At 71.9% G+C, this 53955-nt stretch carries 62 protein-coding genes and 1 riboswitch (2 of these 63 cut by a window edge); of the genes, 41 read left to right on the top strand and 21 right to left on the bottom strand.

Annotated features, from left to right (window positions below; all coding sequences use genetic code 11):
• Window positions 1-112 carry the final stretch of a DNA-3-methyladenine glycosylase I gene (locus tag FFG40_RS15090; RefSeq protein ID WP_138803886.1) on the top strand. It extends 509 nt beyond the left edge of the window, so only the last 112 of its 621 coding nucleotides appear in the window; its start codon lies off the left edge, out of view; its stop codon occupies window positions 110-112.
• A gap of 57 nt (window positions 113-169) precedes the next feature.
• On the top strand, window positions 170-850 hold the full coding sequence (locus FFG40_RS15085; protein ID WP_138803885.1) for a DJ-1/PfpI family protein: 681 nt from the start codon (window positions 170-172) through the stop codon (window positions 848-850).
• A gap of 186 nt (window positions 851-1036) precedes the next feature.
• Here the strand turns inward: FFG40_RS15085 and FFG40_RS15080 are convergent, their stop codons facing one another.
• Both FFG40_RS15080 and FFG40_RS15075 read right to left on the bottom strand, forming a co-directional pair.
• Window positions 1037-1507, bottom strand: coding sequence for a GNAT family N-acetyltransferase (locus FFG40_RS15080; protein ID WP_138803884.1), 471 nt, complete (start codon window positions 1505-1507; stop codon window positions 1037-1039).
• A complete protein-coding gene (locus tag FFG40_RS15075) occupies window positions 1504-2322 on the bottom strand; it encodes a LysR family transcriptional regulator substrate-binding protein (protein WP_185974206.1) in 819 nt (272 codons plus the stop codon). Before FFG40_RS15075 ends, FFG40_RS15080 begins: the two co-directional genes overlap by 4 nt.
• A 33-nt stretch (window positions 2323-2355) precedes the next feature.
• Between FFG40_RS15075 and FFG40_RS15070 the strand changes: the two genes are divergently transcribed.
• Entirely contained in the window at window positions 2356-2745 is a 390-nt protein-coding gene (locus tag FFG40_RS15070; protein WP_017888549.1) for a DUF5997 family protein, read from the top strand.
• A 40-nt stretch (window positions 2746-2785) separates the two neighbouring features.
• Window positions 2786-3292, top strand: a complete 507-nt coding sequence (locus tag FFG40_RS15065; protein WP_017888550.1) for a hypothetical protein — start codon at window positions 2786-2788, stop codon at window positions 3290-3292.
• A gap of 50 nt (window positions 3293-3342) precedes the next feature.
• Here FFG40_RS15065 and FFG40_RS15060 read toward each other — a convergent pair whose 3' ends face one another.
• Both FFG40_RS15060 and FFG40_RS15055 read right to left on the bottom strand, forming a co-directional pair.
• Window positions 3343-3789, bottom strand: coding sequence for a phage holin family protein (locus FFG40_RS15060; protein ID WP_138803882.1), 447 nt, complete (start codon window positions 3787-3789; stop codon window positions 3343-3345).
• A 174-nt stretch (window positions 3790-3963) separates the two neighbouring features.
• Complete coding sequence (locus tag FFG40_RS15055) at window positions 3964-5439, bottom strand: MFS transporter (protein ID WP_071247493.1); 1476 nt, start codon at window positions 5437-5439, stop codon at window positions 3964-3966.
• Between the two features lie 119 nt (window positions 5440-5558).
• Between FFG40_RS15055 and FFG40_RS15050 the strand changes: the two genes are divergently transcribed.
• On the top strand, window positions 5559-6125 hold the full coding sequence (locus tag FFG40_RS15050) for a TetR/AcrR family transcriptional regulator (protein WP_138803881.1): 567 nt from the start codon (window positions 5559-5561) through the stop codon (window positions 6123-6125).
• A 9-nt stretch (window positions 6126-6134) separates the two neighbouring features.
• A complete protein-coding gene (locus FFG40_RS15045; protein ID WP_027466312.1) occupies window positions 6135-6662 on the top strand; it encodes an Lrp/AsnC family transcriptional regulator in 528 nt (175 codons plus the stop codon).
• Window positions 6663-6678: 16 nt separating this feature from the next.
• Here the strand turns inward: FFG40_RS15045 and FFG40_RS15040 are convergent, their stop codons facing one another.
• Window positions 6679-7110 (bottom strand): GNAT family N-acetyltransferase, encoded by a 432-nt coding sequence (locus FFG40_RS15040; protein WP_027466313.1) that lies wholly within the window; start codon window positions 7108-7110, stop codon window positions 6679-6681.
• Window positions 7111-7221: 111 nt separating this feature from the next.
• Here FFG40_RS15040 and FFG40_RS17195 point away from each other — a divergent pair, with 111 nt between their 5' ends.
• The 5 genes from FFG40_RS17195 (at window position 7222) to ribH (ending at window position 12655) form a co-directional block, all read left to right on the top strand.
• Entirely contained in the window at window positions 7222-8505 is a 1284-nt protein-coding gene (locus FFG40_RS17195; protein WP_185974205.1) for a hypothetical protein, read from the top strand.
• A gap of 87 nt (window positions 8506-8592) precedes the next feature.
• On the top strand, window positions 8593-10296 hold the full coding sequence (locus FFG40_RS17190; RefSeq protein ID WP_185974246.1) for a hypothetical protein: 1704 nt from the start codon (window positions 8593-8595) through the stop codon (window positions 10294-10296).
• Window positions 10297-10607: 311 nt separating this feature from the next.
• A riboswitch (FMN riboswitch) is annotated at window positions 10608-10742 on the top strand.
• Between the two features lie 94 nt (window positions 10743-10836).
• A complete protein-coding gene (locus tag FFG40_RS15025) occupies window positions 10837-11490 on the top strand; it encodes a riboflavin synthase (RefSeq protein WP_138803880.1) in 654 nt (217 codons plus the stop codon).
• Window positions 11490-12179, top strand: coding sequence for a 3,4-dihydroxy-2-butanone-4-phosphate synthase (gene ribB, locus FFG40_RS15020; RefSeq protein WP_138803879.1), 690 nt, complete (start codon window positions 11490-11492; stop codon window positions 12177-12179). The genes FFG40_RS15025 and ribB overlap by 1 nt, the downstream gene beginning before the upstream one ends.
• Window positions 12176-12655 (top strand): 6,7-dimethyl-8-ribityllumazine synthase, encoded by a 480-nt coding sequence (ribH, locus tag FFG40_RS15015; RefSeq protein ID WP_027466317.1) that lies wholly within the window; start codon window positions 12176-12178, stop codon window positions 12653-12655. Before ribB ends, ribH begins: the two co-directional genes overlap by 4 nt.
• Window positions 12656-12788: 133 nt before the next feature.
• On the opposite strand, the gene FFG40_RS17185 is transcribed toward ribH, so the two are convergent.
• Both FFG40_RS17185 and FFG40_RS15010 read right to left on the bottom strand, forming a co-directional pair.
• A complete protein-coding gene (locus tag FFG40_RS17185) occupies window positions 12789-12959 on the bottom strand; it encodes a hypothetical protein (protein WP_017888559.1) in 171 nt (56 codons plus the stop codon).
• A 66-nt stretch (window positions 12960-13025) separates the two neighbouring features.
• Window positions 13026-13574, bottom strand: a complete 549-nt coding sequence (locus FFG40_RS15010; protein WP_027466318.1) for a TetR/AcrR family transcriptional regulator — start codon at window positions 13572-13574, stop codon at window positions 13026-13028.
• Between the two features lie 155 nt (window positions 13575-13729).
• Between FFG40_RS15010 and FFG40_RS15005 the strand changes: the two genes are divergently transcribed.
• The 5 genes from FFG40_RS15005 to FFG40_RS14985 all read left to right on the top strand — a co-directional run bounded on the left by FFG40_RS15005 (window position 13730) and on the right by FFG40_RS14985 (window position 19896).
• Window positions 13730-15766 (top strand): aldo/keto reductase, encoded by a 2037-nt coding sequence (locus FFG40_RS15005; RefSeq protein WP_138803878.1) that lies wholly within the window; start codon window positions 13730-13732, stop codon window positions 15764-15766.
• Window positions 15745-16752 carry a LacI family DNA-binding transcriptional regulator gene (locus FFG40_RS15000; protein ID WP_138803877.1) on the top strand — a complete coding sequence of 336 codons (1008 nt, stop codon included), beginning with the start codon at window positions 15745-15747 and terminating at the stop codon, window positions 16750-16752. Before FFG40_RS15005 ends, FFG40_RS15000 begins: the two co-directional genes overlap by 22 nt.
• Before the next feature lie 213 nt (window positions 16753-16965).
• Window positions 16966-18489, top strand: a complete 1524-nt coding sequence (locus FFG40_RS14995; RefSeq protein WP_027466321.1) for an MFS transporter — start codon at window positions 16966-16968, stop codon at window positions 18487-18489.
• A gap of 238 nt (window positions 18490-18727) precedes the next feature.
• Window positions 18728-19237 (top strand): flavin reductase family protein, encoded by a 510-nt coding sequence (locus FFG40_RS14990; RefSeq protein ID WP_027466322.1) that lies wholly within the window; start codon window positions 18728-18730, stop codon window positions 19235-19237.
• Window positions 19238-19281: 44 nt separating this feature from the next.
• Window positions 19282-19896, top strand: a complete 615-nt coding sequence (locus FFG40_RS14985) for a superoxide dismutase (protein WP_027466323.1) — start codon at window positions 19282-19284, stop codon at window positions 19894-19896.
• Window positions 19897-20005: 109 nt separating this feature from the next.
• Here the strand turns inward: FFG40_RS14985 and FFG40_RS14980 are convergent, their stop codons facing one another.
• A complete protein-coding gene (locus FFG40_RS14980) occupies window positions 20006-20623 on the bottom strand; it encodes a TetR/AcrR family transcriptional regulator (RefSeq protein ID WP_138803876.1) in 618 nt (205 codons plus the stop codon).
• 157 nt (window positions 20624-20780) lie between these two features.
• Between FFG40_RS14980 and FFG40_RS14975 the strand changes: the two genes are divergently transcribed.
• On the top strand, window positions 20781-21752 hold the full coding sequence (locus tag FFG40_RS14975) for a carbohydrate kinase family protein (RefSeq protein WP_185974204.1): 972 nt from the start codon (window positions 20781-20783) through the stop codon (window positions 21750-21752).
• A 73-nt stretch (window positions 21753-21825) separates the two neighbouring features.
• Here FFG40_RS14975 and FFG40_RS14970 read toward each other — a convergent pair whose 3' ends face one another.
• The 5 genes from FFG40_RS14970 to upp all read right to left on the bottom strand — a co-directional run bounded on the left by FFG40_RS14970 (window position 21826) and on the right by upp (window position 27504).
• A complete protein-coding gene (locus FFG40_RS14970; protein WP_185974203.1) occupies window positions 21826-23298 on the bottom strand; it encodes a serine hydrolase in 1473 nt (490 codons plus the stop codon).
• A complete protein-coding gene (locus FFG40_RS14965) occupies window positions 23295-24644 on the bottom strand; it encodes a deoxyribodipyrimidine photo-lyase (RefSeq protein WP_138803873.1) in 1350 nt (449 codons plus the stop codon). Before FFG40_RS14965 ends, FFG40_RS14970 begins: the two co-directional genes overlap by 4 nt.
• Window positions 24641-25153, bottom strand: a complete 513-nt coding sequence (locus FFG40_RS14960; protein WP_027466327.1) for a MarR family winged helix-turn-helix transcriptional regulator — start codon at window positions 25151-25153, stop codon at window positions 24641-24643. The genes FFG40_RS14965 and FFG40_RS14960 overlap by 4 nt, the downstream gene beginning before the upstream one ends.
• Before the next feature lie 258 nt (window positions 25154-25411).
• A complete protein-coding gene (locus FFG40_RS14955; protein WP_027466328.1) occupies window positions 25412-26179 on the bottom strand; it encodes a winged helix-turn-helix domain-containing protein in 768 nt (255 codons plus the stop codon).
• 689 nt (window positions 26180-26868) lie between these two features.
• Window positions 26869-27504: a uracil phosphoribosyltransferase gene (gene upp / locus FFG40_RS14950; RefSeq protein WP_110861591.1), complete on the bottom strand. Its 636-nt coding sequence runs from the start codon at window positions 27502-27504 to the stop codon at window positions 26869-26871.
• Between the two features lie 76 nt (window positions 27505-27580).
• Here upp and FFG40_RS14945 point away from each other — a divergent pair, with 76 nt between their 5' ends.
• Window positions 27581-28015, top strand: coding sequence for a nucleoside deaminase (locus FFG40_RS14945; RefSeq protein ID WP_138804037.1), 435 nt, complete (start codon window positions 27581-27583; stop codon window positions 28013-28015).
• On the opposite strand, the gene FFG40_RS14940 is transcribed toward FFG40_RS14945, so the two are convergent.
• Window positions 27996-28952, bottom strand: a complete 957-nt coding sequence (locus FFG40_RS14940) for a cation diffusion facilitator family transporter (RefSeq protein ID WP_027466331.1) — start codon at window positions 28950-28952, stop codon at window positions 27996-27998. The two genes, FFG40_RS14945 and FFG40_RS14940, sit on opposite strands and share 20 nt — an antisense overlap.
• A 64-nt stretch (window positions 28953-29016) precedes the next feature.
• Here FFG40_RS14940 and proC point away from each other — a divergent pair, with 64 nt between their 5' ends.
• Complete coding sequence (gene proC, locus FFG40_RS14935) at window positions 29017-29847, top strand: pyrroline-5-carboxylate reductase (protein ID WP_138803871.1); 831 nt, start codon at window positions 29017-29019, stop codon at window positions 29845-29847.
• An 87-nt stretch (window positions 29848-29934) separates the two neighbouring features.
• Here proC and FFG40_RS14930 read toward each other — a convergent pair whose 3' ends face one another.
• Both FFG40_RS14930 and FFG40_RS14925 read right to left on the bottom strand, forming a co-directional pair.
• Entirely contained in the window at window positions 29935-30630 is a 696-nt protein-coding gene (locus FFG40_RS14930) for a TrkA family potassium uptake protein (protein ID WP_185974202.1), read from the bottom strand.
• Window positions 30623-32056 (bottom strand): TrkH family potassium uptake protein, encoded by a 1434-nt coding sequence (locus FFG40_RS14925; RefSeq protein WP_027466334.1) that lies wholly within the window; start codon window positions 32054-32056, stop codon window positions 30623-30625. The genes FFG40_RS14930 and FFG40_RS14925 overlap by 8 nt, the downstream gene beginning before the upstream one ends.
• A 74-nt stretch (window positions 32057-32130) precedes the next feature.
• Here FFG40_RS14925 and FFG40_RS14920 point away from each other — a divergent pair, with 74 nt between their 5' ends.
• The 5 genes from FFG40_RS14920 (at window position 32131) to FFG40_RS14900 (ending at window position 33818) form a co-directional block, all read left to right on the top strand.
• Entirely contained in the window at window positions 32131-32646 is a 516-nt protein-coding gene (locus FFG40_RS14920; RefSeq protein WP_051596885.1) for a helix-turn-helix transcriptional regulator, read from the top strand.
• Window positions 32647-32783: 137 nt separating this feature from the next.
• Window positions 32784-32978, top strand: a complete 195-nt coding sequence (locus tag FFG40_RS14915; protein WP_017888579.1) for a helix-turn-helix domain-containing protein — start codon at window positions 32784-32786, stop codon at window positions 32976-32978.
• 109 nt (window positions 32979-33087) lie between these two features.
• The gene (locus FFG40_RS14910; protein WP_003792170.1) at window positions 33088-33186 is read left to right on the top strand and encodes a 30S ribosomal protein bS22; all 99 of its coding nucleotides are present in this window, start codon (window positions 33088-33090) and stop codon (window positions 33184-33186) included.
• 87 nt (window positions 33187-33273) lie between these two features.
• The gene (locus tag FFG40_RS14905) at window positions 33274-33528 is read left to right on the top strand and encodes a glutaredoxin family protein (RefSeq protein WP_071247435.1); all 255 of its coding nucleotides are present in this window, start codon (window positions 33274-33276) and stop codon (window positions 33526-33528) included.
• Window positions 33525-33818 (top strand): Dabb family protein, encoded by a 294-nt coding sequence (locus FFG40_RS14900; protein ID WP_071247431.1) that lies wholly within the window; start codon window positions 33525-33527, stop codon window positions 33816-33818. The genes FFG40_RS14905 and FFG40_RS14900 overlap by 4 nt, the downstream gene beginning before the upstream one ends.
• Before the next feature lie 131 nt (window positions 33819-33949).
• On the opposite strand, the gene aspS is transcribed toward FFG40_RS14900, so the two are convergent.
• Window positions 33950-35290 carry an aspartate--tRNA(Asn) ligase gene (gene aspS, locus FFG40_RS14895; RefSeq protein ID WP_138803870.1) on the bottom strand — a complete coding sequence of 447 codons (1341 nt, stop codon included), beginning with the start codon at window positions 35288-35290 and terminating at the stop codon, window positions 33950-33952.
• 171 nt (window positions 35291-35461) lie between these two features.
• Here aspS and FFG40_RS14890 point away from each other — a divergent pair, with 171 nt between their 5' ends.
• Together FFG40_RS14890 and FFG40_RS14885 are read left to right on the top strand one after the other, a co-directional pair.
• Window positions 35462-35800, top strand: coding sequence for a hypothetical protein (locus tag FFG40_RS14890; RefSeq protein ID WP_138803869.1), 339 nt, complete (start codon window positions 35462-35464; stop codon window positions 35798-35800).
• Complete coding sequence (locus FFG40_RS14885) at window positions 35797-36024, top strand: hypothetical protein (RefSeq protein ID WP_138803868.1); 228 nt, start codon at window positions 35797-35799, stop codon at window positions 36022-36024. Before FFG40_RS14890 ends, FFG40_RS14885 begins: the two co-directional genes overlap by 4 nt.
• On the opposite strand, the gene FFG40_RS14880 is transcribed toward FFG40_RS14885, so the two are convergent.
• Window positions 36001-36402: a MerR family transcriptional regulator gene (locus FFG40_RS14880; RefSeq protein WP_395876495.1), complete on the bottom strand. Its 402-nt coding sequence runs from the start codon at window positions 36400-36402 to the stop codon at window positions 36001-36003. The genes FFG40_RS14885 and FFG40_RS14880 overlap by 24 nt on opposite strands.
• Window positions 36403-36443: 41 nt before the next feature.
• Here FFG40_RS14880 and FFG40_RS14875 point away from each other — a divergent pair, with 41 nt between their 5' ends.
• From FFG40_RS14875 to ccsB, 6 genes are all read left to right on the top strand, one after another.
• Entirely contained in the window at window positions 36444-37937 is a 1494-nt protein-coding gene (locus FFG40_RS14875; protein ID WP_138803867.1) for a SulP family inorganic anion transporter, read from the top strand.
• Window positions 37938-38004: 67 nt separating this feature from the next.
• Complete coding sequence (locus FFG40_RS14870; protein ID WP_111032008.1) at window positions 38005-38661, top strand: histidine phosphatase family protein; 657 nt, start codon at window positions 38005-38007, stop codon at window positions 38659-38661.
• Entirely contained in the window at window positions 38658-39296 is a 639-nt protein-coding gene (locus FFG40_RS14865; protein WP_138803866.1) for a TlpA disulfide reductase family protein, read from the top strand. Before FFG40_RS14870 ends, FFG40_RS14865 begins: the two co-directional genes overlap by 4 nt.
• A 45-nt stretch (window positions 39297-39341) precedes the next feature.
• Window positions 39342-40040: a cytochrome c biogenesis CcdA family protein gene (locus tag FFG40_RS14860; protein WP_110861628.1), complete on the top strand. Its 699-nt coding sequence runs from the start codon at window positions 39342-39344 to the stop codon at window positions 40038-40040.
• Window positions 40024-41748 (top strand): cytochrome c biogenesis protein ResB, encoded by a 1725-nt coding sequence (locus FFG40_RS14855; RefSeq protein ID WP_260678887.1) that lies wholly within the window; start codon window positions 40024-40026, stop codon window positions 41746-41748. Before FFG40_RS14860 ends, FFG40_RS14855 begins: the two co-directional genes overlap by 17 nt.
• A 5-nt stretch (window positions 41749-41753) precedes the next feature.
• Window positions 41754-42773 (top strand): c-type cytochrome biogenesis protein CcsB, encoded by a 1020-nt coding sequence (ccsB, locus tag FFG40_RS14850; protein ID WP_138804034.1) that lies wholly within the window; start codon window positions 41754-41756, stop codon window positions 42771-42773.
• 291 nt (window positions 42774-43064) lie between these two features.
• Here the strand turns inward: ccsB and FFG40_RS14845 are convergent, their stop codons facing one another.
• Window positions 43065-44054: an o-succinylbenzoate synthase gene (locus tag FFG40_RS14845; protein ID WP_138803865.1), complete on the bottom strand. Its 990-nt coding sequence runs from the start codon at window positions 44052-44054 to the stop codon at window positions 43065-43067.
• Window positions 44055-44173: 119 nt separating this feature from the next.
• On the opposite strand from FFG40_RS14845, the gene FFG40_RS17180 reads away from it, so the two are divergent.
• From FFG40_RS17180 to FFG40_RS14825, 4 genes are read left to right on the top strand one after another with little or no spacing between them, the layout of a single operon-like run.
• Complete coding sequence (locus FFG40_RS17180) at window positions 44174-44716, top strand: hypothetical protein (RefSeq protein ID WP_185974201.1); 543 nt, start codon at window positions 44174-44176, stop codon at window positions 44714-44716.
• 31 nt (window positions 44717-44747) lie between these two features.
• Window positions 44748-45677: a 1,4-dihydroxy-2-naphthoyl-CoA synthase gene (locus FFG40_RS14835; RefSeq protein WP_138803864.1), complete on the top strand. Its 930-nt coding sequence runs from the start codon at window positions 44748-44750 to the stop codon at window positions 45675-45677.
• A complete protein-coding gene (locus FFG40_RS14830; RefSeq protein ID WP_138803863.1) occupies window positions 45677-46852 on the top strand; it encodes an AMP-binding protein in 1176 nt (391 codons plus the stop codon). The genes FFG40_RS14835 and FFG40_RS14830 overlap by 1 nt, the downstream gene beginning before the upstream one ends.
• A 5-nt stretch (window positions 46853-46857) precedes the next feature.
• Window positions 46858-47859, top strand: coding sequence for a 1,4-dihydroxy-2-naphthoate polyprenyltransferase (locus FFG40_RS14825; RefSeq protein WP_138803862.1), 1002 nt, complete (start codon window positions 46858-46860; stop codon window positions 47857-47859).
• Window positions 47860-47896: 37 nt separating this feature from the next.
• On the opposite strand, the gene FFG40_RS14820 is transcribed toward FFG40_RS14825, so the two are convergent.
• Complete coding sequence (locus tag FFG40_RS14820) at window positions 47897-48232, bottom strand: DUF4229 domain-containing protein (protein ID WP_138803861.1); 336 nt, start codon at window positions 48230-48232, stop codon at window positions 47897-47899.
• A gap of 65 nt (window positions 48233-48297) precedes the next feature.
• On the opposite strand from FFG40_RS14820, the gene FFG40_RS14815 reads away from it, so the two are divergent.
• Window positions 48298-48657, top strand: a complete 360-nt coding sequence (locus FFG40_RS14815; protein WP_071406307.1) for a PLDc N-terminal domain-containing protein — start codon at window positions 48298-48300, stop codon at window positions 48655-48657.
• Entirely contained in the window at window positions 48650-50398 is a 1749-nt protein-coding gene (gene menD / locus FFG40_RS14810) for a 2-succinyl-5-enolpyruvyl-6-hydroxy-3-cyclohexene-1-carboxylic-acid synthase (protein ID WP_138804033.1), read from the top strand. Before FFG40_RS14815 ends, menD begins: the two co-directional genes overlap by 8 nt.
• A gap of 73 nt (window positions 50399-50471) precedes the next feature.
• On the opposite strand, the gene FFG40_RS14805 is transcribed toward menD, so the two are convergent.
• On the bottom strand, window positions 50472-51731 hold the full coding sequence (locus tag FFG40_RS14805; RefSeq protein ID WP_138803860.1) for an isochorismate synthase MenF: 1260 nt from the start codon (window positions 51729-51731) through the stop codon (window positions 50472-50474).
• An 86-nt stretch (window positions 51732-51817) separates the two neighbouring features.
• On the opposite strand from FFG40_RS14805, the gene FFG40_RS14800 reads away from it, so the two are divergent.
• From FFG40_RS14800 to FFG40_RS14790, 3 genes are all read left to right on the top strand, one after another.
• Window positions 51818-52609: a demethylmenaquinone methyltransferase gene (locus FFG40_RS14800; protein ID WP_017888622.1), complete on the top strand. Its 792-nt coding sequence runs from the start codon at window positions 51818-51820 to the stop codon at window positions 52607-52609.
• Between the two features lie 31 nt (window positions 52610-52640).
• A complete protein-coding gene (locus FFG40_RS14795) occupies window positions 52641-53717 on the top strand; it encodes a polyprenyl synthetase family protein (RefSeq protein ID WP_138803859.1) in 1077 nt (358 codons plus the stop codon).
• A gap of 82 nt (window positions 53718-53799) precedes the next feature.
• Window positions 53800-53955, top strand: the start of a protein-coding gene (locus tag FFG40_RS14790; protein ID WP_071247400.1) for an FAD-dependent oxidoreductase. The gene runs 1218 nt beyond the window's last position; 156 of the gene's 1374 nt are visible here — the first part of the coding sequence; its start codon is at window positions 53800-53802; its stop codon lies off the right edge, out of view.

The following is a 53955-nucleotide window of genomic DNA, read 5'->3' as shown; positions in this document are numbered from 1 at the left end:
CTTCGCCTTCGTCGGACCGACGACGATGTACGCCCTGATGGAAGCGCTCGGCATCGTCGACACCCACCTGATGGGCAGCCACCGGCGCGGGACCTCCGGCGTCTGGAGCTGACGGGCAAGCCAGCGAGTACGAGAACGGGAACGGGAACGCCGGGACTATGGTCGCGACATGGCCGACGACATCCGGATCGCGTTCCTGCTGTTCCCGCACCTGACCCAACTCGACCTGACCGGTCCGGCGCAGGTCCTCAGCCGCGTGCCCGGCGCACGCGTCGAGTACATGGCGGCGACGCTCGACCCGGTGCCGAGCGACTGCGGCCTGTCACTCGTCCCGACGACCACGATGAGCGAGGCCCGAGCGGCGGACGTGCTCGTGGTACCCGGCGGCGACGGTGCCTTCGACGCGATGCTCGACCCGGACGTCGTGGCCTTCGTGCGGCGCCAGGCCGAGCACGCGACGTGGATCACCTCGGTGTGCACCGGCGCATTCGTGCTGGGCGCCGCCGGGCTGCTCGCCGGCAGACGTGCGACGACCCACTGGGCCTCGAAGCCGATGCTCGAGGCCTTCGGAGCGCAGCCGGTGGACGCCCGGATCGCCCGGGACGGCGCCGTCGTCACCGCTGCCGGGGTGAGCGCGGGCATCGACATGGCGCTGTGGCTCGCGGGCGAGCTCGCCGGACAGTCGGCGGCCGAGGCGATCCAGTTGCAGATCGAGTACGACCCGCAACCCCCGTTCGACCAAGGATCGGCTGAACGCGCCGACGCCGTCGTCGTCACCCGGGCCCGCGCAGCAGCCGAGGAGTCGCGCGGCGCGAGGGTGACCCGCGCCGCCGCAGCCGTCCTGCGCTGACGTGGACCTTCGGACGGTCACGAATCCCCGTCGGCCTCCGCCGAGTGGTCACGACACGTCGATCCGGGCGCGGCCAGTCGACACTTCGTGACCGCTCGGGGCCATGCACGCGGGGTGTTGTGACCGCGCGGTGACCCGAGCCGCCGCAGCCGCAGCCACCGCAGCCGCAGCCGCAGCCGTCCGGCGCTAGACCAGCGGCTTCCGCATCTGCGCCGACGTCACCTGGTACCCGAGCGCCGCGTAGAGCTCCTGCGCCCCGGTGTTGTAGCCGAACACGTTCAGCCCGATGCTCGTCGCACCGTTCTCAGCGGCGGCGCGGTGCCCGAGTTCGAGCGCCCGACGCGCGTGCCCGCGGCGCCGGTGCGCCTCGTCGATCTCGACGTTGAACACCCACCAATCGGTGCTGCCCGGCGTGAGCGGTCCGATCCACAGGTACCCGATGACGGTGTCGTCCTGGTCGATGACGTCCCACACGAGGTGCCCGTCGGCGGGAGACCCGCCCGGGAACCAACGGTTCCGCGACTGCTGTTCGTTCGCCTCGGCCTGCTCGCGGGTCTCGCCCGCCTGCATCCGTGACTCGACGTACTCGGCCATCGTGCGCTGGAGCCAGGCCGGGAGGCGCGTGGCCGGCATCGGTGCCAGCCGCGTGTCCGTCATCGGTTGCCCTTGGAGCCCCGGCTCGGCTTGCCGCGCATCTTGCCGCGACCCGGCGTGGGTCCCTTGCCGGTGTTCGACTTCTTGCCGCTGCCGGACTTGCCGCTGCCGGGCGACTTGGCTTTGGCCTTGCCGCCGGCGGAGCCGCCCTTGGAGCCCGGCGCGCCTGACCCGCCTGACCCGCCCGACCCACCGGACGCACCCTTGGCGGCCGACCCGGCCTTGGCGCCGCCACGAGCCGGACGCGAGCCGTCGTCGTCGTCGCGATCCGTGCCTCCCGGCTGGCGCGAACTGTTGGCGGTCCGTCCGCGCACCACGCCGATGAACTCCTCGGTGGTCTCGGTGGCGTCCTCGTCCCGCCAGACCAGTGCGATGCGCGTGCCCTCGGCGTTCATGAGCGGACGACCCACCAGGTCCTTGCGGCTGGCGGCGCGGAACAGCGACTGGGGGAGCACGACGACGCCGACGTTCGCCTCGACCAGGTCGAGCGATCCGTCGATGTCGGCCGGAACCGGGCCGGCGTCGATCACGTGGACCTCGGCGTCGCCGAGGTCGACCTCGGCGAGTTCGGCGAGGGGGGAGTCCTTGGGCATCGCGACGACGGCCGTTTCGGTCCAGAGCGGGATGGCCTTGTGCTGCTCGGACACGGGCATGCGTGCGAAGACCATGTCGGCCTCGCCCGCCAGCGTGTCGTCGACGTCGTCGGCGCCGATCGGCCGCAGCCGGAGCTCGACGGAGGGGAAGCGTTCCCGCCAGACACGGGCCCACTTTGCGGGGGAGACCCCCGGCACGAAGGCGATGGTGAGAGCCGCGGTCATGCAGACGAGCATAGGGGCCGTACCCTTGTCCTCATGGCGCAGGAACAGACCATGAAGCCCGAGACGGCTGCGAAGAAGCTCGGCATCTTGCTGACGGCCGCTCCGGAGTCCTTCCAGAGCGCTCCCCTCACGCGGACCGCCTTCGACGAGCTCCGGACCGAACCCCCGACCTGGCTCGAGGACCTCCGACGCGACGGCCCGCACCCGCGACCCGTCGTGGCGCAGAAGCTCGGGATCTCCATCTCCGGCCTGAGCCGTGCGGGGATCGACGACGCGCTGACGACGGCGGACATCAAGACGCTGCTCGAGCAGAAGCCCGAGTGGCTCGTCCGCGAGCGCGCGACGCAGGCCGCCGTGCACGCCGAGAACGCCCGCGTGAAGCAGGAGCGCGCCGCCAAGGCCGCTGCCCGCGCCGAGGACTGACCCCACCCCGCACCACTCCGCCGCACCGAGGACGCCCCACGTGCACGAGACCGTCGCCGACGCCATGCTCGTCGTGCCGCAGTTCGCGTCGGTGTGCTGCATCGTCGGTGACCGCTACCGACCGCGCCCGGGCGTGATCGTGCCGGCCGGCGTGATGCTCGTCGCGATGCTCATGCCCGTCGTCGACGCCGGTGCGGTGTGGACCCTGTTCGCCGCGACCCTCCTGCTCCTGCTCGCGCCGTTGCCCGTGATGCGTCGCCGCCGCGCCGACGGTCGCCGTGCGGAGCCGATGGACGTCCACCGCGCGCTCTCCGCCGTCGTGATGGCCGGGATGCTGCTGATGGGTCACGCCTCGGGCGTCGCCGGCGACCACGCCGGGCACGGCATCGCCCTGTCCGCGGTGCTCGGCGCCGGCGTGATCGGCTACTGCGCGTTCAGCGGCTGGCTGCTCCGGTACGAGTGGGGCCGTGAGGACCGGCGGGCCGTCCGCAGCGGCGAGGTCTTCGCGATGACCGTCGCCGTGGTCGGCATGACCCTGGCGATGTAGCGGAGCCCGCCCCGGCGGTCGCGGCCCCCGCAGCCGGTCCGTCGAGTCCGTCAGTCGCGCGCGGCGCCGTCCGCCCGGGCATCCGCGTGCGTCACCCGCTGCTTCGCCGCCTGGATCGTGTCCTTCGGCACCGGCGGCACACCCCGCCGGATCCCGCGCAGGCCGACGACGAACAGGACAGCGGTCACGATCGCGAACACGACGAACGTGATCCCGGTCGCCGCCCACAGCGGCAGCGCCAGGGCGAGCAGCGCCACCGCGAAGCAGGCCAGCGCGACCAGGGTGGTCAGGGCGAACCCGACGGCCACCCCGGTGAGCACCAGCCCGGTCTTCGCACCGCTCGCGCGCTCGCCGATCTCGCGCCGCGCCGAGGCGACCTCGTCGCGGACGGCGCGCAGCACTGGTTCGAGGGCCTTCTGCACGAGTCCGGCGGTCACCGTGTCGCGGAACGACGGGCGTCCGGGAGCGGTGGTGTCGTCGTGGTCGGTGCTGCTCATGGGTTCTCCTGTCCGGGCGCGGCGGTCCGCGTCCCCTGACGGGACGCGACCGGTCCGATGATCGTCACGCCGACTCGCGCGCGCCCGGTGCGTTCCCAGGTTGTGCGACGGACGGGAGGCCCGCCCCGCGTCGACGACGCTGGACGGGCCTCCCGGGTGGTCGGGCCCACGGCCCTACTCGGTGACCTCCTCGAGGTCGTCGATCCCACGGGCGGCGGCCGCTGCGCGGCGGGCGCGCATCGACGGCGCGGCGAGCGCGGCGAGCACGGCCACGACCGCCACGCCGGTGCACGCCCAGAACCCGATGGTGAACGCGTCGTCGGTCGGCAGTCCCTGCGGCGTGCTGTGCGAGGTGATCAGCGCTGCGATGACGGCGGTGCCGACGCTCGAGCCGATGGTGCGGACGACCGTGTTGGCGCTGATGGCCTCACCGGTCTGGTTCGCGGGGACGCTCTCGATGATCGCGTTCGAGCAGGCGGCGAGGGCCATGCCGATGCCGATGCCGGTCAGGACGCCGGAGGCCACCACCTGCCACAGCTCGGCGTGTGCGATGGCCGGCAGCACGAACGCGGCGACGATGGCGAACCCGCCGATGAGCATCGGCGGCTTCGGGCCGACCTTGCGCACCAGGATGCCCGCGATCGGCCCGGCGACGACCATCATCACGACGGTCGGCAGCAGGAAGAGACCGGCCTGGGTCACGTCCTTGCCGAAGCCGTAGCCGAGCGCCGTCGGGAGCTGCAGGAGCGTCGGCACGAGGACGAAGGTGCCGAACATCGCGAACCCGAAGACGAGTGCGACGACGTGGGCGGTCCAGACCCCGCGGACCGCGAAGAGCCGGACGTCGATGAGCGGCTCGGCGACCCGGAGCTCGACCAGGACGAACACGACCAGTGCGACGGCGCCGAGGACCAGCAGGCCGATGGTCTTGCCGTCGCCCCAGCCCCAGGTCTCGCCCTCGCTGACGGCGAGCAGGATCGCGACGAGCGACACCGCCAGGACGAACGTGCCGGCCATGTCCAGGCGGCCGGGCTTCCGCACCGGGGACTCCGGCATGCCGAAGACCGCGCCGAGCAGTGCGATGACGACGAGCACGGCGGGGAGCCAGAACAGCCAGTGCCACGACAGGTGCTCGACGATGGGTCCGGCGGCGACGATGCCGACACCGGCGCCGATGCCGAAGATCGCGGACAGCAGGCCGATCGTGACGCTGACCTTCTCCTTCGGCAGCTCGTCACGCACGATGCCGATCGACAGCGGCATCACGGCTCCGGCGGCACCCTGCAGCGCCCGTCCGACGATCAGGACGCCGAGGTTCGGTGCGAGGGCGGCGAGCACGGCGCCGACGAGCAGGATCGACAGCACGACGATCAGGACCTTGCGCTTGCCGATCATGTCGCCGAGGCGACCGAGGATCGGCGTGAGCACCGAGGCGGAGAGCAGGTAGGCGGTGAGCACCCAGCTCGTCGCACTGGTGGAGGCGCCGAGGTCCTGCCCGATGGTCGACAGTGCCGGGGCGACGAGCGACTGCAGGACGGCGAAGGACAGGCCGCCGAGGGACAGGTAGACGATGATCGCCGTGCTGTTCGGCCGGCGTCCGTCGGTGGTGGGGTGCGAGCCGGTCCGTGGGCTCTGCATGGTGTCGGTCATCGTGCTCCGTGTCGTCGTGGTAGTCGATGTAAACAATTGCTGACATCACGAGCGTACGCGCTCGAGGGAGCATGTCAACGCTTGCTTACATCCCTGTGAGGACCGATAGGCTGCGCTCCATGAGCAAGGACGCCGCGGCCACCCGACTCCTGCTCGTGCAGGCCGCCCGGCGTCGGTTCGCCTTCGACGGGTACCGCGGGACGACGGTGCGCGACATCGCCGGGGACGCCGGGGTGAACGTCGCCCTCATCAACCGGTACTTCGGCTCCAAGGAGGGGCTCTTCCGCGCCTGCCTCGACCGGGTCGTCCGCGACCTGGGGGCCGAGGAGACGAGCGAACAGGGCCTCGAACGGGCGCTGACCGGCATCATCACGCACATCGTGCGGGCCCCGACCGACGACGACTCCCTGCAGCTCATGCTCCTGCTCCGGTCCTCCGGCGACGACGGCGCCGATGCCATCCGCCGGGAGACGCTGCGCCGGTACGCCGAACGGCTCGCGGGCACGGTCGGCGGTGCGGCGTCCGAGGAGCTGCTCGTCCGTGCCGAGATCGCGCTGGCGGTGGTGCTCGGGATGTCGATGCTCCGGCAGTCCACCGCGGTGGAACCGCTGGCATCCGCCGACGACGCCGTCGTGTCGGCCGCGCTCGAGGACGCCCTCCGCGCCCTGCTCGCACCGCCGCGGTAGCGTCGAGCCGTGTCCGACCGTCCCGCACGTCGCCCCGACCCCGCTCCGCGCCTCGACGAGGTCGACGAGCGCATCCTCTGGACCCTGTCGGCCGACGCCCGGATCCCGAACAACCGGCTCGCGGCCGCCGTCGGCATCGCACCGTCGACCTGCCTGGCACGGGTCCGCGCGCTCGAGGACGCCGGGGTGATCCGCGGCTACCGGGCCGAGGTGGACGTCGCCCGGCTCGGGTTCTCGATCGAGGCGATGGTGTCCGTCCGGGTGCACGCCGCGGCCCGCCACGAACTGCGGGACTTCGCCAAGCGCCTGCTGCGGGTGCCCGTCGTGCAGGACGTGTCGTTCCTGGCTGGGGACAAGGACTTCCTCGTGCACATCGCGTGCGAGTCGACCGAGCAGCTCCGCGACTTCGTCGCCGACGAACTCAGCGGTGACCCCTCGGTGGCGACGACGCAGACGAACATCGTGTTCGAACGGCTCGTCGCCGACCGGGCCACCCAGGGCCGCTCGTTCGACGAACTGCGGCGCTGGCGGGCCTGACGCGCGGAAACCCGGGTCAGCGCTTCCGGGTCATCGGGATGTGCGGGATGCGGTCCTCCAGGTACTCGTCCCCCGAGCGCACGAAGCCGAAGCGGCCGTACCACTGCTCCAGGTGCGACTGGGCACCGAGGGCGATGCTCGGCGAGCGGGACTCGGCGATCGCGGCCTCCATGAGCTGCGCGCCGAGTCCCTGGCCGCGGGCGTGCTTCGCGGTGGCGACCCGGCCGATGCGCTCGGTGCCGTCGGGCTCGCGGAGCAGGCGGAGCGTCGCGTCCACCGAACCGTTGCCGGCCCAGAACTGCACGGTGCCGGGCTCGAGGTCACGGCCGTCGATGTCGCCGTACGCGGCCTCCTGCTCGACGACGAAGACGTCCTGGCGGAGCCGCAGGATCTCGTGCAGCGTGACGATGTCCAGGTTGCGGGTCGGAGCGTTGAAGATCGAGACCACGGACGGCCCTTCCTGAGAATTTCTTCCGAAACAGGGTGTGTTCCGGACCGGATCGGCGTACATTGCCGGTCAACCACTCTACGTGCGCAGCCGAGATCAGGAGGTGAGCGCATGGACCACCCGTTGCGCGCACCCTGGCGCGCCGCACTCCGCATCGTCCTGCTGGGCGTCGGGACCCTCGCCGCCCTCGTGCTGCTGTCCCTGCTCCTCGGCGCGCGACCGGCCTCCGCCGCGACGACCTCTGGCGCCCCGACCGAGCAGCGCGGCCTCGTCGGCAGCGTCGTCGAGGGGGTCGGTGGCACCGTGCAGGGCGTGACCGGCGAGGTCGGCAAGGTCGTCGGCGGCGTGACGGCTCCCGTCCGCAAGGCCGTGGCACCAGCGCCCGCACCTGCTCCTGCTCCTGCGGCACCTGCTCCTGCGGCGCCCGCTCCGGCCCCCGTGCCCGCACCCGCTCCGGCTCCTGCAGCCCCCGCCGCGCCGTCGACCCCGGCTCCGGCCGCGACCACCCCGGCTGCCGCACCCACCACGACCGCCCCCGCGGCCGGCCCGGCCACGCGCCCGGTGCGACAGGTCGTCGACCAGGTGACCAGTGCCTCCCGGCCGGTCACCGACACCGTCGCGAACGTCCTGCGCCCCGTCACCGGCACCGTGGAACGCGTCACCGACACGCGCCCCGTCACCGCCGTCGTCGACACCGTCGACGACGTGGTCGGCAGCGTGCCGGTGGTCGGCACGGTCCTCGGCGACGACACCCTCGGCACCGTCACCGGCCCGGTCACGGGCCTGGTCGACGACACGCTCGGCTCGGTCGGCACGACCGTGGGTACCGTCCCCGACGTGGTCGAGGGCGTCGTCCCGTCCGTCGGCGGCACCCTGCCAGGAGGCACGGCCCCCGTCGTCGACGTCCCCGCACTCCCGGTGGGCGGCGGTTCGAACCCGTCCGCCGGGCCCGTCCCGTCGGTGCCGGTCGCGAACGCACCCGTCCGGCCCGGAACGGTCCCCGCGCAGGGCGCCTCGGCGCCCGCACGCGCCGTCGCCGCCGATGCCCTGGGCCACCGCTCCGCCGGGTTCCGTCCGTCGGAGCCGGTCGCCGCAGCCGCCACGACGGCCACGGTCGGCCCGCTCGTCGCAGCCGTCGAGGCGCAGGACGCGACCCTCGGTGGGCGCGCGCTGCTCGTGCCCGCGGACGGCGAGGGCCACGGGCTCCCGTTCGACGGAGCCGACGCCGGTGTGCTCGGTGGCAGCGCTTCCTCGACCTCCGGCGGCGCAGCAGCCGTCGGCATCGTCGGCTCGACCGACGACATCGTCTCCCTCGCCGCAGGGTCTCGCGGCACGCTCTCCGACGACGCGGTCCCCGCGTCCGTGGTCGGCGAGCACGACGTCGCCCCTGACTGAGATCGGTGCGCCTGTCCGCCACGGCAGGCACGCACACATCCCGGCTGCGTCCGCGGTCGGTGACGATCTCGATCAGGGAGTACGACCATGAACAAGTACGTCTCCAGAGGGCTCTGGTTCGCCCTCTTCGTCGGCGGGCTCACGCTCGGCGGCACGGCTGCGGCGAACGCGGCCACGACATCCGGTGCCGACGGCATCGTCTCGGGCACCCAGGTGGCCCCCGCCGTGGACGCCCCGGTGTCCCTCGGCGGCAACGCGATCACCGTGCTCGGCGACGCAGTGTCGACGGCGACCGGGTCCACGCCCGCCGCTCCGGCTCCGGCTCCGGCCACGACCGCTCCTGCCCCCAGCACCTCGGGCGAGGACGGCACGCTCTCGGGCACCCAGGTGGTGCCGGACGTCGCGGCACCGGTGACGGTCGGTGGCAACGCCGTGGCCGTCGCCGGTGACGCCGTCTCGGCCGCCGCACCCGCGGCAGCTCCGGCGCCCGCAGCACCGGCACCGGCACCGGCTCCGGCTCCGGCGCCTGCCGCTCCTGCCGCTCCTGCCGCTCCGGCTCCGAGCACCTCGGGCGAGGACGGCACGGCTTCCGGCACCCAGGTCGACCCGACCGTGACCGTCCCCGTGACGGTGGCCGGCAACGGGATCGGCGTCCTCGGCGACGGCACCGCGACGTCCACCGCCCCGTCGGCGACCCCTCCGGCGCCGGCTGCCGAAGCGCCGTCGGCGCCCACCACCTCGGGCACCGACGGACTGCTCTCCGGCACCCAGGTGACCGGCCTGGTCGACGTCCCGGTGACGATCGGTGGCAACGGCATCGGCGTCCTCGGTGACGGGACCGCGACGGGCACGACGCCCGCCGCGGGCTCGGGTACCGCGACTGCTCCGGCGGCCGGTGGTTCGACCTCGGGTTCGGACGGCACGGCCTCGGGCACGCAGGTGTCCCCGGTCGTCTCGATCCCGGTCACCGTGGCGGACAACGGCATCGGGCTGCTCGGGACCGGCACCTCGACGGGCACGACGCCCGCCGCGGGCACGGGTACCGGAACCGCGACCGCTCCGGCGGCCGGTGGTTCGACCTCGGGTTCGGACGGCACGGCCTCGGGCACGCAGGTGTCCCCGGTCGTCGACGTCCCGGTGACGATCGGTGGCAACGGCATCGGCGTCCTCGGCGACGGCACGAGCACCGGTGGCACGACGGCTCCGGCCACCGGCACCACGACCCCGACGTCCGGCGGTTCGACCTCCGGCGACGGCGGCCTGCTCTCCGGCACCCAGGTCACCCCGGTGATCAGCCTGCCGATCACCATCGGCGGCAACGGGATCGGCATCGTCGGTGACGGCACCAGCACCACCCCCGGCACCGGCACGAACCCCGGTACGGACCCGGGCACGGACCCCGGTACCGACCCCGGTACGGACCCCGGTACCGACCCCGGCACTGACCCCGGCACTGACCCCGGTACGGACCCGGGCACCGTCCCCACCGACGGGACGGGCACCGGTACAGGCACCACGCCCGGCACGGCGACCATCCCGGTCGGCGTGGTCGGCGTGGTCGGCGTCGTCGAGCCGACCCGGGCCTCCACGGCGGGTGTGGTGACCACCACGACCACTGCCACCGGCGGGGTCCGGACGAGCGCCGCGACCGTCGCGGCAGCCGCCACGGCCGGTGACGGCCAGCCGGAGCTCGCCTACACGGGAGCCGGCTCGCCGGTCCTGCCGGCCGGGTTCGCGCTCCTGCTGCTCCTCGCCGGAGCGGGCACGCTCGTGCTCCGTCGCCGGCACTGACCGCAGGCGAACGAGGGGCGTCGCCATGGTGGCGCCCCTCGTCGTCGCGGCCGCCGGTCGCCGACGGGCCGTGCGCGTTCCCCGACAGGACACCGGACGATCGACGGGTGTCCTGTCGGGACATGTCGGCGCATCGGATGCGTGTGCATGTTCCGACGGAGCGCTCGTCGATCGACTCGTGCATCGTCGCGGCCTGGACGCCGGACACCGCGGGCGCCACGTTCTCACCCTGCCCGGGGGAGACGCCCGGTTACGACGGCGCTGCCACCGTGGCGCGGCCGTCAGCGGCCTGGGGTATCGTTCCGACTACGCAAGCGCTCCGGGGTCGGTGTAATTCCGAGCCGGTGGTGACAGTCCACGAACTGATGACGGGTGCGAACCCGACAGAGGTTGACCCGGTGGGATTCCGGGACCGACGGTGAAAGTCCGGATGGGAGGCGCGCTGGGCGGACAGGACGACTCCACGACCCGTGGAGTGCGACCCGTCCGTCGATGCCGACGATCGTCGAACGCCCCCGGAGTCCCGTTGAGAGGACACCAGTGTTCACCGGCATCATCGAGGAACTCGGCACCGTCACCGCCGTCGAGCAGCAAGGCGACTCCGTCGCGCTCACCGTCCACGGCCCCGTCGTCGTGCAGGACGCCCGGCACGGCGACTCGATCGCGACGAGTGGTGTCTGCCTGACCGTCGTCGAGCAGACCCCCGAGACCTTCACCGCCTTCGTCATGAAGCAGACCCTCGACATGAGCGCCCACGGTGCACTCCGGGTGGGGGACCGCCTGAACCTCGAGCGCGCCGCCTCGGTCGGCGACCGCCTGGGCGGGCACATCGTGCAGGGTCACATCGACGGCACCGCCACCGTGCTCGAGGCGGCCGACGGTGACGGCTGGCGGCGCGTGCGGTTCTCGCTCACGCCGGCGCTCAGCCCACTCGTGGTCGACAAGGGTTCGATCGCGCTCGACGGCGTCTCGCTCACGGTCAGCGCGGTCTCGCCCGAGGACACCGCGCCCGACGCGGCCTGGTTCGAGGTGAGCCTGATCCCCGAGACGCTCGAGGCGACGACGCTCGGGCTTGGCGTGCCGGGTGACCGGGTGAACGTCGAGACCGACGTCCTGGCACGGCACGTCCGCCGCATGCTGCGGCTCGACGCCGCGGCGCACTCGCTCGAGACCGTCGGATCGGAGGCCCGGTGATGGTCGCCGAGGTCGGTGCCGCCCCGCAGGCACTCGGGTTGTCGAGCATCGAGACCGCGATCGCGTCGATCGCGGCCGGTCGCCCGGTGATCGTCGTCGACGACGAGGACCGCGAGAACGAGGGCGACGTCATCCTGTCCGCCGAGCTCGCCTCGCCGGAGTGGATCGCGTGGACCGTGGCGCACTCGTCCGGGTTCATCTGCGCGCCGGTCAGCACCGAGATCGCCGACGCACTCGACCTCCCGCCGATGGTGGCGCACAACGAGGACGTCCGCGGCACGGCCTACACGGTCACCGTCGACGCCGCCGTCGGCGTGACCACGGGCATCAGCGCCCACGACCGCGCCCGCACCCTGCGGGTCCTCGCCGACCCGACCTCGGTGCGCGACGACCTGCACCGCCCCGGACACGTGGTGCCCCTGCGTGCACGACCGGGCGGGGTCCGCGAGCGCGCCGGGCACACCGAAGCAGCGATCGAGCTCGTCACCGCGGCCGGACTCCGGCCCGCTGCGGCGATCTGCGAGATCGTCGACGAGGACGGCAGCATGATGCGGCTGCCGGCGCTCGTCGGACTCGGGGCACGCGAGGGCGTGCCCGTCATCACCATCGCCGCGCTCGCCGAGTGGCTGGACGCGGCAGACCGGGCGGCGGCAGCGACCGCAGCGCCCACGGAAGGAACGACACGATGAGCGGAGCAGGCGCGGCGGACCGCGACCAGGTCGACGGCACCGGGATCCGGGTGGCCATCATCGCCGGACAGTGGCACGACACGATCGCGGCGGGCCTGCTGGCCGGGGCGCAGCGCGAGGTCGAGCGGCTCGGGGCGACGGCCGACGTCATCCCCGTCCCCGGCAGCTTCGAGCTGCCCGTGGTCGCGAAGACCGCGCTCGAGGCCGGTTTCGACGCGGCGGTCGCGCTCGGCGTGATCATCCGCGGTGGCACCCCGCACTTCGAGTACGTGTCGGGCGCGGCGACGAGCGGCCTGACGCAGGTCGCGATCGACACCGGCAAGCCCGTCGGGTTCGGTGTGCTCACGCTGGACGACGAGCAGCAGGGGCTCGACCGTGCCGGGCTGCCCGACTCCAAGGAGGACAAGGGTGCCGAGGCCGCACACGCGGCGATCAGCACCGCGGTGACGCTGCGGTCCCTGCGCGTCCTGGTCTGAGGCGCCGGACCCCACGCAGAACGGCCCCGCACCGGTGAGGTGCGGGGCCGTTCTGTGTTTGCTGGTCTGTGCTTGCTGATCAGCGTTGCTGGTCAGTGCTTGCTGATCAGCGTTGCTGGTCAGTGCTTGCTGGTCAGCGCTTGCCGAACACGTGGATCGGCAGGAAGAAGGAGAGGCTCATCAGGAGCACGCCGGCCATGAAGACGAAGGCCTGGCCCGACTCCACCTGGAAGGCGAACCCGAACAGGTACATCGACACCAGCAGCAGCAGGATCGAGAAAACAGCGGCGATGACGCGGCCCACGGGATACCTCCGGGTGTCGACGAGTGGATCGTTCCCCAGTCTATCCCCAGCCGGGGGTGTGCCGGTTCACGCTCCCGGTCGCGTCGCGATCAGACGGTCGACGACGGTGAGCAGGGTCTCCATGTCGACGCTGCCCCGCTTCGGTCGCACCTCGCTCGCCGCACCGAGTGAGGCCTGGTGGTACAGCCCGTCGCCGAGGAGCTTGACGGCCTGCGCGGTCGGCTCGTCGCCGAGGGCGTCGACGAGGGTCGCGAGCCAGGCGTTCTCGGTGTCGTCGAGAGTGCGTCCGGCCTCTTCGTAACCGGCCTGCTGCAGGCGGCTCGCGGCGAGCAGGGCGAGGTCCAGCTCGCTGCCGACGAACAGGCAGTTGCGGACGAAGTAGCGCGCGGCGCCGTCCTCGGCCTCCTGCATGCGCTCGACGTCGATCGCGGACAGGTCCGACAGCCGTTCGCAGAGCCCCTCGACCAGGGCGGCCTTGGAGCCGAAGTGGTAGAGCAGCCCGCCCTTCGAGACGCCGGCGCGCGCGGCGACGGCGTCGAGCGTGGCGGGACGCTCGCCTTCCTCGCACACGATGGCGACGAAGCTGTCGAGGACACGGTCGCGGGCACTGGCCATGCCGAGAGTCTAGGAGCAGTTCCGGGGGGCGCGGACGACAGCTGCTCCGTGGTCGCCGTGAACGCTCACGAAATGCCGCAGGGCCGTTGCTCATCGTTCCGGTACCGGCTAGCGTCGAGCCGACCGTGAAGGTTCACGAGACGACAAGGATCCGCATGTCAGCGCAGACGGCGAACACCGCCACCACCCCGACCTCGACCACCACCGACCGCCCCGGGTGGGCCGTCCTCGGCCCCGGCAGCATCGCCCGACGCTTCCTCTCGCAGCTGCCCGCCAGCGGGGGTGTCCTGGTCGCGGCCGGCAGTTCGTCCGCGAAGCGGGCGCAGGTCTTCGCCGACGAGGCCGCCGGGTTCGGGTTCGCGGACGTGACCGCCGGGACCTACGACGAGGTCCTCGCCGACCCGCGGGTGGACGCCGTCTACGTGTCGACCGTGCACACCGGGCACGCCCGACTCGTGCTCGCCGCACTCGAGGCCGGCAAGGCGGTCCTCTGCGAGAAGCCCCTCGCCGTGAACCACGGCACCGCGATGGCGCTCACCGACGCCGCACGCCAGGCCGGCCTGCCGCTCGTCGAGGCGTTCATGTACCGCTTCCACCCGCAGACCGCGGCGCTGCTCGACCTGATCCGCGACGGGGTGATCGGCGACGTGACCCACGTCGACGCCTCGTTCGCCTTCCGGACGGGCGAGCGCACCGGTCGACTGTTCGACGCCGACACCGCCGGCGGCGGGATCCTCGACGTGGGCGGGTACCCGGTGACGATGGCCGCGGCGATCGTGCAGGCCGCAACCGGGGTCGCCGTCGCCGAGCCGGTGGACATCACCGCCACGGGCACGCTCGGACCGACCGGGGTCGACGAGTGGACGGTCGCGCAGCTCGCCTACAAGGGCGGGACCACGGCGACGGTCCGGACCGGCGTCTTCGTGCAGGACGACAACGCCGTGTCGGTGTACGGCTCGCGCGGCCGGATCACCCTCACCGACCCGTGGACCCTCGGCGACGACCCCACCATCGAGATCCACACCGTCGACGAACCCCCTCGCTCGCTGTCGTTCGCGGGTGAGCACCCCTACGCCCGAGAAGCCGACGCCACCACCGACGCCCTGCGTGCCGGCGGGGTCGAAGCGGCGCAGATGACCATCGACGAGACCCTCGCCACCGCCCGCACGCTCGACAGGTGGCGCGCGGCGATCGGCCTGCGCTACCCCTTCGAGGCCGAGACCGCCGACATCCCGACGGTGTCCGGCCGACCGCTCACCGTGCAGGACGGCAACCCGATGCGCTACGGCGAGGTGCCGGGCGTCGGCAAGCGGATGTCCCGCCTGGTGATGGGTGTCGACAACCAGCCCGACCTGGCACACGCCAGCGCGATCTTCGACCTGTTCGTCGAGCAGGGCGGCAACGTGTTCGACACCGGGTACATCTACGGCGGCGGTGTGCTCGAGGGCCGGCTCGGCAGGTGGATCCAGAACCGGGGGATCCGCGAGGACGTGGTCGTCATCACGAAGGGTGCCCACACCCCGCACTGTGACCCGGCGTCGATCACCCGGCAGCTGCTCGAGAGCCTCGAGCGCCAGGGAACCGACTACGCGGACATCTACATGATGCACCGCGACAACCCCGACATCCCGGTGGGGGAGTTCGTCGACGTGCTCGACGAGCACCGCCGAGCCGGGCGCATCCGCGTGTACGGCGGCTCGAACTGGACCCCCGCACGGTTCGACGAGGCGAACGCCTACGCACGGGCCAACGGCAAGCACGGGTTCGAGGTGCTCAGCAACCACTTCGGTCTCGCCGAGGCGTACGACGTGCCGTGGGACGGCTGCGAACACGCGACCGATGCGGCATCGAAGGCCTGGCTCGAGGAACGCCAGGTCCCGTTGCTGCCGTGGTCCTCGCAGGCCCGCGGGTTCTTCACCGGCCGTGCGACGCCCGAGGACACCAGCGACGCCGAACTCGTCCGCTGCTACTACTCGGACGACAACTTCGAGCGGCTCCGGCGTGCGCGGGAGCTCGGCGAGCAGTTCGGCGTCCCCGCGACGGCGATCGCGCTGGCGTACGTGCTCAACCAGCCGTTCCCGACGTTCCCGCTCTTCGGACCCCGTACGATCGCGGAGGCCCGGTCGTCCATGACCGGCCTCTCCGTCGACCTCTCCCCGGAACAGGTGGCATGGCTGGACCTCCGCGCCTGACCCCGGGCGGCCGCGCGACGATCATCGACGTCGCCGCGGCCGCCGGGGTGTCCCGGCAGACCGTCACCCGCGCGATGAACGGCATGTCCGGCATCAGCGCGGCGACCAAGGACCGCGTGCTCCAGGCCGCGGCTGCGCTCGACTACCGTCCGTCACGGTTCGGCCGCGGGCTCGTCACGGGTGGCGACCACCAGCTCGGGCTCGTCGTCAACGACCTGCGGAACCCCTACGCACCGGCACTCGCCTCCGCCGTGCTCGGCCTGGCCGCCGCCCGCGGGTGGAACGTCATGCTCGCCGACGTCGGGCTCGCGAGCGACTCGGACCGGATGGTGGAGTCCCTCGGTGCCCAGACCGACGTCGTGATCGGCTACCTCGGGTCCCGTGCGCCGGAGTGGATCGAACGGCTCGGCTCGGTCCCGGTCGTCGAGCTCGACCCCTCGGGACCGGTGACCCGCGCCGCGGTCCGGATCGATCCGACCGCCGCGATCGAGGACCTCGCCGACCACCTCGTCGACGTCGGGGTGAAGCACCCCGTCGTGCTCGACGCCGCGGCCGACGGCGCGCCGAGCCAGCGCGGGGAGCAGATGGTCGCGGCACTCCGGCGTCGCGGGTACCTGCCCGACCTCGTCGTCGCGTCCGCACCCACCGCCGAGGCCGGCGCCGGACAGACGGAGCGGATCCTCGCCGAGCACCGCCGGGTGGACGCGGTCCTGGCCTTCAACGACGTGCTGGCCCTCGGGGTGCTGTCGGCCTGCCGTCGTGCCGGTGTCGACGTCCCCGGTGACGTCCGCGTGGTCGGCGTCGACGGCCTGCCGCTCGGCACGCTCGTCGCGCCGACGCTCACCACGCTGGCCGTCGACCTCGACGAGGTCGCAGGCCAGGCCCTCGACCTGGCGCTCGGCATGCTCGCGGGCGAGCTGCCGCGCTCGGGCGAGGCCATCGAGCGCACGGTTCGACACCGGTTGCTGCTCCGCGAATCGGCGTAGGCCCGACGACGCGACCAGTGGACGGACGCAAGGCCCGTGGCGGGACCGCCACGGGCCTCCCGGCCGTCGTCAGTTGCATTTGCAACCAAAACCGTCCGGACGGTACACTAACGGAGTCCTGACGGGGCGCGTGTCCATCCCGCGTCCCGTCTCGTCTGCCCCACGTACCACCCGCCGTCGACCTGGTCCGGCTCGAAGTCCCAGGAGTCCGCCGTGTCCGCACTGCTCACCAGCCCCGTCGCCACCCGCGTCACCGGGAGCCGCGCCCGACGGTTCCTGGCGCTCGCCGTGCTCATGCTGCCGGTCCTGCTCATCTCGGTCGACAACACCATCCTGAGCTTCGCGCTGCCGTCGATCAGTCGCGCGCTGAACCCGGACGCCACCACGCAGCTCTGGATCGTGGACGCGTACCCGCTGGTGCTCGCCGGCCTGCTCGTCGTGATGGGCAGCATCGGTGACCGCATCGGTCGACGGCGGATCCTGGTGATCGGCGCGACCGGCTTCGCACTGTTCTCGGTGGCCGCGGCCTTCGCGACCGACGCCTGGATGCTCGTCGCGGCCCGCATCGCGATGGGCGTGTTCGGCGCGATGCTCATGCCCGCCACGCTCTCGATCATCCGCAACGTGTTCGTGGACGCGGGGGAGCGGCGGATGGCGCTCGCCGTCTGGTCGACGATGTTCGCGGCCGGCAACGCGCTCGGCCCGCTCGTCGGCGGCGCGCTGCTCGCGCACTTCCACTGGGGCAGCGTGTTCCTCGTCGCGGTGCCGATCCTCGTGCTCATGCTCGTCGGCGTGCCGTTCTGCGTGCCGGAGTCCCGCGACCCGATGCCCGGGCCGGTCGACCTGCCGAGCATGTTCCTGTCCCTCGGCGCCCTCGCACCGATCGCGTGGGCCATCAAGTCGGTCGTGCACCCCGAGGAGCGCGGCCTCGCGATCGCCATGCTCGCGGTCGGTGTCGTCTGCGGCATCGCGTTCGTCCGTCGGCAGCTGCGGTCCCGCACGCCGATGCTCGACCTGCGGCTGTTCCGCAGCACGGCCTTCACGGGCAGCGTGCTGATGAACCTGGCGGCGATGTTCTCGCTCACCGGGTTCCTGTTCTTCATCGCCCAGCACCTGCAGCTCGTGGCCGGGCTCGACCCGTTCGCATCCGGCGTCGTGCTCATCCCGGGGTCGGTCCTGACCATCGTCGCCGGGCTCGCGGTCGTGCCGATCGTGGCGCGTGTCGCCCCGCGCTGGGTCGTGTCGGTCGCGCTGCTGTTCTCGGCGGCGGCGTACGCCCTCGTCGCGGTCCTCGGACACCACGCCTCCATCGCCGCCCTGGCGTTCGCGTTCGTGCTGCTCGGCATCGGGATCGGGGCGTCCGAGACGGTGACGAACGACCTCATCATCTCGACGGCTCCGGCGGACAAGGCGGGTGCGGCGTCGGCGATGTCGGAGACGGCGTACGAGATCGGCGCCGTGCTCGGGACCGCGGTGCTCGGCACGATCCTGGCGACGACCTACCGGGCGCACGTCGTGGTGCCCGACGGATTGTCCTCGGCGGCGCACGTCGCGGCGCAGGAGACCCTCGGCGGCGCGGTCGCCGCGGCGGGGCAGCTCGGCGGCAGCGCCGGGCAGGTGCTGCTCGAGTCGGCGCGGGCGGCCTTCGACTCCGGCGTGACGATCACGGCGGGCGTCGCCGCGGTGCTCATGGTGGTGGCGGCCGCGGGGGCGCTCGTCATGCTCAAGCGCCGCTGAGCGGCCGCGCGGTTGAGCGGCCGCGCGGGCGCACTGCGGGCGCGAGCTGCGCTTCGTGAGCAGGAATGGTCGGGTCGCGCACGGTGACCCGACCATTCCTGCTCACGAAGCGCCGCCACGGCGCGCCCGGCCGAGCCCGAACCTGTGAATCGTTGACCTCAACCAGGGTTCAGGTCATACGTTGGGTGACAGCCGCCGAGTGACGGCAGCCCCTCCCGAAGGAACGACCACGATCACCATGCCCGACGAAGCACCGGCAACCATCGCCGACGCGTACAAGTCCGCCTTCCGCGGGCACCCTGCCGGCGTCGCCGTCATCACGGCCGAAGGCCCGGACGGACCGACCGGCCTCACCGCCTCGAGCGTCGCGAGCGTGGCCGTCGACCCGCCCGTGCTGGTCTTCTCGCTCTCGACGAACTCCGGCTCGGCCGGGGTCGTGCTCGGTGCGCCGCTGTTCGTCGTGCACCTGGTCGACTCGCTCGGGGTCGCACTCGCCAAGCGCTTCGCGTCGACCGGCAGCCCGGCCGCCGACGACCCGATCTGGGGCACGCTGCCGTCCGGCGACCGCTACCTGCCGAGTGCGGCGAGTGCACTCCGCTGCCGACCGCTGTCGACGACGCCCATCGGCAGCTCGACCGTCGTCGTGGCCGAGGTGCTCGACATCATCGTCGGCGCCGACCGCGGCGAGCCGCTGGTCTACCACAACCGGGAATTCCACTCCCTCACCGATCGTTCCCGGCTCTCGTGAGCCGCGGAGCCGCGTCCACAACCCACTGATCGAAAGGACCTCACATGGCTGAGTACACCCTGCCGGAACTGCCGTACGACTACGCCGCGCTCGAGCCGCACATCAGCGGCAAGATCATGCAGCTGCACCACGACAAGCACCACCAGGCCTACGTGACCGGTGCCAACACCGCGCTGCAGCAGCTCGGTGAGGCCCGCGAGTCCGGCAACTTCGGCGCGATCAACAAGCTCGAGAAGGACCTCGCGTTCCACCTCGGTGGCCACGTGAACCACTCGATCTTCTGGACCAACCTCGGCCCGGACACGAAGGTCCCCGAGGGCGAGCTTGCCGCGGCGATCGACGAGTTCTTCGGTTCGTTCGAGAAGTTCCAGGCGCAGTTCGCCGCCGTCGCGAACGGCATCCAGGGCTCCGGCTGGTCCGTGCTGGCCTGGGACACCGTGGGCCAGAAGCTCACCACGTTCCAGCTCTTCGACCAGCAGGGCAACATCCCGTTCGGTCTGGTCCCGATCTTCATGCTCGACATGTGGGAGCACGCCTTCTACCTCGACTACCTGAACGTCAAGGCGGACTACGTCAAGGCCGTCTGGAACATCGTCGACTGGGAGAACGTCGCCGCTCGTTTCGAGAACGCGAAGTCGCAGCGGTTCGTCACGCTCTGATCCGCGTCGGCGGGTCACCACGGTGACCACCTGACGAACGGGAGGCACGGTGCCAGCTGGCACCGTGCCTCCCGTTCGTGGTCCGGGTGCCGTTCCGGACCGCACGCCGTCACCGGATCCGCGACCGGTTCTCTGTCGCGGTCGCGCGCAGCGCGCGGTCGGCGCCGGTCGTGCTCGAAGCCAGGTCGTGGGCGATGCGACGCAGTGCGTCGTCGGCCTCGGTGTGCGCGCGGTCGACGAGCGCGCTCCACTGCGCTCCGCGGGCGGCCATCACCGTGTCCTGTGCCGCACGTTCGGCGAAGACGGGGTCGGCACCGTGTGCCCGGCACCACGCCCGGATGGCCGCCACGTGGCAGCGGTGCGCGCGGCGCTGGCGGTCGCGTCCGTCGAGGGACTCGACCGATCCGAGTTCGAAGGTGAGTCGCGCGGCCAGCGCACGGTGCGGGTCATCGAGCCCGCCGAAGGCCGCGACCAGGTGATCGGCGAGGGCGTCCGCGTCGGCGTCGGGGTCGAGCGTCGCCACCGGCCGCGAGGCCGCCAGGTGTTCGACGACGGAGTCGATCAGGGCTTCGCGTGAGCCGAAGTGGTAGACGACCGGGTAGGCACTCGTCCCGAGCACGCGGCCGAGCCCCCGGACCGTGACGTCCTCGATCTTGGTCTCGACGAAGTGGTCGACGACCTTCTGGAGGATCGCGGGCTTGCGGGTGGGGTCGGGCTTCCTGGGCATGGCATCTCCGTCGTCTGGGCGGTGGTCGCGCGACCGCCCACATACTAGCAGCCAGTATTTCAATGACACCATGGTCGTCGTGTGTGATCCCTCTTGGAAACCTCCGTTTTCACCGATAGAAACGGAGAAAAACTCGGCTCCGGGTACACTGTTCCGGATGTCCATGCCGCACGAGGGCGCTCCGCCGCCATCCCGGCCCGAGGGGACCCGCGCCGGACGGGTGCTCACGGGTCGCCGTCGTGGCGCCGGAAAACGCTTCCTGGTCGTCGGCGACGTCCTGGACGGTGTCCTCGTGCACACCACCGCACACCGGATCGGGGTGCACGACCCCGCTGCGGAGATCCGCCACCGTCCGACCGGCGCCGGTGGCAACACGGCCACCTGGCTCGGCTGGCTCGGGGCCGAGGTCGACGTCGTCGCCCGGGTCGGGGTCGACGACGTCTACCGCCACGAGCGCGCGCTCGAGGACGCCGGGGTCCGCGCCCACCTGCGCTACGACGCGATGACGTCCACCGGGGTCGTCGTCTCGGTCCGCAACGACCACGGTCGCACCGCGATGTCCGACCCCGCCGCGAGCGGGAAGATCAGTGCCGCCGACGTCCCGCCGTCGGTGGTCGCCCGCGCCGACATCGTGCACCTGACCGGGGCCGCCATGCTCGGCGGCGGGGCCGACCGGCTCGCCGACCTGGTGGCGTGCGCCCGGACGGGGCCGGCGCGCGTGGCGGTGGACCCCTCGTCGGTGGCGGTGATCGAGACGATCGGCGCCGACCGGTTCCTCCACGCCCTGCGGGGCGTCGACGTGCTCTTCCCCGACCAGCACGAGGCGCTCGCCCTCGGCGGGGGCGACGACCTCGACTCCGCGGTGCGGCGGCTGACGGAGCACGTCCCACTGGTCGTCGTCACGGCCGGGGCCGACGGCGCGCTCATCGGGCGCCGCGGCCGCAGCGTCCACCGGGTCCCCGCGACACCGGCGACCGTCGTCGACACCATCGGCGCCGGGGATGCCTTCGTCGCCGGGTTCGTCCGTGCGTGGGCGACGGATCCGGTCCGCGTCGGTGCGGCAGCCCGCGAGGGCACCCGGGTCGCCGCGCGGGCACTCGGCTTCGTGGGCGGTCGACCGCCGGTCTGAGCCGACGGGTTCTCGGTCGGCACCCCCGGGTCAGGGCTCCGTCGGGTCAGTGCCCGGTCAGCGCTCCGTCGGGTCAATGCTCCGACGGTTCGGGGACGACGTTCAGGGTCTGGACGCGCCCCGCGGCGGCGGGCGCGAGCCGGATCTCGACGCGCAGTCGCCCGCAGGTGCCGGGGAGCCACCAGCGCAGGTGCGACGGTGCCGCCGAGTACTCGGACACCGGTGCGGCACCGAGGTCGGCGCCGACGTCCGCGACGGCCTGTGCCACCGACCGCCGTCGGCGGTCGTAGGGCACGTCCATGGCCACGTTCGGTGTGCAGATGTCGTCCGCCACGTCGTCGCTCCAGTCGGCCAGGAGGCGCGTCACGGCGGCCTGGGCGGCTCGCGTCGCGCGGGTGGTCGCCGCCACCCCGCTGGTCGCTCCGGCCACGTCGGTGCCGGCTTCCGCCGGGTCGGGTGTCCGAGCCGTCAGCGCCGCGTCGAGCACGAGGTCGTGCGCCTGCTGTGCGGCCGCGGACACCTTGGCCTGCGTCGCGTTCTCGAACGCGACGACCCCGAGGCCGTCGCGAACGGACCACCGCATGTGCGCGGAGAAGCCCGGGTAGCCGCCGGAGTGCGAGACGAGCTCGCCGAAGCGGTCGTCCTGCTCGACGAACAGCCCGAAGCCGTACGCCGTCGCGCGGGCCGAACCCGGGACGACGGACGACGGGACGACCCGCATCGCCTGCTGCATGAGCCGGCGATCTGCGGGGGAGACCGGGCCGGGTTCCGGCGCTGCGGAGAACGCCGAACCGAGGTGCGTCGCCCAGCGCGCCAGGTCGCGGACGGTCGAGAAGAGCCCGCCGATCGACGAGAACGCGCCGGGGCCCGTCATCGGCAGGGGTTCCCAACCGCCCTGGTGGCCGCGGACACCGGTGACGACGAACCCGGTGGACTCGTCGGCGCTGAACACCGTGTCGGTGAGCTCGAGGGGACGGAGCACGGTCTCTTCGGCGGCCGCGGTGAAGGGCCTCCCCGTCACGACGGCGACGACCCGGCCGAGCAGCGCGTAGCCGAGGTTCGAGTAGGCGAAGCGGGTGCCGGGCAGCGAGTCGAACAGCAGGCCGCCGCGCAGGACCTCGTCGAGCTCGGCGTCCGAGATCGACTCCTGCCGGTCGGCCCAGGGATCGTCGGTGGGGAAGCCCGCCGACATCGTCAGCAGCATCCGCACCGTGGGGACGGGGGAGTCCGGGGTCGGCAGGGTGACGGCGCCGAACGCCGGCACGAAGTCGGTGATCGGCGCGTCGAGGTCGAGCGCACGCCGTGCGACGAGGGTCAGCAGGGTCGCGGCGGTGACGCTCTTGGTGCAGGAGGCGATGCGGTAGACGGTGTCGGCGTCCGGTCGACGGCCGTCCCCGCGGTCGCCGTGCCCACCGGACGCGACGAGCCCGGAGCGGTCGAACACGCCCCACACGCTGCTCGGCGCGATGCCCTGTTCGACACGAGCACGGAACAGCTCGTCGACCTGGTCGACGACGGCGGCGACCGCGGGGTGCGACCCGGTCACGATCGACGCATCCGTTCGTAGGCATCGAGCGCCCGCTGCCGCGACGCCTTCAGGTCGACCATCGGCTCGGGGCGCAGCTCGTCGGCGGGGACCCAGCGGTGGACGTACTCGCGGTGCGGGTCGAAGCGCTCGAGTTGCCGGTCGGGGTTGAAGACACGGAAGTACGGGGCGGCGTCGAAGCCGGAGCCCGCGACCCACTGCCAGTTCGCCGCGTTGTTGGCGGGGTCGGCGTCGACCAGGGTGTCCCAGAACCACTGTTCCCCGACGCGCCAGTCGACGAGCAGGTTCTTCACGAGGAAGCTCCCGGCCGCCAGCCGCACCCGGTTGTGCATGGCGCCGCTGTGCCAGAGCTCGCGCATGCCCGCGTCGACCAGGTCGAAGCCGGTCAGGCCCTGCCGCCAGCGGTCGAGCTCGGCCGCTTCCGGGTCACGCCACGGGAACGCGTCGAAGTTCCGACGGACGTTGACGGTGGCGATGTCGTCGCAGTGGAAGTACTCGTTCCAGTTGAACTCCCGCCATGCCAGCTGGCGGAGGAACGCGGCGGCGTTCTGGCGCTGCGCGGGCTCGAGCCGCTCGTGCAGGCGGTGCCACACCTGGTACGGGCTGATCTCGCCCCAACGCAGGAACGGCGACAGGCTGCTGGTGGCTTCCATCGCGGGCTCGTCGCGCTGGTCGTAGTCCTCGAGCGCGTGCTCGACGAAGTGCTCGAGCTGCTGCTGGGCGCCGTGCTCACCCGGGGTCCAGGCGTCACGGAGCCCGCCGGCCCAGTCGGGCTTCGTGGGCAGCAGTGCCCAGTCGGTCAGAGCATCACCGGTGACGTCGGCCGCAGCGGGCAGGTCGTCGGGGTCGGGCAGGGGGTGGCGCGGTTCGGGCAGAGCCTGGACGGCGTTCCAGAACGGGGTGAAGACCTTGTACGGCTCGCCCTGCCCGGTGAGCACGGTCCACGGCTCCCAGAGCAGGTTCGCGGCGAAGCTGTGCGCCTCGACGCCACGGTCGTGCAGGGCCGCCTTGATGCCGGCGTCGATGTCCCGCTCGACGGCACCGTACCGACGGTTCCAGTACACGGCGTCCGCACCGGTGTCGGCGACGAGCTGGTCGATGACCGTCGCCGCGGCACCGCGTCGGAGGACCAGCCGGGAACCCCGTTCGCGCAGGTCGGCGTCGAGGGCGGTCAGCGATTGGTGCAGCCACCAGCGGCTCGCGGCACCGATCGGCCGGAGCCCCGGGGACTGCTCGTCGAGGACGACCACCACGGTGACGTCGCCACCGTGGTCGATCGCCGCACGGAGCGCGGGGTTGTCCGACAGCCGCAGGTCGTCACGGAGCCAGACGATCGCGCCGGTCACACCGTCGCCGCATCCGGAGCAGCCACCGGGCGGGTCGTCGATCGCCGGCCCGGTGCCGTGCCGACCGCCAGCCGGAGCTTCGTGCAGAGTTCGGTGAGGGTGCGCAGTTCGGGGTCGGACAGTCCGGCACCGACCTGCTGCGCGATGCTCGCCGCGTGCTGGACGGCGACCTGGCGGTAGACGTCGAAGCCGTGCGGGGTCAGTGCCACGATCACACCCCGGGCATCGGTGGGGTCCGGCTGCTTCTCGACGATGCCGCGGGCGAGGAGTCGGTCGACCAGGCGGCTGACGCTCGGCTGGGTGAGGAGCAGGTGCCCGGTGAGGTCGCGCATCCGGCAGCGGCGCCCGGGCTGGGTCGACAGGTTGAAGCAGACGTCGTACTCGTTGAACGAGATCTCGTCGCCGGGGAAGTCCGCGTTGAGACTCCGCATCACGGCGACCTGGGCGCGGAAGAGCGCTTCCCAGGCGGCGACGGCGGTCGCCTTCTCACTGCGGCGTGTCTCGCTCACGTTCGCGTTCCCTCCGGTCGTACGGTCTGACCACACTACCGACGGGGTCCGACAGGGACCGGGCGACATGCACGAGGGCCGGCCGCCTGTCGGCGACCGGCCCTCTCCCTTGCACCAAGAGTTTCCTGCAATCACATTCCGCAGGCGGTGCCACAGCAAACACCGTCTGCACCACCGACTGTATAACGAAGCGGTAACGGCGCGCCAGCCTCTCCGGGGCCGGTTCGCTGCGAGTTCACCAAGAGCAGTCGATCAGGCTCAGAAGAGGTCGGGCGACGGGGTCGACGCGTACCGCACGGCGACGTCCGCGTGCCGGTCGAAGCGGTAGCCGACGCCGCGCACGGTGCGGACGATCTCCTCGAACGCGCCGAGCTTGGAGCGGAGCCGACGCACGTGCACGTCGATGGTGCGCTCGTTCGGGGTCTCGTCCTCGCCGTCCGACCAGAGGCCCTCGATGATCGCGGAACGGTCGACGGTCTGGCCCTCGCGGAGGACCAGGAACTGCAGGAGTTCGAACTCCTTGTAGGTCAGGGGTGCCGCTTCGCCGTCGAGGGTCACGCGCTTCCGCGAGATGTCGATGACGACACCGGTCTCCTCGGGCTCGGGCTTCTCGGCCTGCTTGCGGGCGGCCACCGCGGAGCGGTCCTGCAGGGCGAGCCGGACGACGTCGACGTCACGGCCACCTGAGTGCTCGGCGGCGACGGCGACGGCCGCGTAGGTCTCGGACGACGGGACGAGCTGCGCGGTGAGGGCCTTCAGTTGCTCGACGACCGCGGCCAGGGTCGTGCCCGCGGCTGCGGCCTTCGCTTCGTCGATGCCGACGTACAGGGCGAAGCCGCGGGCCTCGGTGCCCTCGGGGAGCGCGCGGTTCCGCTGCGGTGCGACCACGGGGCTCGTCGGCACGGTGGCCGGTCCGGTGGCTGCCGGGGAGGCCGGGCGCGGGCGGATAGGCGTCACCGTGCCGAGGTCGGTCGGGGCCGGTGCGGTGCGGAGCGCGGTGCGGGGCTGGGCGATGGTGAGCGACATGCTGGTTCTCCGGGCGGTGTGGCCGGTGCGCGGGTGGCGCGGCGGCCGGTGTCGAATGCGTCATCCCGGGTACGGCGGTACGCCGATGTGCCCTGCGGTCCTGCTGCGGACCGGGGCCGACCCGGGGGAACGGGAGACAGACCTCGTGACGTGGTGCGCGTCGCCGACGGTGTCCGTCACCCGGGGATCACGCGCTCGCGACGGGGGTGGTGTCGCGGGGGATCCGGCTGGAACGGGTGCCGATCAGGCACACATTCGACAACGCATGACCGGCATGGTCGGCATCATCACGCCGACGGTCCCCACTGCCCCTGCGGAGGAGCACGCCTCGGAGAGGACGCGGGTGGACACGGTTGCAGTCATGTGACGAGTATCTGCGGTATACCAACGCGGTGTCAACCGTCCGCGCGGACGGTGCGGTGGGCGCGACTGCAGGGACGTCGAGCGCCACGCCCGTTCTTTCCAATTGCGCACGCGATGGAAAGTCGAATCGGGCGTACCGGGTCGAAAGAACCGACCTGGTATGCCCGGAACGGGCAGGTGCGCCCGGAACGGGCAGGTACGCCCGGAACGGGCAGGTACGCCCGGAACGGGCGGGTGGGGCCGACGCGACGCACGACCGCACGAACGACAGGAGGCGCGGTGCCAGCCGGCACCGCGCCTCCTGTCCGAGACGTGTCGGGTCTGCGCTACTCGGCCAGGCCGTAGAGGCGGTCGCCGGCGTCGCCGAGGCCCGGGACGATGTACCCGTTCTCGTCGAGCTTCTCGTCGAGCGCACCGAGGACGATCGAGACGTTGCGGTCGCCGACGGCCTGCTCGACCATGGCGAGCCCCTCGGGGGCACCGAGGATGCAAACGCACGTGACCTCCTGCGCGCCGCGGGCGAACAGGAAGTCGATCGCGGCGGCGAGGGTGCCACCGGTGGCGAGCATCGGGTCGAGCACGAAGCACTGCCGACCGGACAGGTCGTCGGGCAGGCGCTCGGCGTAGGTCTGCGGCTCGAGCGTCTCCTCGTTGCGGGCCATGCCGAGGAAGCCGACCTCGGCCGTCGGGACGAGCTTGACCATGCCCTCGAGCATGCCGAGCCCGGCGCGGAGGATCGGGACGACGAGCGGCCGCGGCTTGGCGATCGCGACGCCCATGGTGTGCGCCACCGGCGTGTCGATCGGCGTCGCCGTGACCCGGACGCCCCGCGTGGCCTCGTACGCGAGGAGCGTGACGAGCTCCTCGGTCAGGGCGCGGAACGTGGGGGAGGGCGTCGTACGGTCGCGGAGCACCGAGAGCTTGTGGGTGATGAGCGGGTGGTCGGCGACGTGGACTCGCATAGGGTCGAGCCTAGCGTGCCGCCGACCGTCAGGAGGTCCCGTGGAGGAGCCCGCAGCCCGCCCGTTCGTCCCGGCGATGGAGCGTGCGCTCGACGAGGCCCGACGGTGCCTGGAGACCGACGACGTCCCGGTCGGCGCCGTGGTGCTCGACCGTGACGGCGCCGTGGTCGCCACCGGTCGGAACGAGCGCGAGGCGCGGCAGGACCCGACGGCCCACGCCGAGGTCCTGGCGCTCCGTGCTGCAGCGGCGGTGACGGGGGACTGGCACCTCGAGGAGCACACGCTCGTGGTGACGCTCGAGCCCTGCCCGATGTGCGCTGGCGCCGTCATGGCAGCACGGGTGCCCCGGGTCGTGTTCGGCGCGTGGGACCCGAAGGCGGGCGCCAGCGGCAGCGTCTACGACATCGCCAGGGACCGCCGGCTGCCGCACCGCTCCGAGGTCATCGGGGGCGTGCTCGAGCAGGCGTGTGCCGAGCTGCTCGACGACTTCTTCAGTCCGCGGCGAGGATGACGATCGCTTCGGTCGGCGGCTGCGGCCCGGTGCGCAGGACGTCCGGTTCGACGTAGATCACCCGGGCGATCGGTACGGCGCTCCGGACACGCTGCTCGACGGTGTCGATGCCGGCGGCGACGTCGCCGAGTCGGCGGTCCCCGTCGACGGCGACCTTCACGCCGACCATCAGCTCGTCCGGTCCGAGGTACAGGGTCTTCAGGTGGATGATCGCGTCGACCTCGGGGCCGTCGAGCACCGCCTGCTTGATGCGCTCGACGTCGGCGGCGGTCGCGCCCTCGCCGACGAGCAGGCTCTTCGTCTCGATGCCGAGCACCACCGCGACCGCGATGAGCAGCGCCGCGATGAGCATCGTGCCGATCGCGTCGAACACCCCGTTGCCGGTGATCGCCGTCAGGCCGACGCCGAACAGGGCGAAGACCAGGCCGAGCAGGGCCGCGGTGTCCTCGAGCATCACGACGGGCAGCTCGGGGGCCTTCGCACGGCGCACGAACTGCACCCAGCTCTGCGAACCCTTCTGCGGTCGGGCCTCGTGCAGGGCGGTGCGGAGCGAGAAGCCCTCGAGACCGATGGCGATGACGAGCACGACGAGGGGGAGCCACCAGTTCTCGAGCGGGTGCGGGTGGGCGAGCTTCTCGATGCCCTCGTAGAGCGAGAAGACACCGCCGACCGAGAACAGGATGATGGAGACGACGAACGCGTACACGTAGCGTTCACGCCCGTAGCCGAAGGGGTGCTCCTGGTCCGCCGCTCGCCGGGCCTTGCGGCCACCGAGCAGCAGCAGGAGCTGGTTCGCGGAGTCGGCCAGGGAGTGCACGCCCTCGGCCAGCATCGACGCCGATCCGCTGATCGCCGCCGCGATGAACTTCACGATCGCGATGCCGATGTTGGCACCGAGTGCGGCGAAGATCGCCTTCGTGCCTCCGGAAGCGCTCACAGCTGTCCCCTTCTCGTGGTCTGCGACACGATCCTAGGCGGGTCGCGTCGGTAGGGTCGGGAGCATGACGATCGACCTGCCCCGCACCGCCCTGCTCGGCGTCGGCTCCATGTCCGGCGCGGTCCTCGACGGCCTGCTCGCCGCGGGACTCGACCCGGCCACCGTGACCCTCACCACGAAGTCGGAGGCGTCCGCTGCTGCCCACCGGGAGCGCGGCCTCGACGCCACCGCGAGCGACACCGACCCCGACGCCAACCGGGCGGCCGTCCGTGGCGCGGCCCTCGTCGTGGTCGGCGTGAAGCCGTACATGATCGCGGACCTGCTCGACGAGGTCGCCGACGATCTGGAGCCCGGTGCCGTCCTGGTCAGCGTCGCCGTCGGCACCACCACCGCGAGCATGGAGGCTCGGGTGCCCGCCGGCGTCCGCGTCGTCCGCGCCCTGCCGAACACCCCGATCGGCGTCGGCCTGGGCGTCACCGGCATCAGCGCGGGCACCTCGGCCGACGCCGAGGCCGTCGCACTGGCGTCGTCGGTGTTCACCGCCTCGGGCGAGGTCATCGAGGTGCCGGAGGAGCAGCTCGACGCGCTGTCCGCCGTGTCCGGCTCCGGTCCCGCCTACGTCTTCCTGCTGGTCGAGCAGTGGCAGCGTGCCGCCGAGGAGCTCGGGTTCACCCACGAGCAGGCGGCGACGATGGTGCAGGGCACCGTCCGCGGCGCGGTCGAGCTGCTCGAGCGGTCGGGCCGTGAGCCCGCCGACCTGCGCCGTGCGGTGACGAGCCCGAAGGGCACGACGGAGCGTGCCGTCGCGGTGCTGCAGGACGCCGACCTGGCGGACACGCTGCTGCGCGCATCGCGTGCCGCGATCGCGCGTGCCGAGGAGATCGCCGCGTCGTAGACGCACACCGTGTCGTGGACGCAGCCACAGTGCGGACGGGAGGCCCGGGGCGACGCCGCCACGGGCCTCCCGTCCGTCCGGTGGTCGCTACTCGTACGCGGCGAAGCGCTCCAGGTCGGTCTCGGAACCCGAGACGATGATGACGTCGTCCTCGCCGATGATGCTGTCCGGCGTCGCCGGCACGAACGGGTTGCCGGGCGGCTTGATGCCGAGCACGGTCAGGCCGAAGCGGGTGCGGATCACGGTGGTGGCGAGGTCCTTGCCGCGGACCGCGCGCGGCGGGAACATCTTGACCACGGCGAAGTCGTCGTCGAACTCGATGAAGTCGAGCATCCGGCCGGAGACCAGGTGCGCCGTGCGCTCGCCGGCCTCGCGCTCGGGGTAGACGACGTGGTTGGCGCCGATGCGGGACAGGATCGTGCCGTGCGAGCGGCTGATCGCCTTCGCCCAGATCTGGGGGACGCCGAGGTCGACCAGGTTCGCCGTGATGAGCACGCTCGACTCCAGGTCGCTGCCCGTGCCGACGACGGCGATGGCGAAGTCCTGCGCGCCGATCTGCCGGAGCGCGTCGATGTCGGTCGCGTCCGCCTGCACCGCGTGGGTGACCCGGTCGGACCACTTCTGCACCAGTCCGGCGTCGGTGTCGACGACGAGCACCTCGCGGTCCTGGCGTTCGAGCTGCCCGGCGGTGGCGGCCCCGAAGCGACCGAGCCCGATGACGAGGACGGGAGCGTCGTGACTGATGGCACCGTGCTGGTGCGACGAACGGGTGCGGTCAGCCAACGATCGGCCTCTCCTCGGGACGGCGGAACAGTTGCCGGCTCTGGCTGGCGGCCAGGGCAGCGGCGATGGTCACTGTACCGACCCGGCCGAGGAACATGGTGGCGGCGAGCACGTACTTGCCCGATTCCGGCAGGTTCGCGGACACGCCGGAGGACAGGCCGCTGGTCGAGAACGCCGAGATCACCTCGAACAGCACGCGGTCGAGCGAGTCGTCGGTGATCTGCAGGAGCACCACGGTCGCGACGGCCACGATCGTCGCTCCCCAGAGCACGATGGCCACCGCGACCCGCAGGACGTCGCTCGGGATCCGGCGACCGAAGGCCTCCATGCTCTGGCGGCCGCGCGCCTCGGCGACCGCGGCCAGGAACAGCACCGCGAGGGTCGTCACCTTGATGCCGCCGGCCGTCGAGGCGGATCCGCCACCGATGAACATGAGCATGTCCGTGACGAGCAGGCTCGAGCCGTTGAGCTGGTCGAAGTCGACGAGCGAGAACCCGCCGGAGCGGGTCATCGTCGACAGGAAGAGCGCCTGGAACGCGGTGCGCCCCGCTCCTTCTTCGCCGAAGGTCGTCGGGTTCGACGCCTCGAGTGCTGTGTAGACGACCGCGCCGCCGAGGAGCAGGACCGCGCTCGTCGCCAGGGTGAGCTTGACGTGGATCGGCCAGCGCCGCGGGGTGCGCAGCTGCTTCGTGAGGGCACGGATCACCGGGAACCCGATGGACCCCGCCACGACACCGATCATCAGCAGCGTCAGGAACCAGTAGTCGTGGGCGAACGGGTCGAGGCCGTCGGCGTTCGGCGAGAACCCGGTGTTCGTGAAGGCCATCGCCGCGTAGTAGAACGAGTCGCCGACCGCGGTCCAGAACGGGATGCCGGCGATGAGCACCGACGGCAGGAGCAGCAGGCCGAGGACGATCTCGATCGACAGGGTGCTCACCGCCACCGTCGCGAGCAGGGTGCCGACCTCGCCGAGCCGGACGGCCTGCCCCTCGGGCACGGCGCCGTGGTGGGTGCGGAGCGGGTTCGAGTCGCCGGCCGCCATGAGCTTCGCGCGCAGGCCGAGCTTCCGGGTGACGAACAGTCCGAGGATCGACGCGAAGGTCAGGACCCCGACGGCGCCGATCTGGGTGCCGATGACCACCAGGACCTTGCCGAAGACCGACCAGTGCGTCGCCATGTCGACCGTGGACAGCCCGGTGACGCAGACCACCGACGCCGCGGTGAAGAGGGCGTCCGCGAAGTGGGTGCTGCTGCGGTCCGCCGTGGCCCACGGCGTCATGAAGGCCACCGTGAACAGGAAGATCAGCGCGATGAACACGACGATCGCCAGTCGGGACGGCGACGAGCGCAGCACCGTCGCGATCCGGCTCGCTCGCCGTCGGCCGACACTCACGTGGTGCGGGATCGGCTCGGTTCGGTCGAGCATGCGTATGCCTCCGAGGACATGGGCCGGGACGGTTCGTCATGGTACATCCGTGGTGCCCCGGCTAGCCTTGCCCCATGGCCGACATCTTCTCCGTCGTGGCGGACCCGACCCGGCGCGAGCTGCTCGGCACGCTGTTGTCCGCCTACGGTTCGGACGTCACCGGCGGGGAGCTCAGCGTCGGCCAGCTCGTCGAACGCCTCGGGGTCAGCCAGCCCACGGTGTCGAAGCACCTGCGTGTCCTGCGCGACATCGGTCTCGTCACCAGTCGCGAAGAAGGGCAGCACCGCTACTACCGGCTCGACCCGGAGCCGCTCGTGCACCTGGAGGACTGGGTCCTGCCGTTCACGGGCGCGGTCGACGCCGACGGCACCCCGGCCACCACCGCGTGGACGCCGGACGGCCAGCCCGTGTCGATCCGCCGGAACGGCACGGCCGGCAAGGCGACCGTCGAGGTGGGCACCGAACTCGGCCGTGTGATGGCCGAGGCGTCGTACCGGGCCACCGCGGCGATCTCCGGAGCGCAGCAGGGCTGGGAGCGCGTCGTCGACCGCAGCCGCAAGCGCTTCACCCGCCGGGGCGACGAGGACTGAGCCCGCGGCGCGTCCGGTGCGCACCGGACGCGGACTGATCCTGGACACCGGGTCGCACGCGCCTCTACAGTTGCCACTGACCACACAGGTCACACCACTCCCGTGCGCAGCGCGCGTGCGAGCCCCGAAGGCGGACCATGACCGGCAGTTTCGACGACGTGCGCTTCCTCACCGTCGCTGAGGTCGCCGAGATGATGCGCGTCTCGAAGATGACCGTGTACCGGATGGTGCACGCCGGTGAGCTCCCCGCCATCCGCTTCGGCCGCTCCTTCCGCGTCCCCGAGTCGGCCGTCGCCGACGTGCTGCGCGGTGGCGTGGCGGACGTCGGCTGAGGGCGCGTTCGACATCACAGCGGGCAGCCGGTAGACTCGGGCAGGTTGATTTTCCGCGGTCTCTTCGGCCCGGTGTCCGTACATCAGCATCAGTCCGAGCGAGGTCCACATGGGTTCTGTCATCAAGAAGCGTCGTAAGCGCATGGCGAAGAAGAAGCACCGCAAGCTCCTTCGCAAGACGCGTCACCAGCGCCGCAACAAGAAGTAGACCCTCACAGGTCTGCGCAGGTCGGAGGACCTGCACGAGAAGCCCCGGTTCGCCGGGGCTTTCGCGTTCCCGGACTACGCTGGGACCATGCCCGCAGTGACGTTCCTGACGAAGCCCGGATGCCACCTCTGCGACGACGCCCGACCCGTGGTCGAACGCGTCGTCGCCGACCACCCGGGGGTCACCCTGCAGGAACGCTCGATCCTCGACGACGACGCCCTCCGCCAGGAGTACGCGGAGGACATCCCCGTCGTGCTGATCGACGGGCGCGTCCACAGCAACTGGCACGTCGACGCCGACCGGCTCGCACGTGCGCTCGAGAAGGCCGAGGCCCGCGCATGATCTCCCACGTCGTCTCCTGGTCCCTGCGGACCGATCTCGACCGCACCGCGTCGATCGCCCGCATCCGCGAACTCCTGACCGGTCTGGTCGGCACCGTTGAGTCGATCCGCTCGCTCGAGGTCGTCGAGAACGTCGCCTACCCGGACAAGAACCACGACGTCGCCGTGGTCGCCAGCTTCGACGACCTCGCCGGGCTCGATGCGTACCAGGTGCACCCGGAGCACCAGGCCGCGGCAGCGGCGATCCGCGAACTGGTCACGGCACGGGCCGCCATCGACTGGCAGAGCTGAGCCGGGCCTCCAGTCCGAGCGATCCTCGCTTGGAGTCGCGCGCTTCGTGAGCAGCAATGGTCGCCTCCCGCATCGGGAGGCGACCATTGCTGCTCACCGTGTGCGCGCGGCGGCGCCGCGCGGCGCGGGACCTACGGGGTCAGGCGTGTCGGGCCACGGAACAGGTACGTGACCTCGCGGATCGAGGGCTCACCGAGCATGAGCATCAGCACGCGCGCGAGGCCCATGCCGAAGCCACCGTGCGGCGGCACGCCGTAGCGGAAGAAGTCGAGGTACCAGCCGAGCTCCTCCGGGTCGAGGCCCTTCTCGACGGCCTGCGCCTCGAGCACGTCGACGCGGTGCTCACGCTGGGCACCCGTGGAGATCTCGGCGCCGTTGAAGATGAGGTCGTAGCTGTTGGTGACCGACGGGTCGCCGGGCTTCCGCATGTGGTAGTACGGCCGGATCGAGGCGTCGTACTCGGTGACGAACACGAACTCGGAGCCGTGGTGCTCCTTCGCCCAGGCTGCGACGCGGCGCTCGCCCTCGGGGTCCAGGTCACCGTCGGCGCGGACGACGTCGTAGCCGCTGTCGGCGACGATCTTGCGCGCGTCGGCCAGGGTCACGCGGGGGAACGGCGTCGCGGGGACCTGCAGCTCGAAGCCGAAGACCTCGGCGATGTCCTTGCCGTACTTCTCCTTGACGGCGGTGATGCCGGCGACCAGGACCTCTTCGTGCATCGCCATGACGTCCTCGTGGGACTCGACCCACGAGAACTCGGCGTCGACGCTGGTGAACTCGGTCGCGTGGCGGCTCGTGAACGACGGGTCGGCGCGGAAGGCGTCGGCGATCTCGAACACGGCACCGAAGCCGGCCGGCTGTGCCATCTGCTTGAAGTTCTGCGGCGACTGGGCCAGGTAGGCGGTCGTCTCGAAGTACTCGAGCTGGAACAGCTCGGCGCGCGACTCGGAGGCCGACGCCATGAGCTTCGGGGTGTGGATCTCGATGTAGTCGCGGTCGACCCAGTACGTGCGGAACGCGTGCTCCAGCGTCGTCTGGATGCGGAAGATCAGGTTCTGCTTGCGGTTGCGCAGGTCGAGGAAACGCCAGTCGAGACGCTTGTCGAGCGACGAGTCGTCGGCGATCGGGGTCTCGGGGATCGCGGCGCTCACCACCTGCAGCGCGCCGATCTTGACCTCGAGCCCGCCGAGCTTGACGCGCTCGTCGTGCTTCAGCGTGCCCGTGACGTGCACGAAGGTGCCGTGCGCCAGGCCGGAGATCTCGTTGGTGGTCGCGAGCGCGGACTGTGCGGCGTCGTCGCCGTCCTCGGCCTCGCGCGTCGCCGGGTTCACGAGCTGGACGGCGCCGGTCTCGTCGCGCAGCACGACGAACTGCACCTTCTTCTGGTCTCGGACGGTCTCGACCCATCCGGCCACGGAGACGGGACCGTCGGGGAGGGCTGCCAGGTCGGCGATGCGGGTGCGTTCGATCACGGTGGTCGAGTCTAACCGCCTGCGTCCGGGGGCGTGGGCGGCAGGGTTCCTCCCTCCACACGGCCGGCTGCGTCCGGCGTTCTCCACCGATGGCCGGGAGGCCCGTGGCGGCGCGCGTGGACTCCGTAGCGTTCTCGACGTGGCCGGGTCGCGGGACGAGAGGGGGACCGGGTGGGGACGGGGACAGGGGAGCTCGCGACCTGGCCGCCTGCGGCGGTCGCGGTGGTGGTGGCGGCACTGTGCACGGCGGCGTTCACGCTGCTCGTGGCGTTCGTCGGTGGGATGTGGGCGGTCATCCGGTGGCGGCGGGACGTCGCGCGGGAACAACGGGACCGGGCTTGGTCACGATTCGTCTGGGTGGTCGACCACGTCACGGACGCGGACGTGGGTCGTGTCGAGATCGGGAGACTCGTCGCGGGAGCGATGTACAACATGCAGGTTCTTCGCGAGGCCGACGAGGTCATCGGCAAGCTCGTGCTGGAACTGGTGACGGAAGAGGAGCAGACATGACGCAACGGGACCCGGTGAAGGCCTTGTTCGTGCGGCGGGACGAGGAGTGGAAGGCGAACGTGCGCAGACGGCACTGGTTCCGGCCATGGCGAGCACGTCGGGTGATCGCCGAGCACGATCGGCTGCGGGAGATGATGGAGGAGATGGCCGAAGCCAAGCGGGAACGGAGTCGCCTCATCGCGGCCGGCGTGCTCGAGGGCTCAGGGGAGCGAAGCGCGGAGTGACCCGAGCGTGCCGATGAACTCCTCGGCCATGCCGGCCCGTTCGACGAGCTTGGCGTGGCGGGCTCGGGCGTCCTCGAGGTACGCGTCGAGGCGGGCCGCCAGCGCTGGTTCGTCCTCGGGGTCCTTCGTCGCGAGGGCGTCGACCACCCGGAGCAGCTCGGCCATCTCGTCGAGCGTGAACCCGAGCGGCTTCATCCGGCGGATCACGAGCAACCGTTCGAGGTCCTGCGCCGTGTAGACCCGGAACCCGCCGGTGGTGCGCCCGCTCGGTACGAGCAGCCCGACCTCGTCGTAGTGCCGGATGGTGCGCAGGGACATGCCGGCGCGGTCGGCGAGTTCGCCGATGTGCATCGTGTCGGGGATGTCGCTGGTGCTCACGAGTACGACTCTACCCTCACGTGAGGGTAGAGTTCCGATCGATGTCCGTGATCACACACGCGCCGACGGCCCCGAGCGTCCTCGCCGCCCTCCGCTCGCCCCGCATGCTCACCCGAGAGGTCCTGGCCGGCATCGTCACCGCGCTGGCCCTCATCCCCGAGGCGATCTCGTTCTCCGTCGTCGCCGGGGTCGATCCCGCGGTCGGCCTGTTCTCGAGCGTCGTCATCGCGATCGTGATCTCGATCGTCGGCGGTCGCCCGGCGATGATCTCCGCCGCAGCGGGCTCGGTGGCGCTGGTCATCGCCCCGCTCGTCCGGGAGCACGGGATCGAGTACCTGGTGCCCGCGATCGTGCTGGGTGGCGTGTTCCAGCTCGTGCTCGGGTTCCTCGGGGTGGCACGGCTGATGCGGTTCATCCCGCGCAGCGTCAACGTCGCGTTCGTGAACGCCCTGGCCATCCTCATCTTCACCGCCCAGCTGCCGAACCTGCTCGGCGACGACGTCCCGTTCGTCGTCTGGCCGCTGACCGTGCTCGGCATCGCGATCATCGTCGGCTTCCCCTTCCTGACGAAGGCGATCCCCGCACCGCTCATCGCGGTGGTCGTCGTCACCGGCCTCACGATGGTGTTCAGCATCGCCGTGCCGACGGTCGGCGACGAGGGCGCCCTGCCGACGGCGCTCCCGGGCTTCGGCGGCATCACGACGCCGTTCACCTTCGAGACGCTGCAGATCATCGCCCCGTACGCGTTCGGCGTTGCGATCGTCGGCCTGATCGAGACCCTGCTCACCGCGCAACTCGTCGACGCCATCACGGAGACGGGCTCGAGCAAGTGGCGCGAGTCGTGGGGTCAGGGTGTCGCGAACATCGCGTCCGCCTTCTTCGGTGGGACCGGCGGCTGCGCGATGATCGGCCAGACGGTGATCAACGTGAAGACCGCGGGCGCCCGGACGCGCGTCTCGACCTTCGCGGCCGGCGTCTCGGTGCTGGTCCTGACGATCGTGCTCCACGACCTGGTTGCCCAGATCCCGATGGCGGCCCTGACGGCGGTCATGCTCATGGTCTGCGTCGCGACCTTCGACTGGCACAGCATCCGACCGCGCACCCTCCGACGGATGCCGCTCGGCGAGACCGCGGTCATGCTCGTCACCGTCGTGGTGGTCGTCGTGACCGAGAACCTCGCCACCGGGGTGCTCGTCGGCGTGGTCGTGGCGGCCCTGGTCTTCGCCCGACGGGTGGCGCACGTGGTGACCGTGGTCCGCGAGCCGGTCGACGACCGCACCGTGCGGTACCGGGTCCGCGGGGCGCTGTTCTTCGCCTCGTCGAACGACCTCGTCACACGGTTCTCGTACGCCGAGGACCCGGAGCACGTGATCATCGACCTGGCCGATGCCCACGTGTTCGACGCGTCCACGGTCGCCGCGCTCGACGGGGTCGAACAGCGGTTCGCCAAGCACGGGTCGACCGTCGAGGTGGTGAACCTCGACACGGGCTCGATCGCGCTGCACGGGCGGCTCTCCGGTGAGCTCGGCGGCTGAGTGCTTCCGCATCCGGTGAATCACCTGAGGGGGCGGTGGGAACCGCGGGCGACCTACACTGGAACCCATGCCCGCGACCCGTCTCCACCTCGTCCGGCACGGAGAGGTGCACAACCCGGGCCGCGTCCTCTACGGCCGGCTCCCGGGCTTCGGGCTGAGCGACCTCGGCACGCGGATGGCCCAGGCCTCCGCCACCGCCTGGAAGGACGCCGGCGTCGACGTGCGTCGGATCGTCGCGTCCCCGCTGCAGCGCACACAGGAGTCCGCCGCACCCTGGTCGGCCGCCTACGGGCTCGACGTGACGCTCGACGAGCGCCTGATCGAACCGACGAACCGCTACGAGGGGCAGCCCCCCGGGTTCACGAAGCGCTCGCTCGGCCGCCCGGCGGAGTGGCCGTGGATCGCGAACCCGCTGCGTCCCAGCTGGGGCGAGGCGTACGAGTCGATCGCCAACCGCATGCTCGCGGCGATGACCACGGCGTGGGAGAGCGTGGACGAGGGCGACGTCGTCCTGGTCAGCCACCAGCTGCCGATCTGGATGGTCCACCGGAAGCTCGCGGGGGAGCCCCTGTGGCACGACCCGCGCAAGCGTCGCTGTGACCTGTCGAGCATCACCACCGTCGAACGTGTGCCCGCCACGTCGACCGGTCGGTTCACCGAGGTCGGGTACGCGGACCCCGCGCAGGAACTGCGCGCGAACGCCGTCGACGAAGGAGCAGTGTGAACAGCACGAAGCGTGCGCGCGTCATCAGCAAGCGGTTCGCGGTCCTCGCAGCGACGGCCGTGGCCGCCGTCCTCGTCCTGTCCGGCTGCTCGTCGGACAGCGGCGGCATCGCGAAGCAGTACGGCAACGGCACGACCCAGAACTACATCTCCGGCGACGGCGCCGTGACCGAGGTCTCCGCGAAGGACCGCACCGACCCGGTCACCTTCCGGGCCGAGGACTCGAACGGTGACACCGTCTCGTCGAACGACCTCCGTGGGAAGGTCGTCGTCCTGAACTTCTGGTACGCCAGCTGCCCGCCGTGCCGTGCCGAGGCGAAGTACCTCAACCAGGTGCACGACGAGTACGCCGACGCCGACGATGTCGCGTTCATCGGTGTCAACGTGCGTGACGAAGCGGCGACCGCGGCCGCCTTCGAGCGCACCTTCGACGTGCGGTACCCGACGGTCCTCGACCAGCGCACGGGCACGATGCAGCTGGCGATGTCCGGGCAGATCGCACCGAACGCGGTGCCCGCCACGATCGTCCTCGACACCAAGGGCCGCGTCGCCGCCCGGGTCCTCGGCGCGATCGACGGCACGAGCATCCTGCAGACCCTGGTCAGCGACGAGCTCGACGCCGGCAAGGCCTCCTGACCCGTGACCTCCAACCCCTTCGCCGACGCGATCCTGAGCGGCCAGATGGCCGTGGCGCTGCCCGTGGCGGCGCTCGCCGGGCTCGTGTCGTTCCTGTCCCCGTGCGTGCTGCCGCTCGTTCCGGGGTACCTCGGGTACGTCGGCGGTGTCGCCGAGGGCGGGCAGCGTCGGGGTCGTGTGGTGCTCGGCGTGCTGCTGTTCATCGCCGGGTTCACCGCGGTGTTCGTGGCGTACACGACGGTGTTCGGGGCGCTCGGCTTCTGGCTCGTGCGGTGGCGCGACCTCATCACGCAGGTCCTCGGGGTCGTCGTGATCGCGATGGGCCTGGTGTTCGTCGGTCGGTTCACGTTCCTGCAGCGCACCATCAAGCCCGGCTGGACCCCGGCCACCGGGCTCCTCGGCGCCCCCCTGCTCGGCATCGTGTTCGGCCTCGGCTGGACCCCGTGCCTCGGCCCGACCCTGGCGGCCATCAACCTGCTCAGCGTCCAGTCGGGCAGCGCCTGGCAGGGCATGTGGCTCGGGGTCGCCTACTGCCTCGGGCTCGGTATCCCGTTCGTCCTCGTCGCCCTCGGTGCCGGTTGGGCCACGGGGGCCATCGCGGCGGTGAAGCGCCACATGCGCACCGTCAACATCATCGGAGGAGCGATCCTGATCGTCATCGGTCTGCTCATGGTCACCGGTATCTGGTCGGCCGTCATGTCGAGCGTCGGGGCGGTGATCCAGAGCTTTGTCCCCGCGGTCTGACCTCAACGAGCACGTCCCGACGGGCGCAGGCGACGGGGCCGACAGCGCCTCCGACCCGCAGCGACCGTCCGACCACGTCGACGGCTCCGGCCCCACCGACGGTGGCATCAACCAGCCGAAGCTCGGCTTCGTCGGGTACCTCCGGTTCTTCTGGCGGCAGCTGACGAGCATGCGCACGGCGCTGTTCCTGCTCATGCTGCTCGCCCTCGCGGCCATCCCGGGCTCGCTCGTCCCGCAGCGCACCGCCGACCCGAACGGCGTCGTGCAGTACAAGGCCGACCACCCGCAGCTCTACCCGGTCCTCGACAAGCTCCAGGTCTTCGACACCTACACCTCGGTGTGGTTCTCCGCGATCTACCTGCTGCTCTTCATCTCGCTCATCGGCTGCATCGTGCCCCGCACGAAGCACCACTGGCAGGCCCTGCGGACCCGTCCGCCGAGGACCCCCGCGCGGCTGACGCGACTGGCGGGCTTCCGCACCGTGGCGGTGCAACCCGACGCGATGATCGACGGGACGACCGGGATCGACGCGACCACGGGCCTCCCGTCCGCCGAGCACGCGGTGACGCGCGCGATGGCGATCCTGAAGCGGTCCGGGTACCGCGTCGAGCGGTTCGGTGACTCGGTGAGCGCGGAGCGCGGCTACCTGCGCGAGACCGGCAACCTGGTGTTCCACGCCGCCCTCGTCGGGGTGCTCCTGGCGGTCGGTGTCGGCGGCGGCTTCGGCTTCACCGGACAGCGCCTGCTGGTCGAGGGGCAGACGTTCTCGAACGTGCTCGGCTCGTACGACTCGTTCAACCCCGGACGCTGGTTCCAGCAGACCGACCTGCAGGGCTACAACCTCCGCCTCGACAAGTTCGTGACGAAGTACGAGGAGCGCAACCTCGACGCCCTCGGTCAGGCGCTCGACTACTCGGCCACCGTCACGAGCACCGAGAAGGGCGGCGAGCCGAAGACGAGTCGCCTCGGTGTGAACGACCCGCTGCACGTCGGTGGCACGAACGTCTACCTGCTCGGCAACGGCTACGCGATGCAGGTCACGGTGCGTGACGGCGACGGCAACGTGGCGTTCAAGGACGTCGTGCCGTTCCTGCCGGAGGACGCGAACTACACCTCCACCGGCGTCATCAAGGTGCCGGACGCGAAGCCGGACCAGCTCGGCATGGTCGGGTTCTTCTACCCCACCGCGTCGAAGCTCGCGAGCGGCGCGTACTCGAGTGCCTACCCGGACACCCAGAACCCGCTGCTGACGCTGCAGGTCTACACGGGTGACCTCGGGCTCGACAGCGGTGTACCGCAGAGCGTGTACACGCTGAGCACCAAAGGTCTCGACCAGATCGCCGGTCGGCAGTCGGACACCGCGAGCATCGCGCTCGAGCCCGGCCAGACGAAGAAGCTGCCGGAGGGTGCCGGGTCGATCACCTTCGACGGCGTCAAGCGGTACGTGTCCCTCGACGTCCACCACGACCCCTCGCAGCTCTGGGTGGGCGGGTTCGCCCTGCTCTCCACCCTCGGCCTGCTCACCTCGCTGTTCGTCCCGCGCCGCCGCGTCTGGGTGAAGGTCGTCCCGCGTCGCGATGCGCAGGGCGGCGAGTACGACCTCGAGTACGCCGGGCTCGCACGTGGCGAGGACCCGAACCTCGAACGGGCCGTCGCGGACATCGCACAGCGCCACACGTCGGACCTCGGAGTTAGGATGCCCCAGTGAACGACATGACCACGAACCTCGCGACCTACTCGGTCGTGCTCACGTACTCCGCGATGGCGGTGTACGTGGTCGCGTTCATCTCGTTCGCCCTCGACATGGCCAAACGCTCCGGCGAGGTCACGGCCGCCGCGAAGAACGCGGGCGCCGACGACAGCTCGTCCGACGCGGCAAGCGCCGCGTCGGAACGCGGCGCGAAGACGGTCGCGACCGTCCGCGGCGGCACCGTCGTGCTCGAGCAGGTCGCCGCACCGCCGTCGGGTGGCTCGGCCGGTCGCGGGACGAAGTTCGAGCGCGTCGGCATGGCGATGACGATCCTCGCGCTCGTCCTGCACGTCGCCTCGGTCGTCCTCCGCGGCATCGCGGCCGACCGTGTGCCGTGGGGCAACATGTTCGAGTTCTCGCTGACCGGCACGGCGCTGATCACCCTGATCTTCCTGCTCGTGCAGTTCTGGCAGAACCTGAAGTTCCTCGGTGTCTTCATCACCGGCCTGACGATCATCCTGCTCGGCATCGCGACGGTGAACTACTGGGTCCCCGTCGTCCCGCTGCAGCCGGCCCTGCAGTCGTACTGGCTGGTCATCCACGTCTTCGTGGCCATCGCCGGCACCGGGTTCTTCGCGCTCGGCGCGGGGCTCGCGGTGGCGCAGCTCGTGCAGACGTACCGACAGGGCCGCACGGCCTCCGGCAAGCTCCGCTTCATGGCGACACTGCCCGACGCCGACCGGCTCGAGGTCCTGACCTACCGCGTCCTGCTCGTCGGCTTCGTCCTCTGGACCTTCACCCTCATCGCCGGTGCGATCTGGGCGGAACGCGCCTGGGGCCGCTACTGGGGCTGGGACACGAAGGAGGTCTGGACCTTCATCATCTGGGTCGTCTACGCGGGCTACATCCACGCCCGCGCGACCCGCGGCTGGCGCGGTGCGCGGTCGTCCTGGCTGGCCCTCATCGGCTTCGCCGCGGTGATGTTCAACTTCTCGGTCGTGAACGTCTTCTTCAAGGGCCTGCACAGCTACTCGGGTCTGTGAGCACCACGGGTCGCTGATGCGGCCCTGGTCGCGACCACGACCGGACGGGAGGCACGGTGCCAGCGGGCACCGTGCCTCCCGTCCGTCGTCGGGTCGCGTGCACGGCCAGGAAGACGCCGTCGTGTCGGTGGGACGCCGCGTCGTCGGCGAGACGCCGCAGGTTTCGGCGGCGTCTCGATGACTCGGCGGCGTCTCGATCACGCGGCGGCGCCGAAAGGAGACGCCGGCGTGTTGCGAAGACGCCGGCGTCTTGCGGAGACGACGGCGTCTCGCGAGGACGCGGCGGGTGCGCTACCCGGCGGCGAGCAGTGCGTGCACGCGGGCCACCCGCGCACGCCACCACGCCGTGCGCTCCGGCGACGCGGCGTAGCGCTGCACCAGCTCGGGCGCGACGTCGACCCGGCGCACCGGCACCCGACCGCCGACCGGCAACAGGGGATCGGCCGTGACGTCCCCGGCGAACATCGCCGCCGTCCCGAGCCCTGCGGCGTACCCGGGGGTCATCGCCGCGGCGGCCAGGAACGCTCCCATCCCGAGCCCGACCGAGGTGTCGAGCGCGCTGGAGACGACGCACGGCAACCCGGCGTCGGCGATGACGGCACGGGCCGCGCTGATCCCGCCGAGCGGCTGGGCCTTCACGACCAGGACGTCGGCGGCACCGGCCCGGGCGACGGCGAGGGGGTCGCTCGCCTTCCGGACGCTCTCGTCCGCGGCGACCCGGACCCCGAGACCGGCGACGCGCGACCGGAGCTCGGCGAGCTCGGGCACCGTCGCACAGGGCTGCTCGGCGTACTGCAGGTCGAACGGTGCGAGCCGCTCCAGCGCCGCAGTCGCCTGCTCCACGCTCCACAGCCCGTTCGCGTCGACCCGGACCGCGGCCTCGGGCCCCATCACCCGGCGGACCGCGGCGACACGGGCGACGTCGTCGTCGACGGTCGTGCCGGGCTCCGCGACCTTGACCTTGGCGGTGGTGCACCCGGGGTACCGCGCGAGCAGGTCGGCGACGGCGTCGGCGGCGATCGCCGGGACGGTGGCGTTGACCGGCACGGAGTCGGCGGCCGGTTCGTGGTCCGTCCACCCGAAGTCGACGGTGGCCCGCAGCCAGGCGGCGGCCTCGGCGTCGTCGTACTCGACGAACGGCGAGAACTCGGTCCAGCCTGCGGGGCCGCGCAGCACGACCGCCTCGCGCGTGGTGATGCCGCGGAACCGCACGCGCATCGGCAGGGCCACCACGTGGGCGTCGGCGAGGAGTTCGGCGAGGTCGGGGAGCACGTCCGCCATCCTCCCACCGCACCCAGGGGGCCCGCCGGTTCCTCGGAGGGGACCGCCAGGGCAGGGCATTAGCATGCATCGGTCGGCCTCGGTCGGCAGGGGAACGACCCGAAAACGATGGAGGCTCGGTGGCGGTGGATCCGCGGCAGCGCGCAGCACAGCAACGCGCATCGCAGCGCCCGTCCGATCCGTCGAGCGCCGCGGCCCGTCCGGCGTCGGCAGCCCGATCGGCGGCCGCAGCCCGACCGGCGGCGGCAGCCCGTCCGGCAGCGGGCGCTCGACCCGCGGCGGCTCCCGGGCGGGACTCCGACGACTTCGCCCGCCTCATGCAGCGCAACACCGTCGACGTGCGGCAGACGGGCGCCACGAAGCGCCGCAACCCCGTCGTCGGCAAGATCGCACTCGGCCTCGCCGTCGTCTCCGCCGCGGTGGACGCCAGTGCCTTCGCCGTGTTCATGGGCGGTGACACGAACTTCGCCTTCGGGATCTGCTTTGTCGTCGTGTTCCTGACGCTCGTCGCCGCGGTGCTCGGGTTCGTCGCCGCCGTCGGCTCGTTCGGACGCTGGTACGGCGCCGTCGGGGTCGTCCTGGCGTTCTTCGCGAACCCCGTGATCCTCATCGTGATCATGGTGTTCGTCGCGCCGGAGATCCTCACCGACATGGGCGCCTGACCCGCCAGACGCCCGGCGGTACGTTGGGAGCATGGCTGCTCCCGTCTCCGACCTGTTCGACCCCGACGTCTGGACCACCGCTCCGATCGCGGAGCAGTTCACCGACATCACGTACCACAAGCACGTCTCCAAGGGCATCGTCCGGGTCGCCTTCGACCGTCCCGAGGTCCGCAACGCCTTCCGCCCGCGCACCGTCGACGAGCTCTACCGCGCCCTCGACGACGCCCGGCAGGACCCCCGCGTCGGCGTCGTGCTGCTCACCGGCAACGGCCCGAGCCCGAAGGACGGCGGGTGGGCGTTCTGCTCCGGCGGCGACCAGCGCATCCGGGGGCGGAGCGGCTACCAGTACGTCGGCGACGAGGGCGCACCGCCCGAGGGTGTGGACCCGTCCGCCGCACAGGCGTCGATGGGGCGGCTGCACATCCTCGAGGTCCAGCGCCTGATCCGGATGATGCCCAAGGTCGTCATCGCGGTCGTCCCGGGCTGGGCTGCGGGCGGCGGGCACTCCCTGCACGCGATCTGCGACCTCACCATCGCCAGCGCCGAGCACGGGAAGTTCAAGCAGACCGATGCCGACGTCGGCTCGTTCGACGGCGGCTACGGCAGCGCCTACTACGCCAAGCAGATCGGGCAGAAGTTCGCCCGCGAGGTCTTCTTCCTCGCCCAGGAGTACTCCGCCCAGCGCGCGTACGAGATGGGTGCGGTGAACGCCGTGGTGCCGCACGCCGACCTGGAGCGGGAGGCGATCCGCTGGGGCGAGATCGTGCTCGGCAAGTCCCCGACGGCGATCCGGATGCTCAAGTACGCGTTCAACGCCGTGGACGACGGCATGGTCGGCCAGCAGGTGTTCGCGGGAGAGGCCACGCGGCTGGCCTACGGCACCGACGAGGCCGTCGAGGGTCGCGACTCGTTCCTCGAGAAGCGTGCTCCCGAGTGGACCGCGTTCCCCTGGCACTACTGATGCCCCGTCCGCTGCTGACGACCGGCACGTCGGACCCGACGGCCGTGCTGCGCGGCCTGGAGGCAGCACTCGCCGGCGGTCCCGCACTGCTCCCCGTCGCCGAGGGGGCTCCTGCACTGCCGACGCCACCGCCGGCCGAGGTCCGTCAGGCGGTCGCCCTGGTGGTCGAGACCAGCGGGTCCACCGGCACCGGCAAGCGCGTGGCGCTCTCGTCCGAGGCGCTCCTCGCCGGTGCCGCCGCGGCGGACGCGGCACTCGGTGGGCCCGGGCGCTGGGTGCTCGCACTGCCGACGCACTACATCGCCGGCATCAACGTCCTGACCCGCTCGATCACCGCGGGCACCGACCCCGTCGTCGTGCCACCCGGGCACTTCGCGGCCGCCGCGTTCACCGAGGCGGCCGAACGGCTCGTCACCGGTCCGGCCGCGCCCCGTCGCTACACCTCCCTGGTGCCGGTGCAGCTCGCACGCGTCCTCGACGACCCGGACGCCACGCGTGCGCTCGCCCGGTTCGACGCGGTCCTGGTCGGCGGGCAGGCCACCCCGGCGCCGCTCCGGCAGCGGGCGCTCGACGCCGGGATCCGGATCGTGACGACGTACGGTGCGAGCGAGACGAGCGGTGGATGCGTGTACGACGGCGTCCCGTTCGGCACGGTGCGCACCGCGCTGGTCGACGGCGAGCTGCACCTGGCCGGGCCGATGCTCGCCGAGGGGTACCTCGACGACGACGCCCGCACGGCGTCGGCCTTCGTCGAGCGTGACGGGCTGCGCTGGTACCGGACCGGGGACACCGCGACCCTGTCCGGCGGCGTGGTCCGCGTGCTCGGACGCCTCGACGACGTGGTGATCTCCGGCGGCGAGAAGGTCCAGCTCGGTGCGGTCGAACGGCTCGTCCGCGGGCTCCCCGGGCAGGAGGGCGCCGTCGTCGCCAGGCGCTCGGCGGGGGAGTGGGGCGAGGTCCCGGTCGTCGTCACCGAGCAGCCGCTCGACCTCGAGGCCGTCCGTGCCCACGTCGCAGCCACCCTGGGGCGTGCCGCCCGCCCCGCCGACGTGGTCCTGGTGGAGCGGATCCCGATGCTGCCGTCGGGCAAACCCGACCGTCGGGCCGTGCAGGCGCTCGTCGACCCGGTCCGCTCGTCGGGACCGCGAGCCGCCGGGCGTCCGCATCGGCAATAAGATCGGTGCTCGTGGCACGAACGAAGAACTCGACGCAGAAGCAGGGCCGGTCCGGCAACCCGGCGAAGGCCGCTGCCCCCGCCCGCACCAAGCGGAAGGCGACCGCGCGCGACTGGATCGGCGGCGCACGCCTGCGCACGCTGACCCTCGGTGTCGTCCCGGTCGTGCTCGGCACCGCCGTCGCGTTCGTCGACAGCGGTGAGCCCGGCGGCTTCGGCGACTACCTGGCGAAGGACGGCCACCTCGCGGTCGCGCTGCTCGCCCTGGCCGTGGCGCTGTTCCTGCAGATCGGCGTGAACTACAGCAACGACTACTCCGACGGGGTCCGCGGCACCGACGAGTACCGCGTCGGCCCGGCACGACTCACCGGAGCCGGCCTGGCCAAGCCCCGGACCGTGCTCACCGTCGCCCTGACGTTCTTCGGCCTGGCCGCGGTCGCCGGCCTGGTCATCGTGCTGCTCACCCAGCTGTGGTGGCTGCTGCTCGTGGGGGCCGCAGCCATCGTCGCCGCCTGGTTCTACACCGGGGGCAAGAAGCCGTACGGCTACAACGCCCTCGGCGAGGTCTTCGTCTTCGTCTTCTTCGGACTGGTCGCCGTGCTCGGCACCCAGTTCGTGCAGATCCGCGAGGTCACCGTGAACGGCTGGGCAGCTGCCGTCGCCGCCGGGTTCTTCGCCTGCGCGGTCCTGATGGTGAACAACATCCGCGACATCGACGAGGACCAGCTGGCGGGCAAGCGCACGCTCGCCGTGGTCGTCGGGCGTCCGGTGGCCCGCGTCCTCTTCGGCCTGTTCCTGATGCTGCCGTACGTCGTGCTGCTCTGGTTCGTGCTGCTGTACTTCCGCACGGGCTTCACGTACTTCTCGCTGCTGCTGGCCCTGCCGGCGCTGGCGATCGGGGTGTCGTCACGGAAGCCCCGCGAGCTCATCACCGCCCTGCAGCTGTCGTCGTTCGCCTCGCTCGCCTTCGGCGTGGTGCTCGGGATCACCCTGGCCGTCCAGCCGTAGCGGTTCCGGCTGCTCGACCGGGCGGCCCCGCGTCCGGTCAGTCGGCGTCGGTGTCCCGGCGCGCTCCGTGCCGGTCGGCGTCGGACACCGGACGGACGGTCGGGGTGGCCGCGGCGTCGGAGTCGGCGGCGTCGACGAAGTCGTCCTCGAAGTCCGAGTCGGCGTCGCGCTCCGGGGCGCCGCGGCGGTTCGCCAGGCTCAGGGCCACCTGTGTGCGCAGTCCGGACAGGGCGATGTACGAGATGAGCAGGCCCACCAGGGCGGCCACGATCGTCGCCCAGTACCACGGCATCGGCGTCAGGAGCAGGAGGAGCACGAGCGCCACCACGAAGATGCCGAGCCGAGCCAGGGTGTACAGGAGCCACGCTTTCACACGGTGAGTCTACGGAAGCGTCGACCGGCAGGGGCATCACAGGGTCGCGACCTAGACTTCACCGCATGGTCCGCTTGTGGTTGATCGTCGCCGTGGCCGCCGTCGCCTTCACGGTGTACGCGGCGATCGACTGCGGAACGATGCCGCGTCAGCGTGTCCGTTCCCTGCGTCGCGGCGTGTGGCTCCTGCTCGTCATCATCCTGCCCGTCCTCGGCGGCGTCCTCTGGTTCCTGCTCGGTCGCACCCCGGCGGCCGACCCCGGTGCTTCCGCCCGCTACCGTGGACCCGAAGACGACCCGGACTTCCTCGGCACCACGCCGGAGCCGGGCACCACCCTCACGGACAAGGACCAGGACGACGCGACCCTCCGAGACCTCGAAGACCAGTTCCACGAGCGCGACGACGACGGCCGCACCGATCGCTGACGGCCCCGTCGGTTCGGGCAGCCCGGCGACGGACACCGCGCTCGCCCTCCTGCAGGAACTCGTGCGTGCCGGCGTCACCGACGTCGTCGTGAGTCCCGGGTCACGTTCCCAGGCACTCGCCCTCGCGGCAGTCGCCCTGGAACGCGCCGGTGGGCTGACCGTGCACGTGCGGCTGGACGAACGGACCGCCGGGTTCTTCGCACTCGGGCTCGCGGTCGAGACGCACCGGCCCGCAGCGGTGGTGACGACGTCGGGCACCGCGGTGGCGAACCTGCACCCCGCCGTGCTCGAGGCGCACCACTCCGGCGTGCCGATCATCGTCCTGAGCGCCGACCGCCCCGACGAACTGCGCGGCATCGGCAGCAACCAGACCACCGTCCAGCCGGGGCTCTTCGGCCAGGCCGTCACCTTCGTCCGCGACGTCGAGGCCCCGTCGGCGCACGGTGTCGACGCCTCGGTCCGCGACACCCTGCGCACCCTCGCCCGACAGGCCGTCGCCGCCGCAGCGGGGCACACCGGGCAGCCCGGTCCCGCGCAGCTCAACGTCGCGTTCCGTGAGCCGCTGTCCGCCGGGCTCGCCCCGGAGCACGTCAGCCCCGTGCCGGACGACGAGGTCGACCTGGCGTTCGCCACCCGCCGCGCACACACCGGTCTGCCGGTCGCCGAACTCACCCCGGACGACGAGCCGGGCACCGTCGTCATCGCCGGGCACGACGCCGGCGAGGACGCGGAGCGGATCGCCTGGGAGCTCGGGGCGCCACTCCTCGCCGAGGTGTCGAGCGGCGCGCGCTTCGGCCGCAACCTGGTCGTGGCCTACCGCGAACTGCTGCGCGACCCGGACCACGGCGGCGCGGTCCGCCGGGCCGTCGTGCTCGGCCACCCGACCCTCAGCAGGGAGGTCCCCGCGCTCCTGCAGCGCGACGGGGTCGAGACGATCGTGGTCCGCGGACCGGCAGCCGACCCCTTCGACCCGGCCCGTTCCTTCCGACCGGACGCCGTGACCACCTTCGTGTCCGACGTCCGCGTGACGGGCCGGACCCGGCCGGAGCACCGCGCGTGGGTCGGCCGCTGGGTCGGCTCCAGCCGGCGGATCCTGGGGGACGGCGACGCCGGCCCCGACCTCGACGCCAAGCGTTCCGCCGACCGCGCCGAGCGGAACAAGTTCCTGCGTGACGAGGTCGCGCTCCGTCGCCGACCCGTCGACCGCGCCATGCTCGCCGAGGCCGTCTGGGGCGTGACCTGGCCGCACGACCGGCTGGTCCTCGGGGCGTCGCAGCTCATCCGTGAAGCCGATGCCCGGGTGCTCGGCAAGAAGATCCGGGTGCACGCGAACCGCGGCCTCGCCGGCATCGACGGCACCGTCTCGACCGCGCTCGGCATCGCCGCGGCGCTCGAACACTCCTCGGCCTCGGTGGGCACCACCCGCGTGCTCCTCGGGGACCTGACGCTGCTGCACGACCTCGGCGCGTTCGTCACCGGCACCGAGGAACGCACCCACCGGGTGCAGGTCGTCGTCGGCAACGACCACGGTGGCGCGATCTTCCGAGGGCTCGAGGTGGCGAAGACCACGCCGGAGGCCGACATGCGGCGGATGATGTCGACCCCGCAGCACGTCGACGTCGAGCGGGTCGTCACGGGCCTCGGGTGGGAGTACCGCCGGGCGGCGACGTGGGGTGACCTCGAGCGGGTGCTCACCGACCCCGCCGAGCGGGTCGTGATCGAGGTCCCGCTGGCGGACTGACCGGTCGCGCGGCTGCGCCCCGCGCGGCTACGCGGTCGCGCGGCTACCCGGTCGCGCGGATTGCGCGGCTGCCTCAGGCCAGCGCATCGGTGATCGGCCGGAACTTCAGGGCGGTCTCGGCGACCTCGCGCGCCGGCTCCGAACCCGCGACGATCCCGGCCCCCGCCCAGGCCCGGACAGTGCCGTCGTCGTCGATCCGGGCGCTGCGGAGCGCGAGCATCCACTCGCCGTCACCCGTCGCGCTCATCCAGCCGACCGGCCCGGCGTAGCGGCCGCGGTCGACGCCCTCCAGCTCGGCGACCAACTGCACGGCCACGTCCGTCGGGGTGCCGGCGACCGCGGCCGTCGGGTGCAGGGCGTCGGCGACGTCCAGCGACGTGGTGTCGGGCGGCAGCGTCGCCTGTACGTCCGTCGCCAGGTGCCACAGGTTCGGCAGCTGCAGCCGGAACGGTTCGGCGTCGGCGCGCAGGTCCGTGGCGAGCGGGGCGAGGGCCGCGAGCAGGCTGTCGATCGCGAAGGCGTGCTCCTCGACGTCCTTGGCGCTGCTGGCCAGGGCCTCGGCGGCGGCCCGGTCGGACACCTCGTCGGTGCCCCGGGCGGCGCTGCCCGCGAGCACCCGTGCGGTCAGCCGCGTGCCGTCGGTGCGGGCGAGCGTCTCGGGGGTGGCACCGACCAGCCCGTCCACCGCGAAGGTCACGCACTGCGGGTAGGCGGCCGCGAGGTCGAGCAGGACCGCCCGTCGGTCGGCTCCCGGCGGCAGCGTGCCGACGAGGTCGCGGGCGAGCACCACCTTGCGGGCGCTCCCGGCGACGATGCGGCGGACGGCCTCGGACACGTTGGCGGCGTAGGTGTCCTCGTCGATGTGCCCGGGACGCAGCGCGACGGAGACGTGCGGCCCGACGTGGGGGACCGGGACCGAGGTCCGGGTGAAGGCCAGGGGTTCCGCGCCGACCGTCGTGTCGATCGCGGTCAGCCAGGCCTTGCCGCGCCGCCGGCCGAGGACCACCCGGGGCACGATGAGCACGCTCTCGTCGGCGGAGTCGTCGGCGAAGGCGAACGACCCGAACGCGACGAGCCCCGAACCGCGCAGCTGCACCGGGTCGTCGACGACGGCGGTCTCGACGACGCTGCGCCAGAGGGCCGCGGCGTCACGCATCCGGTCCGGGCCGGTGAAGGTGAACCGGAGCGCCTCGCCGATGCCGACGATGCCGTCGCCGTTCCGGACGAAGGCGAGGGGACGGTCACGGAGCGTGTGGCGGAGGACGGCGCCCGGGTCGTCGAGGATCCGGGTCGAGACCGTCAGCGGGGGTGCCGCCGTGGTGGTTCGGGTCACGGCTCCGATGCTACGCGCCGATCCCGCACCGCCCGGGTGGCTGCGAGTCCGGTGAACGCTCGGTCGGGACCTCTAGGATTGATCGTGTGAGCAGAGCGGACCTGAACAAGCGCCCGGACGAGGTGGCGGCGATGTTCGACGACGTCGCGGCCAAGTACGACCTCACGAACGACATCCTGTCGGCGGGCAACGCCCCGCTGTGGCGTGTCGCCACGGTCCGCGCGGTCGACCCGCAGCCCGGCGAGAAGGTCCTCGACATCGCCGCGGGCACCGGGACCAGCGCAGCCGCCTTCGCCAAGAAGGGCGCCGAGGTCACCGCGCTCGACCTGTCCGCCGGCATGATCGCCGTCGGCCGCGAACGCCACCCCGAGATCACCTTCGTCGAGGGCGACGCCGAGCAGCTGCCCTTCGACGACGACACGTTCGACGCCGTCACGATCTCGTTCGGGCTGCGCAACGTGAACGACCCGAAGCAGGCGCTCGCCGAGATGCTGCGCGTCCTGAAGCCCGGTGGCCGCGTCGTCATCTGTGAGTTCTCGACGCCGCCCCGCGCCCTGCTGCGCTTCGGTTACGGCACCTACCTGAAGCGCGTCCTCCCGGGAATTGCGCGGCTCTCGAGCAGCAACCCGGCCGCCTACCGCTACCTCGCCGAGTCGATCGACGCGTGGCCCGACCAGCAGGTGCTCACCCAGTGGCTCCGCGGTGTCGGCTTCTCGGTGGTCGCCTACCGCAACCTGACGGCCGGTATCGTCGCACTGCACCGTGGCCGCAAGCCCGTCGCCGACACGGTGCGCGAGTCCGCGGCACGGCGTGCGAAGGCCCGCCGTGACCACCAGAACACCGGCGAGCAGCCGCGCGTCGACCCGGCCGCCGACTGACCGGTCACCACCCCCGAAGACGGAGCAGCACTTGAATCCGAGCGTCCCGGTCGCACGTCGCGCGCCGAGCTTGCGCGCATCGCTGGGCATCGGCGAGCGGTTGTTCGCCACGCCCGCCGACCGACGCTTCATCTCCGCGGTCGACGACGGGCTCGAACTCGTCGAGCAGGGGCTCGAGGACGCCATGCGTTCCACCGACACCCTCGCCGACACCACCAGCCGGTACCTGCTGTCCGCCGGTGGCAAGCGCATCCGCCCGACCCTGACGCTCCTCATCGCCCAGCTCGGTGACGGCGTGACCGACGCCGTGGTCAAGGCCGCGGTGAGCATCGAGACCACGCACCTGGCGTCGCTGTACCACGACGACGTCATGGACGAGGCGCCGGTCCGACGCGGGGTCCCCGCCGCGCAGATCACCTACGGCAACAACGTGGCGATCCTGACCGGTGACCTGCTCTTCGCCCGCGCCAGCCTGATCACGGCCGACCTCGGCACCGAGGGCATCCGGATGCAGGCCGAGACCTTCCAGCGCCTCTGCATGGGGCAGCTGCACGAGACCACGGGGCCGCAGCCGGACGACGACCCGCTCGAGCACTACATCCAGGTGCTCAGCGACAAGACCGGTTCGCTCATCGCCACCGCGGCACGCGCCGGCGTGATGTTCTCCGGTGCCGACCGCGCTTACCTGGACGCCGTCGGTACCTTCGGCGAGAAGGTCGGCGTGGCCTTCCAGCTCGTCGACGACGTCATCGACCTCGCCCCGGCGACGGACAAGACGGGCAAGATCGCCGGCAACGACCTGCGCGCAGGCGTCGACACCCTGCCGGTCCTGCAGCTGCGCCGGATGGCCGCGACCGATCCGTCCGCGCAGCACCTGGTCGAGCGCATCGAGCGTGACGTCAACGGTGCGCCCGACGACGTGGTCGACTCCACGCCGTACCAGTCGGCCGTCGCCGCGCTCCGCGAGCACGAGGCCACCGCGGCGACCCGCGCCGTCGCCGTCGCCTGGGCACGCGAAGCCGTCGCCGCCCTCGCCCCGCTCCCCGACGGCACCGTGAAACGGGCACTCACCCGCTTCGCGGACTCCGTCGTCGACCGAAGCCGCTGAACACCCCTCCCGACGGCGCACGCACTGCGGCCCGGTCGGGAGGCCCCCGGGAACCCCCACCCGAACGAACTGGAGACGATCAGTGCCCACCCTCCGACTCGCCATCGTCGGCGCCGGCCCGGCCGGCATCTACGCCGCGGACATCCTGCTGCGCGAGGCGCACGGCTACGACGTGTCGATCGACCTGTTCGAGCAGCTCCCCGCGCCCTACGGTCTGGTCCGGTACGGCGTCGCCCCC

The organism is Curtobacterium sp. KBS0715 (assembly GCF_005938005.2).
GTDB classification, from domain to species: Bacteria; Actinomycetota; Actinomycetes; order Actinomycetales; family Microbacteriaceae; genus Curtobacterium; species Curtobacterium flaccumfaciens.
Note: the sequence above shows the minus strand (reverse complement) of the source record. Positions and strands in the feature narration are given on the sequence as shown.

What these genes read in the sequence shown, in the direction of transcription:
- FFG40_RS15085 (WP_138803885.1), top strand. Translation starts at nt 170, where the DNA reads ATGGCCGACGACATCCGGATCGCGTTCCTGCTGTTCCCGCACCTGACC.
- FFG40_RS15080 (WP_138803884.1), bottom strand. Translation starts at nt 1,507, where the DNA reads ATGACGGACACGCGGCTGGCACCGATGCCGGCCACGCGCCTCCCGGCC.
- FFG40_RS15075 (WP_185974206.1), bottom strand. Translation starts at nt 2,322, where the DNA reads ATGACCGCGGCTCTCACCATCGCCTTCGTGCCGGGGGTCTCCCCCGCA.
- FFG40_RS15070 (WP_017888549.1), top strand. Translation starts at nt 2,356, where the DNA reads ATGGCGCAGGAACAGACCATGAAGCCCGAGACGGCTGCGAAGAAGCTC.
- FFG40_RS15060 (WP_138803882.1), bottom strand. Translation starts at nt 3,789, where the DNA reads ATGAGCAGCACCGACCACGACGACACCACCGCTCCCGGACGCCCGTCG.
- FFG40_RS15055 (WP_071247493.1), bottom strand. Translation starts at nt 5,439, where the DNA reads ATGACCGACACCATGCAGAGCCCACGGACCGGCTCGCACCCCACCACC.
- FFG40_RS15050 (WP_138803881.1), top strand. Translation starts at nt 5,559, where the DNA reads ATGAGCAAGGACGCCGCGGCCACCCGACTCCTGCTCGTGCAGGCCGCC.
- FFG40_RS17195 (WP_185974205.1), top strand. Translation starts at nt 7,222, where the DNA reads ATGGACCACCCGTTGCGCGCACCCTGGCGCGCCGCACTCCGCATCGTC.
- FFG40_RS17190 (WP_185974246.1), top strand. Translation starts at nt 8,593, where the DNA reads ATGAACAAGTACGTCTCCAGAGGGCTCTGGTTCGCCCTCTTCGTCGGC.
- ribB (WP_138803879.1), top strand. Translation starts at nt 11,490, where the DNA reads ATGGTCGCCGAGGTCGGTGCCGCCCCGCAGGCACTCGGGTTGTCGAGC.
- ribH (WP_027466317.1), top strand. Translation starts at nt 12,176, where the DNA reads ATGAGCGGAGCAGGCGCGGCGGACCGCGACCAGGTCGACGGCACCGGG.
- FFG40_RS15010 (WP_027466318.1), bottom strand. Translation starts at nt 13,574, where the DNA reads ATGGCCAGTGCCCGCGACCGTGTCCTCGACAGCTTCGTCGCCATCGTG.
- FFG40_RS15005 (WP_138803878.1), top strand. Translation starts at nt 13,730, where the DNA reads ATGTCAGCGCAGACGGCGAACACCGCCACCACCCCGACCTCGACCACC.
- FFG40_RS15000 (WP_138803877.1), top strand. Translation starts at nt 15,745, where the DNA reads ATGGCTGGACCTCCGCGCCTGACCCCGGGCGGCCGCGCGACGATCATC.
- FFG40_RS14990 (WP_027466322.1), top strand. Translation starts at nt 18,728, where the DNA reads ATGCCCGACGAAGCACCGGCAACCATCGCCGACGCGTACAAGTCCGCC.
- FFG40_RS14985 (WP_027466323.1), top strand. Translation starts at nt 19,282, where the DNA reads ATGGCTGAGTACACCCTGCCGGAACTGCCGTACGACTACGCCGCGCTC.
- FFG40_RS14980 (WP_138803876.1), bottom strand. Translation starts at nt 20,623, where the DNA reads ATGCCCAGGAAGCCCGACCCCACCCGCAAGCCCGCGATCCTCCAGAAG.
- FFG40_RS14975 (WP_185974204.1), top strand. Translation starts at nt 20,781, where the DNA reads ATGTCCATGCCGCACGAGGGCGCTCCGCCGCCATCCCGGCCCGAGGGG.
- FFG40_RS14955 (WP_027466328.1), bottom strand. Translation starts at nt 26,179, where the DNA reads ATGTCGCTCACCATCGCCCAGCCCCGCACCGCGCTCCGCACCGCACCG.
- upp (WP_110861591.1), bottom strand. Translation starts at nt 27,504, where the DNA reads ATGCGAGTCCACGTCGCCGACCACCCGCTCATCACCCACAAGCTCTCG.
- FFG40_RS14945 (WP_138804037.1), top strand. Translation starts at nt 27,581, where the DNA reads ATGGAGCGTGCGCTCGACGAGGCCCGACGGTGCCTGGAGACCGACGAC.
- proC (WP_138803871.1), top strand. Translation starts at nt 29,017, where the DNA reads ATGACGATCGACCTGCCCCGCACCGCCCTGCTCGGCGTCGGCTCCATG.
- FFG40_RS14925 (WP_027466334.1), bottom strand. Translation starts at nt 32,056, where the DNA reads ATGCTCGACCGAACCGAGCCGATCCCGCACCACGTGAGTGTCGGCCGA.
- FFG40_RS14920 (WP_051596885.1), top strand. Translation starts at nt 32,131, where the DNA reads ATGGCCGACATCTTCTCCGTCGTGGCGGACCCGACCCGGCGCGAGCTG.
- FFG40_RS14915 (WP_017888579.1), top strand. Translation starts at nt 32,784, where the DNA reads ATGACCGGCAGTTTCGACGACGTGCGCTTCCTCACCGTCGCTGAGGTC.
- FFG40_RS14910 (WP_003792170.1), top strand. Translation starts at nt 33,088, where the DNA reads ATGGGTTCTGTCATCAAGAAGCGTCGTAAGCGCATGGCGAAGAAGAAG.
- FFG40_RS14905 (WP_071247435.1), top strand. Translation starts at nt 33,274, where the DNA reads ATGCCCGCAGTGACGTTCCTGACGAAGCCCGGATGCCACCTCTGCGAC.
- FFG40_RS14900 (WP_071247431.1), top strand. Translation starts at nt 33,525, where the DNA reads ATGATCTCCCACGTCGTCTCCTGGTCCCTGCGGACCGATCTCGACCGC.
- FFG40_RS14885 (WP_138803868.1), top strand. Translation starts at nt 35,797, where the DNA reads ATGACGCAACGGGACCCGGTGAAGGCCTTGTTCGTGCGGCGGGACGAG.
- FFG40_RS14875 (WP_138803867.1), top strand. Translation starts at nt 36,444, where the DNA reads ATGTCCGTGATCACACACGCGCCGACGGCCCCGAGCGTCCTCGCCGCC.
- FFG40_RS14870 (WP_111032008.1), top strand. Translation starts at nt 38,005, where the DNA reads ATGCCCGCGACCCGTCTCCACCTCGTCCGGCACGGAGAGGTGCACAAC.
- FFG40_RS14860 (WP_110861628.1), top strand. Translation starts at nt 39,342, where the DNA reads ATGGCCGTGGCGCTGCCCGTGGCGGCGCTCGCCGGGCTCGTGTCGTTC.
- ccsB (WP_138804034.1), top strand. Translation starts at nt 41,754, where the DNA reads ATGACCACGAACCTCGCGACCTACTCGGTCGTGCTCACGTACTCCGCG.
- FFG40_RS14845 (WP_138803865.1), bottom strand. Translation starts at nt 44,054, where the DNA reads ATGGCGGACGTGCTCCCCGACCTCGCCGAACTCCTCGCCGACGCCCAC.
- FFG40_RS14835 (WP_138803864.1), top strand. Translation starts at nt 44,748, where the DNA reads ATGGCTGCTCCCGTCTCCGACCTGTTCGACCCCGACGTCTGGACCACC.
- FFG40_RS14830 (WP_138803863.1), top strand. Translation starts at nt 45,677, where the DNA reads ATGCCCCGTCCGCTGCTGACGACCGGCACGTCGGACCCGACGGCCGTG.
- FFG40_RS14815 (WP_071406307.1), top strand. Translation starts at nt 48,298, where the DNA reads ATGGTCCGCTTGTGGTTGATCGTCGCCGTGGCCGCCGTCGCCTTCACG.